At 66.2% G+C, this 55,786-nt stretch carries 52 protein-coding genes (1 of these 52 cut by a window edge); 20 read left to right on the forward strand and 32 right to left on the reverse strand.

Translation table 11 applies throughout. The features are described from left to right. Positions 1–70: 70 nt before the first annotated feature. The 10 genes from A6723_RS07165 to A6723_RS07205 form a co-directional block, all read right to left on the reverse strand. Positions 71–2,209 carry a hypothetical protein gene (locus tag A6723_RS07165; RefSeq protein WP_139092926.1) on the reverse strand — a complete coding sequence of 713 codons (2,139 nt, stop codon included), beginning with the start codon at positions 2,207–2,209 and terminating at the stop codon, positions 71–73. 49 nt (positions 2,210–2,258) lie between these two features. After that, positions 2,259–4,631 carry a type VI secretion system Vgr family protein gene (locus A6723_RS07170; RefSeq protein ID WP_064979594.1) on the reverse strand — a complete coding sequence of 791 codons (2,373 nt, stop codon included), beginning with the start codon at positions 4,629–4,631 and terminating at the stop codon, positions 2,259–2,261. 365 nt (positions 4,632–4,996) lie between these two features. Then, positions 4,997–5,593 (reverse strand): helix-turn-helix domain-containing protein, encoded by a 597-nt coding sequence (locus A6723_RS07175; protein WP_139092932.1) that lies wholly within the window; start codon positions 5,591–5,593, stop codon positions 4,997–4,999. A 35-nt stretch (positions 5,594–5,628) separates the two neighbouring features. Beyond that, positions 5,629–5,790 (reverse strand): hypothetical protein, encoded by a 162-nt coding sequence (locus A6723_RS32065; protein WP_175405530.1) that lies wholly within the window; start codon positions 5,788–5,790, stop codon positions 5,629–5,631. Positions 5,791–5,895: 105 nt separating this feature from the next. Continuing rightward, positions 5,896–6,642 carry a UTRA domain-containing protein gene (locus A6723_RS07180; RefSeq protein WP_054908551.1) on the reverse strand — a complete coding sequence of 249 codons (747 nt, stop codon included), beginning with the start codon at positions 6,640–6,642 and terminating at the stop codon, positions 5,896–5,898. Positions 6,643–6,650: 8 nt separating this feature from the next. After that, positions 6,651–7,244 (reverse strand): nicotinamide riboside transporter PnuC, encoded by a 594-nt coding sequence (gene pnuC, locus A6723_RS07185; RefSeq protein WP_054908552.1) that lies wholly within the window; start codon positions 7,242–7,244, stop codon positions 6,651–6,653. Between the two features lie 11 nt (positions 7,245–7,255). Beyond that, positions 7,256–9,427: a TonB-dependent siderophore receptor gene (locus A6723_RS07190; protein ID WP_054908553.1), complete on the reverse strand. Its 2,172-nt coding sequence runs from the start codon at positions 9,425–9,427 to the stop codon at positions 7,256–7,258. Between the two features lie 112 nt (positions 9,428–9,539). Next, on the reverse strand, positions 9,540–10,415 hold the full coding sequence (locus tag A6723_RS07195) for a sulfurtransferase (RefSeq protein WP_054908554.1): 876 nt from the start codon (positions 10,413–10,415) through the stop codon (positions 9,540–9,542). 1 nt (position 10,416) lies between these two features. Continuing rightward, positions 10,417–11,562: a phosphotransferase enzyme family protein gene (locus A6723_RS07200; RefSeq protein ID WP_054908555.1), complete on the reverse strand. Its 1,146-nt coding sequence runs from the start codon at positions 11,560–11,562 to the stop codon at positions 10,417–10,419. Then, complete coding sequence (locus tag A6723_RS07205; protein WP_054908556.1) at positions 11,559–12,479, reverse strand: ABC transporter substrate-binding protein; 921 nt, start codon at positions 12,477–12,479, stop codon at positions 11,559–11,561. The genes A6723_RS07200 and A6723_RS07205 overlap by 4 nt, the downstream gene beginning before the upstream one ends. Before the next feature lie 288 nt (positions 12,480–12,767). Between A6723_RS07205 and A6723_RS07210 the strand changes: the two genes are divergently transcribed. Beyond that, entirely contained in the window at positions 12,768–13,394 is a 627-nt protein-coding gene (locus A6723_RS07210; RefSeq protein WP_054908557.1) for a methylthioribulose 1-phosphate dehydratase, read from the forward strand. Here A6723_RS07210 and A6723_RS07215 read toward each other — a convergent pair. The 7 genes from A6723_RS07215 to A6723_RS07245 form a co-directional block, all read right to left on the reverse strand. Further along, positions 13,391–14,860, reverse strand: a complete 1,470-nt coding sequence (locus tag A6723_RS07215) for a sensor domain-containing diguanylate cyclase (RefSeq protein WP_054908558.1) — start codon at positions 14,858–14,860, stop codon at positions 13,391–13,393. The genes A6723_RS07210 and A6723_RS07215 overlap by 4 nt on opposite strands. Positions 14,861–15,085: 225 nt before the next feature. Beyond that, on the reverse strand, positions 15,086–17,626 hold the full coding sequence (locus A6723_RS07220) for a TonB-dependent siderophore receptor (RefSeq protein WP_054908559.1): 2,541 nt from the start codon (positions 17,624–17,626) through the stop codon (positions 15,086–15,088). A gap of 211 nt (positions 17,627–17,837) precedes the next feature. Next, positions 17,838–18,812, reverse strand: coding sequence for a FecR domain-containing protein (locus A6723_RS07225; RefSeq protein WP_054908560.1), 975 nt, complete (start codon positions 18,810–18,812; stop codon positions 17,838–17,840). Then, positions 18,809–19,342, reverse strand: coding sequence for a sigma-70 family RNA polymerase sigma factor (locus A6723_RS07230; protein ID WP_054908561.1), 534 nt, complete (start codon positions 19,340–19,342; stop codon positions 18,809–18,811). Before A6723_RS07230 ends, A6723_RS07225 begins: the two co-directional genes overlap by 4 nt. Positions 19,343–19,447: 105 nt before the next feature. Then, positions 19,448–20,353: a LysR family transcriptional regulator gene (locus A6723_RS07235; RefSeq protein WP_054908562.1), complete on the reverse strand. Its 906-nt coding sequence runs from the start codon at positions 20,351–20,353 to the stop codon at positions 19,448–19,450. An 81-nt stretch (positions 20,354–20,434) separates the two neighbouring features. Then, positions 20,435–21,208, reverse strand: coding sequence for an SDR family oxidoreductase (locus A6723_RS07240; RefSeq protein ID WP_054908563.1), 774 nt, complete (start codon positions 21,206–21,208; stop codon positions 20,435–20,437). Between the two features lie 194 nt (positions 21,209–21,402). Further along, the gene (locus A6723_RS07245) at positions 21,403–23,325 is read right to left on the reverse strand and encodes an alkyl/aryl-sulfatase (RefSeq protein ID WP_054908592.1); all 1,923 of its coding nucleotides are present in this window, start codon (positions 23,323–23,325) and stop codon (positions 21,403–21,405) included. Between the two features lie 800 nt (positions 23,326–24,125). Between A6723_RS07245 and A6723_RS07250 the strand changes: the two genes are divergently transcribed. Continuing rightward, positions 24,126–25,013 (forward strand): LysR substrate-binding domain-containing protein, encoded by an 888-nt coding sequence (locus tag A6723_RS07250; RefSeq protein ID WP_054908564.1) that lies wholly within the window; start codon positions 24,126–24,128, stop codon positions 25,011–25,013. Here the strand turns inward: A6723_RS07250 and A6723_RS31670 are convergent. After that, a complete protein-coding gene (locus A6723_RS31670; protein ID WP_139092928.1) occupies positions 24,988–25,188 on the reverse strand; it encodes a hypothetical protein in 201 nt (66 codons plus the stop codon). The genes A6723_RS07250 and A6723_RS31670 overlap by 26 nt on opposite strands. 67 nt (positions 25,189–25,255) lie before the next feature. Between A6723_RS31670 and aguA the strand changes: the two genes are divergently transcribed. After that, positions 25,256–26,371: an agmatine deiminase gene (gene aguA / locus A6723_RS07255; RefSeq protein ID WP_054908565.1), complete on the forward strand. Its 1,116-nt coding sequence runs from the start codon at positions 25,256–25,258 to the stop codon at positions 26,369–26,371. A gap of 67 nt (positions 26,372–26,438) precedes the next feature. Here aguA and A6723_RS07260 read toward each other — a convergent pair whose 3' ends face one another. After that, the gene (locus A6723_RS07260; RefSeq protein WP_054908566.1) at positions 26,439–27,620 is read right to left on the reverse strand and encodes a GGDEF domain-containing protein; all 1,182 of its coding nucleotides are present in this window, start codon (positions 27,618–27,620) and stop codon (positions 26,439–26,441) included. A 217-nt stretch (positions 27,621–27,837) separates the two neighbouring features. Here A6723_RS07260 and A6723_RS07265 point away from each other — a divergent pair, with 217 nt between their 5' ends. After that, positions 27,838–28,101 (forward strand): hypothetical protein, encoded by a 264-nt coding sequence (locus tag A6723_RS07265; protein ID WP_037015552.1) that lies wholly within the window; start codon positions 27,838–27,840, stop codon positions 28,099–28,101. A gap of 155 nt (positions 28,102–28,256) precedes the next feature. Then, positions 28,257–29,654, forward strand: coding sequence for an oxygen-independent coproporphyrinogen III oxidase (gene hemN, locus A6723_RS07270; protein WP_054908567.1), 1,398 nt, complete (start codon positions 28,257–28,259; stop codon positions 29,652–29,654). A gap of 58 nt (positions 29,655–29,712) precedes the next feature. Here the strand turns inward: hemN and A6723_RS07275 are convergent, their stop codons facing one another. After that, a complete protein-coding gene (locus A6723_RS07275; RefSeq protein ID WP_054908568.1) occupies positions 29,713–31,101 on the reverse strand; it encodes an aldehyde dehydrogenase family protein in 1,389 nt (462 codons plus the stop codon). 106 nt (positions 31,102–31,207) lie between these two features. On the opposite strand from A6723_RS07275, the gene A6723_RS07280 reads away from it, so the two are divergent. Next, entirely contained in the window at positions 31,208–32,107 is a 900-nt protein-coding gene (locus tag A6723_RS07280; RefSeq protein WP_054908569.1) for a LysR family transcriptional regulator, read from the forward strand. Here A6723_RS07280 and A6723_RS07285 read toward each other — a convergent pair. Together A6723_RS07285 and A6723_RS07290 are read right to left on the reverse strand one after the other, a co-directional pair. Beyond that, complete coding sequence (locus tag A6723_RS07285; RefSeq protein ID WP_054908593.1) at positions 32,104–32,604, reverse strand: RimK/LysX family protein; 501 nt, start codon at positions 32,602–32,604, stop codon at positions 32,104–32,106. The two genes, A6723_RS07280 and A6723_RS07285, sit on opposite strands and share 4 nt — an antisense overlap. 173 nt (positions 32,605–32,777) lie before the next feature. Next, complete coding sequence (locus A6723_RS07290) at positions 32,778–33,554, reverse strand: helix-turn-helix domain-containing protein (RefSeq protein WP_054908570.1); 777 nt, start codon at positions 33,552–33,554, stop codon at positions 32,778–32,780. Positions 33,555–33,697: 143 nt separating this feature from the next. Between A6723_RS07290 and A6723_RS07295 the strand changes: the two genes are divergently transcribed. After that, a complete protein-coding gene (locus A6723_RS07295) occupies positions 33,698–34,051 on the forward strand; it encodes a VOC family protein (RefSeq protein ID WP_054908571.1) in 354 nt (117 codons plus the stop codon). On the opposite strand, the gene A6723_RS07300 is transcribed toward A6723_RS07295, so the two are convergent. After that, positions 34,021–34,911 (reverse strand): LysR family transcriptional regulator, encoded by an 891-nt coding sequence (locus A6723_RS07300; protein WP_054908572.1) that lies wholly within the window; start codon positions 34,909–34,911, stop codon positions 34,021–34,023. The two genes, A6723_RS07295 and A6723_RS07300, sit on opposite strands and share 31 nt — an antisense overlap. A 140-nt stretch (positions 34,912–35,051) precedes the next feature. Here A6723_RS07300 and A6723_RS07305 point away from each other — a divergent pair, with 140 nt between their 5' ends. Then, the gene (locus tag A6723_RS07305; RefSeq protein WP_054908573.1) at positions 35,052–36,584 is read left to right on the forward strand and encodes an MFS transporter; all 1,533 of its coding nucleotides are present in this window, start codon (positions 35,052–35,054) and stop codon (positions 36,582–36,584) included. Between the two features lie 153 nt (positions 36,585–36,737). After that, on the forward strand, positions 36,738–36,992 hold the full coding sequence (locus A6723_RS07310; protein ID WP_024763757.1) for a hypothetical protein: 255 nt from the start codon (positions 36,738–36,740) through the stop codon (positions 36,990–36,992). A 29-nt stretch (positions 36,993–37,021) separates the two neighbouring features. Here A6723_RS07310 and A6723_RS07315 read toward each other — a convergent pair whose 3' ends face one another. Further along, positions 37,022–37,603: a sugar O-acetyltransferase gene (locus A6723_RS07315; RefSeq protein WP_054908574.1), complete on the reverse strand. Its 582-nt coding sequence runs from the start codon at positions 37,601–37,603 to the stop codon at positions 37,022–37,024. A 199-nt stretch (positions 37,604–37,802) separates the two neighbouring features. On the opposite strand from A6723_RS07315, the gene A6723_RS07320 reads away from it, so the two are divergent. From A6723_RS07320 to A6723_RS07350, 7 genes are all read left to right on the forward strand, one after another. Further along, complete coding sequence (locus tag A6723_RS07320; RefSeq protein WP_054908575.1) at positions 37,803–38,660, forward strand: MurR/RpiR family transcriptional regulator; 858 nt, start codon at positions 37,803–37,805, stop codon at positions 38,658–38,660. Between the two features lie 2 nt (positions 38,661–38,662). Continuing rightward, positions 38,663–39,304, forward strand: a complete 642-nt coding sequence (locus A6723_RS07325) for an isochorismatase family cysteine hydrolase (RefSeq protein ID WP_054908576.1) — start codon at positions 38,663–38,665, stop codon at positions 39,302–39,304. A gap of 15 nt (positions 39,305–39,319) precedes the next feature. Continuing rightward, entirely contained in the window at positions 39,320–40,660 is a 1,341-nt protein-coding gene (locus tag A6723_RS07330) for a glutamine synthetase family protein (protein WP_054908577.1), read from the forward strand. Next, the gene (locus A6723_RS07335) at positions 40,644–41,387 is read left to right on the forward strand and encodes an N-formylglutamate amidohydrolase (protein WP_054908578.1); all 744 of its coding nucleotides are present in this window, start codon (positions 40,644–40,646) and stop codon (positions 41,385–41,387) included. The genes A6723_RS07330 and A6723_RS07335 overlap by 17 nt, the downstream gene beginning before the upstream one ends. Before the next feature lie 112 nt (positions 41,388–41,499). After that, on the forward strand, positions 41,500–42,843 hold the full coding sequence (locus A6723_RS07340) for an APC family permease (protein WP_054908579.1): 1,344 nt from the start codon (positions 41,500–41,502) through the stop codon (positions 42,841–42,843). 156 nt (positions 42,844–42,999) lie between these two features. Further along, on the forward strand, positions 43,000–43,482 hold the full coding sequence (locus tag A6723_RS07345) for an Lrp/AsnC family transcriptional regulator (protein WP_024763763.1): 483 nt from the start codon (positions 43,000–43,002) through the stop codon (positions 43,480–43,482). 310 nt (positions 43,483–43,792) lie between these two features. Further along, a complete protein-coding gene (locus A6723_RS07350; RefSeq protein WP_054908580.1) occupies positions 43,793–44,854 on the forward strand; it encodes an ornithine cyclodeaminase in 1,062 nt (353 codons plus the stop codon). Positions 44,855–44,857: 3 nt separating this feature from the next. Here A6723_RS07350 and A6723_RS07355 read toward each other — a convergent pair whose 3' ends face one another. Next, positions 44,858–45,796 (reverse strand): LysR substrate-binding domain-containing protein, encoded by a 939-nt coding sequence (locus A6723_RS07355; RefSeq protein WP_038803648.1) that lies wholly within the window; start codon positions 45,794–45,796, stop codon positions 44,858–44,860. Between the two features lie 130 nt (positions 45,797–45,926). On the opposite strand from A6723_RS07355, the gene A6723_RS07360 reads away from it, so the two are divergent. Beyond that, entirely contained in the window at positions 45,927–47,510 is a 1,584-nt protein-coding gene (locus A6723_RS07360) for a hypothetical protein (RefSeq protein WP_054908581.1), read from the forward strand. Positions 47,511–47,880: 370 nt separating this feature from the next. Here the strand turns inward: A6723_RS07360 and A6723_RS07365 are convergent, their stop codons facing one another. The 5 genes from A6723_RS07365 to A6723_RS07385 all read right to left on the reverse strand — a co-directional run bounded on the left by A6723_RS07365 (position 47,881) and on the right by A6723_RS07385 (position 52,943). Beyond that, positions 47,881–48,096 (reverse strand): hypothetical protein, encoded by a 216-nt coding sequence (locus A6723_RS07365; protein ID WP_054908582.1) that lies wholly within the window; start codon positions 48,094–48,096, stop codon positions 47,881–47,883. Between the two features lie 15 nt (positions 48,097–48,111). Then, positions 48,112–50,148, reverse strand: coding sequence for a pyridoxamine 5'-phosphate oxidase family protein (locus A6723_RS07370; RefSeq protein ID WP_054908583.1), 2,037 nt, complete (start codon positions 50,146–50,148; stop codon positions 48,112–48,114). Positions 50,149–50,201: 53 nt separating this feature from the next. Next, positions 50,202–50,825: a glutathione S-transferase family protein gene (locus A6723_RS07375; RefSeq protein ID WP_054908584.1), complete on the reverse strand. Its 624-nt coding sequence runs from the start codon at positions 50,823–50,825 to the stop codon at positions 50,202–50,204. Positions 50,826–51,132: 307 nt separating this feature from the next. Beyond that, a complete protein-coding gene (locus tag A6723_RS07380; protein WP_054908585.1) occupies positions 51,133–52,035 on the reverse strand; it encodes a LysR family transcriptional regulator in 903 nt (300 codons plus the stop codon). Beyond that, positions 52,032–52,943: a LysR family transcriptional regulator gene (locus A6723_RS07385; RefSeq protein ID WP_054908586.1), complete on the reverse strand. Its 912-nt coding sequence runs from the start codon at positions 52,941–52,943 to the stop codon at positions 52,032–52,034. Before A6723_RS07385 ends, A6723_RS07380 begins: the two co-directional genes overlap by 4 nt. 190 nt (positions 52,944–53,133) lie before the next feature. Between A6723_RS07385 and A6723_RS07390 the strand changes: the two genes are divergently transcribed. Further along, positions 53,134–54,018 carry a DMT family transporter gene (locus A6723_RS07390; RefSeq protein ID WP_054908587.1) on the forward strand — a complete coding sequence of 295 codons (885 nt, stop codon included), beginning with the start codon at positions 53,134–53,136 and terminating at the stop codon, positions 54,016–54,018. A gap of 90 nt (positions 54,019–54,108) precedes the next feature. Here A6723_RS07390 and A6723_RS32070 read toward each other — a convergent pair whose 3' ends face one another. Next, complete coding sequence (locus A6723_RS32070; protein ID WP_164488274.1) at positions 54,109–54,279, reverse strand: hypothetical protein; 171 nt, start codon at positions 54,277–54,279, stop codon at positions 54,109–54,111. Between the two features lie 282 nt (positions 54,280–54,561). Between A6723_RS32070 and A6723_RS07395 the strand changes: the two genes are divergently transcribed. Further along, positions 54,562–54,771, forward strand: coding sequence for a cold-shock protein (locus tag A6723_RS07395; protein WP_024763772.1), 210 nt, complete (start codon positions 54,562–54,564; stop codon positions 54,769–54,771). Positions 54,772–54,853: 82 nt separating this feature from the next. Here A6723_RS07395 and A6723_RS07400 read toward each other — a convergent pair whose 3' ends face one another. Continuing rightward, positions 54,854–55,243 (reverse strand): response regulator, encoded by a 390-nt coding sequence (locus A6723_RS07400; protein WP_054908588.1) that lies wholly within the window; start codon positions 55,241–55,243, stop codon positions 54,854–54,856. A gap of 483 nt (positions 55,244–55,726) precedes the next feature. On the opposite strand from A6723_RS07400, the gene A6723_RS07405 reads away from it, so the two are divergent. Then, positions 55,727–55,786 carry the 5' end (the start) of a fimbrial protein gene (locus A6723_RS07405; protein ID WP_054908589.1) on the forward strand. It continues 1,002 nt past the right edge of the window, so 60 of the gene's 1,062 nt are visible here — the first part of the coding sequence; its start codon is at positions 55,727–55,729; the stop codon falls past the right edge of the window.

Raw genomic sequence — 55,786 nt, forward strand, 5'->3', positions numbered from 1 at the left:
AATCTACGCCCGCGCAAGCGCTTGGGCTGGAAGACGCCGTACGAAGTGCATACAGGGGTGAGCGTTGCACTTATGTGTTGAATTCAGGATGGGATTCAGCACCGACAGGATCGACTTTCTTCAACATTTCTTTAGTTATCAATAAATCCGGCCCACCCATCCATCCACTCAACCCTATCGGATGCAAGTGATAAACCTTCCCCCCCTTCGGCAACAATCCTTTATTTGCTACCTCTTCCCACCAACCCAACTGCTTGATCCGCTCTTTCTCCGCAATCCAATTCAACATGGGCGCCGAGGTGGTATGGCCTAACACTTTATCCAGGGCATCCCATTTACTCTGCTGGTAATACCATTCGCTTTCGTAGTGAATGATCAGTTGGGCAATGGATTGCGCATAGGCTGGAACATGAATGGCGTCGCGCATTTCTTTCGCGGTGATCTTGCCGTCGCGCCCTCCTTCATCACTGCCCTTGTCGTTACGATCCCTGTCGATGATGTCGTACAGACGGGTCTTGACCGGCCCCTTGTCGGAAGCGTCGATCCGTGGGCGGTTGCGCTCGCGATCTTCTTCCTTGGAAAGGCCCAGGGCATCTATCACGTAAGCCAAGCCGTTTTCCGGCGGGTCGTCGTTTACGATGATGTCGTAGCCATCCCAGGACCAGGGATTCACCCAGGGGGTGACACCAACTTCCTCGCGGACCCAGCCTTCCAGCAGATTTCCATCCAGATCGTTGAGCAAGTGGTCCAGGCGATACCAGTTGATGGCGTTCCGGCCGGCAGCTGCCGGAATCTGGATTTTTCTCGCTGGCGGCAAATCATCGAGTAGCGTTATTGGCACCAGCAAGTCGGCCGTGCTGGCATTACCTGGTTCAAATAGCGTTGGGGGATTTGTGGCACTGAAGCTGTCCTGATGCGTTACCACCGGAACGCTGCCAGCAATCTTCAACCAGGTCTTTTCGCTGGCTGGCATACGCGCGGCCCAGGCGCGGCTGGCAGCGAGGAAGGACGTCATGTCATCGGCAGTGAATACCTCCAGGTGCAGCTTTTCCTGCGGCGAGGTTTCATTGCTTTCCTGGTAGGGGCCGAGGTGGCCGATCAGCTCACCGGCCTTGATCGGTACCGGCGTTTCGAGCACCAGCACGCGGTTCTGCACTGCCGGCTTGCGCAGACGTTCCAGCGACGCGTACTGCACGTATTGGGTAACGCTTTCCAGCTTGCGGAAGCGGCCATCGCCGCTAATGGTGACTTCGCTGCCTTTGGGCAGTTTGAAGAGCTTTCCACTCCTTGCGTCAGCCTCTGCCAGAACATCCAGCGCAGCACTGGCCCCGGCCACGCTGTAAACGTCGCCAGCCGAGAGTTGCAAGCGTGAGAACTCGATGTAACCGCGCAGGCTACCATCGTCGTTCTGCAACCCTTGTGGACCTTTGCTGCCCTTGAGCTTGCGGTAATCGCCTTGACCGGTGACGGCCAGCGTGGCACCCCGTGGCAGAAAGCCAATTGCTTTGCCTTGGCGGCCCGGCTGGTGCAGCAGGTTCAAGCCACGCTGATTGGGCGCACCAAGCGCTGTGTCGTTGGCGGTTTCCTTGACCCGCAGGGTGAACCCTTCCGGCCAGAACGCCGGCCGCTCGATATCGGTGTTGGACTTGTAGCTTTCCCAGTCCTGCAAGTGCATGTAGAGGCTGAAGAAGATCAAACTCGGTGGTTTGTCGGCGCTACCTTCAAGGGCAGGAGCCTCCAAGCGGTGGCGGACCAGCACAAAAGCCGAGGCGAAAGGCGCCTCCACTGTGACGCCCGGTGCCGGGAAGTAGGTAGTTATGGGCGTCTTCCCAGGAATGCGGTAGGCAACCACCTCACCATCAGCGATACAACGAACATAGTCCTGCTTGACAATGCCAGCGGTGCCGGAGTCGAAGTGCACGCCGCCATGCCACATGCCGTTCACACCGATGGGGTAATAGCCGGCTACCGCGTTGGCAAGTTGTGTCAATTGCTGCAGAGGATTGGATTTATCGCCAAAGGGATGCCGCCAACGCTTCACCGCAGCCAGTGCAGCCACCGGATCAGGGGTTGACTCCGGTGATGCTGGGGCCAGTGGCGAGGGTGTGGGCATTAGGGCGGGAGCCGGGCGAGGCGGCGGAGGACCATCACGCCGGTTGCGGTAAACGTCCATCAGGCCTTCATAAAGGTCACGAAGGTAGTTGAGCATGGTGATATCCGTTCCTTGGGAGTGATGTGTTATTGGCTTGCAGGGCTCATCACCCCGAGTAGCGCGCCAACTGCATGTATCTGTTCTCGTTTTCAGCAAGCTGAGGAAGCTCCAGAACAGCCAGCTCCTGCTTCGCCGGCCCCTGAAAATCAAAGTGCGCGGACTTGATCAGGTAGTCGCCCTGCGTACCCGACTCGATGCCGCAGTTGTCCATGCGGATGTAGGTGCCGCCGGCATTGAGGACGATCTTTTTCCTGGCGGTGATGTGGATTTCGTCTTCGGTGCTGACGATGTCCATTCCCATACGGGAGAGGATTTCCATGCGGTCGTTCTGCGCCTGGATCTGCACGGCGCCCTGGTTGGCGATGAGCTTCATGCCGAGCTTGCGCACGAACAGGYTCACCCCTTCSCCCACGCCGATGAAYAGGCGCTTGACCACGCTGACGTCCGCTTCATTGCCGGCATTGAGCATGAGGTTGCGCTGGGCGGCCAGTTGCAGGTGCTGGCCGCTGGTGAGGGCAATGCCCTTGGGGGCGCTGAGCAGGAGGACGGAGCTTTTCAGCTGTTCCAGGTCCTGCTTGAGCAAGTCGATCTGCTTCTGTACCTGGGCGGGGTCGGCCTTGGCGGTCTCGGCATCGGCAGAGAGCTTTCGCATCTCGTCGCTGGCCTGATCGAGGCGAGCCACTGCTTCCTGCATGGCCAGCACCTGGCCCTGGGCACCGGGCTGCACGTCGGCGCTGATGAACACGCCCTTGCCGGCACGCACGGAGCCCCAACCATCAGTGCGCAGCTCGAAGCCGTCGCCGCGCTTCTGCCGTTTGGCATCCACKAGRTGGCCRAGGTTGAGCTGGCTCTTGCCGGARTACTCGGTGCTGACCTTGATGTGTTCCTGCCCACGCGTGTCGTCCAGGCGAATCTTGTTGTTSGCCGGSGTGCGCAGGACGTTGCGTTTGTAGTTCTGGATGGTGACGTGGTCSGGCTGCAGGTTGGTGTGCAGSGCATGGGCGATGAAGGGCCGGTCCGGGTCGCCCTGTTCGAAGGCCACGGCCACTTCGGTGCCGGCCAGCAGMGGCAAATGCARCCCGTGGGTATCGCCAGCGTAGGGCCGTGCCAACCGCAGCCACATGCTTTCGCGSCCGGCGGGCCAGGTGTCGCGGTCGAAGAGGAAGTTGACGCGGTAGCGGCCCTCGCCATCGATATTGGCGTAAGGGTCGTTCCGYTGCGGGCTGGTGATGCGTGCAGGGACRGTGCCGGCGATGCGCGGCTTGGCGGGTACCGGTGGGCGGAACGCGATGTTGCCGTCGGGGATSGCTTCGAAGTGCACTTCGAAGCTGCGATCACGGGCGGCGGTGCAGTGGGTGCGGACGATCAGCGCGCCTTCGGTGAAGGCTGCTGGTGCGCCACCTTCRACCTTGAGCACGTGRCCGGGGGCCAGARCGGCGCTGCTGCTGGTTCCRTCGAGGCGGAGCTGGTCGTTCAGGTAGCGCTCGTGRGCCAATTGCGCGTAGAAGACGCCGCTTTCGGCGTGGCCTTCYTCATCGCCGCGCGCCAGGGGATCRCCGAGGGTTTGGTAKGGCTCGTCGGCGTAGTGGTAGGCCTCGCCGTAGGTGGTGGCACCACGGGTGAGGTCAGCCTGGCCRTCGAGRTTGGCGCCKGCGTCGCGYGAGTAGTAGGCGCGGGTGCTGACCTGTTGCTGGATGACCTGGTGGCTGGCTTGCAGCTCCCACACGGCGTCCTGGCCRGTGGYTKCCARYCCGCTCAGGGGGCGCAGCGGCAAAGCGAGATCACGCTSGTAGTGCATGGGCGMGTCATGGAACTCGACCACGTCGATTTTCAGCCGCGCATCCATGCTGAAGCTGAACCAGATRCCACGCTCGGCGCAGAGCCGCTTGATGTAGGCAAGRTCMGACTCGCCGTACTGCAGCAGYTGCTCGTGCTGCTGATAGGTGCGGCCGAGGTCGATCAGRAAATCCTGCCCGCGCAGGCCRTGGCGYCGGAGGATGGTTTCCACCACCTCGGGCACACTCTGGTTCTGGTAGATGCGGTATTGGCAGCCTTTGTCGAGAAGGGCCAGGCGCGGCTCCAGRGTCAGCTCATAGCGTGCTTCATCTCGGGAGGCCGAGAGTCTTTTGAAGCGGGTAATCACGCCGTGCAGGGTACGCAGCGGGGCTACGGGCGGCGGGGTGAAACCACGAATGGTGACCGAGGGCGGCGCGGCGCGCAGGCTGAAGCTGGCGTCCTTGCCGAGCAGGGTGTCGGCGGCGATATCGAGATTCGAGCTGGTGACTTCGATGGTGTAGCGGAAGGTTTCGCTGAGCGCCTCGGTTCCGGAAAACGCGAGCACATCCAGCGAGGAATCCTGGCCTTCCACCACGACGGTATGGCGGCTGTGGTCGAAGAAGGTGCGGAATTCATTGAGCATCGTCTCTCTCCTTGGTCGTGAATCTGGCCGGGAGGATTTCAACGATGCGATTTGCAGTGGCGACGGATGGGGTTGGAGCGTTGTACATGGCGGTGCATCCCTGTGGCGCGCGACGACGAAACAGCTCTGAGTCGCTTACCTTGGGAGTTAGGTGAGGGGCGGGTATAGCTCCATGGAGGCTGTTGGGATATTTCCTGATGTCATCCCGGATCGGGATGCGGAACTTTCAGCACTGCCTGTCAATGTTGAAGCGCTCGTCAGACTTGCGTGTCGAATTCAGCAACGTGTTGAGCGACTTACCGAGGTCTGAGGTCAGCAAAGAAAAAGGGCGCCTGAGGCGCCCTTATTTCAGGTTGCTGTTGGATTTAGTCCAACCGCTCCGCATAGGTGGTGACCAGATACGCCACCGCCTCGCTGTCCGCCGGGTTGCGGTAGCTGTGCGGCTGGTCGGCGTAGAACAGGATGGAGTCGCCGGTGCCGAGGAGGAAGCGCTCCTCGTTGACGCTGATTTCCAGCACGCCCTGGGCCACTACCAGGTTTTCCTGGGTGCCCGGCGCATGGCCGGTGGAGTGTTCGATGGCCAGGCCCTTCAGGCGCAGTTCGTAGAATTCCACCTGGCGCGAAACGTCGAAGGGGAACAGTGCGCGGCTGACGAAGGCGCCATCGCCGCTGACCAGGCGTTTGCTGTCGCGCGCGGGCAGCACGGCGACGCCTTCGAAGGCGCGGTCGTCGAGGAAGGCGGCAACCGAGACTTTCAGGCCCTGGGCGATCTTGCACAGTACCTTGATCGACGGGACGCTGCGGCCGGACTCGATCTGCGCGAGCATGGTGCGGCTCACGCCGCAGAGGCGGGCCAAGCCATCGAGGGAGAGGTTGCGCTTGGCGCGCAGGCGCAGCAGGTTGCTGGCGACCCGCTCGCCGATGGGGTCTTCGGTGGTGCCGGGCGTGGCGTCGAACTCCACGGCCGGCAGCTCCGTGGAAAGCGACAGGCCCACGATCAGGCCTCGCGGCGGCCGCTGTCGCGGCTCTGCTGGATGATCTGCAAGGCGTCGTAGCCGGCACGCTGCGCGTACAGCATCCACATCAGCTCGGCCTGGCGGCGTGCCTGACGGCGCGTGCGGTGGCGGGCGAGGTCGATGATGTTGTCGGTGCGGTCCATGGCGGCTCCAGAAGGCTTTGGGACAAGCCGTTAGTGGTGAGTTGGAGCTAGCCTAGCGTTGATTCCATTAGAACCAGAAATACTGAATTAGCATTTGTTAATTACTTATTCGGCTATAAGCGGTCGTGACGGAAAATCCGCCTGGACCGCCACGGACACCGCATCCGGCCGCCAGAATTCCTGGTCGAATTCCACCAGCAGGCCGTCCTCGGCGTAGTTCAGCCGTTCCAGCACCAGGTTGCTGGCGCCGGAGGCCAGTTGCAGCAGTTCGGCGTGATCGTCGTTGACGGTGCCCAGGCGCAGGTTCAGCGTGCAGCGCGTCTGCACCTTGCCGAAGCGCTCGCGCAGCACGGTGGTCAGCGAGCGGTCTAGGCGCGCATCCAGCAACTCCGGGCACCAGCTGGCGAGCAGGGTGTTGATCTCCACCAGCACCGGGCGGCCGTCGATCAGCCGGCGGCGGTGCAGGCGGAAGACGGGTTCGTCCGGCGACGGCAGATTCATCCGCGCGGCCAGCCAGGCGCCGGCGCGGCGGCGTTCGGCGCTCAGGCATTCAGTCAGCGGCTCGCGGCCTTGCAGGCGCACGTAGTCCATGAAGCTGACCAGCCGCGTTGGGTCGTAGTCGATGCGTGGCGGGCTGAGGTACCAGCCGCGGCGGTTCTCGCGGTAGATCAGGCCTTCGGTTTCCAGCTGTTGCAGGGCCTGGCGCAGGGTCACGCGGGTGCATTCGAAGCGCTCGGCGAGGTCGCGCTCCGGCGGCAGCTTCTGCCCGGCGAGGAAACGCCCCTGGGCGATGTCCGCGGCCAACTGGTCGCGGATACGCGCGTAGTGCGGCGGGATGGCCTGGTAGAGCATGACGGTCCTCAGGAGTTGCCGGCCAGGGCCGGAGCGCTGGGCGGTTTGTCATGCAGCTCGCGCTGCCAGGCCAGCAGGCCGTAGATCGCCAGCACCACGAAGCCGGCGTAGAGCCCGGCGGTGAGGTACAGCGCCTTGTAGAGGAAGACCCCGGTGTAGAGCACGTCGAGGATGATCCACAGCCACCAGCTGGCGACGTATTTGCGCGCCGCCCAGAAGCTCGCCACCAGGCTGAAGGCGGTCAGCGCGGCGTCCATCCAGGGCAGGGCGGCGTCGGTGTGGGTGTGCATCGCCCAGCCAAGGGCGAAGGCGCCCACGGCACCGGCCAGGCAACTGGTGATAGCGGTGGAGAGGGGCAGGCGTTCGACGCGCACCTTGCCGTGGTCGCTGCCGCCCTTGCTCCACTGCCACCAGCCATAGAACTGCAGGACCACGAAGACCAGTTGCAGGAGCATGTCGGAGTAGAGCTTCACGCTGAAGAAGATCCAGGCGTAGAGCAGCACCGCCACCACGTTCACCGGCCAGCACCAGCGGATGCGCCTTGCGGTGAGCCAGACGCCGAGCACGTTGACGATCACCGCGATGATTTCCAGAGCAGACATTCGCGCTTACCTCAGAAGTTGACGCTCGCCGTCAGGCGAGCCGTGCGCGGCGCACCCTGGAACAGGTAGCCGTCGCCGAAATATTCACCGACATCGCGCCAGTAGCGCTTGTCGAACAGGTTGTCGACGCTCAGCCGCAGCACGGTCGGGTAGTCGCCGATGCGGGTGCTGAAGCGTGCGCCGGCGTCATACACGGTGTAGCCGCCGACTTCTACTGCGCCATCGCGGTCAGCATATTTGGCGCCGCTGTAGCGCGCCGCGCCCAGCAGCGAAAGCCCCGGCACTTCGGCCAGTGCGTAGTCCGCCTGCAGGCTCGCGCGCAGGCGCGGGACGTTGATCGCCTGGTGGCCTTCGTAATCGTCGGTGCCGCTGTTCACCACCCGCGAACGGATCGCCGCGAGGCTGCCGCTCAATTGCAGCGCGGAGGTTACCCGGCCACTGGCGGACAACTCCAGCCCGCTGTTCTTCTGCTGGCCCTGCTGTACGTAGGTGAAGCTGCCGTCGCCGTTGGGCCGGGCGAACTGGTAGGCCTGGTGGATCTGGAACAGCGCAGCGCTCCAGTCGAAGCCGGCCAGCTCCTGCTTGATGCCGAACTCGATCTGGCGCGAGGAGGTGGGCGCCAGGGTGTCGCCGGCGTTGCTGGCAAACCAGGGGGCCTCGCCGCCCAGGGACAGGCCCTTGCTGTAGCTGCCGTAGATGGAGATGTCCGCACGCGGCTTGAAGATCACCGCGCCGTTGGGCAGGAACTCCGCGCGGCGGGTATGCCGGGTGGTGTCGCCCTCGCTGTCGAAGGTGCGTTCGTCCAGGCGCACCTGGCGCCCGCCCAGCACGACCTGCCATTGGTCGTTGAGGGCGATGCGGTCGCTGGCGAACAGGCCGTACTGGCGGCTGTCGAGGTGGCGGTAGCTGTGGCCGGGCTCGCCGTCGAAAGGCTCCACGGCGCCGATGCCGGTGTAGATGTTGCCGGTGCCGACCCACTCGTTGAGCTCCGGGCGGCTGTCCAGCACACGGCGGAAGGCCGAGGTGCCGACGGTCAGCTCGTGGCGCAACCAGCCGGTGGCGAACTGGCCGTGCAGGGCGGCTTCCAGTTCGTCGTTGCGGCGGGTGTCGTCGGGGCTGCGGAAGTCGTAGAGGTCGTAGTCGCCTTCGGGGCTGAAGTAGTTCGGCACGGCGGAATCGGCGCAGCTGGCCGCGCCGTAGCAACCCCAGGGGAAGGCGCTGTAGTCGTCGATCACCACGCGGCTGCGCGAGGCGCTCAAGGTGCCGGTCCAGGCGTCGTCGAAGCGGTACTCGAAGCGCGTATTGAGGTTCAGCGACTCGATGCGCACCGGGTCGGCCCAGCTCTGGTAGCCGATACGGTCGTGCGGGTCGATGTCGTGGGGCAACTGCGTACCGCCGAGCAACTGGTAGCCGGGTGCCGAGGGCTGGCGACGGTTCTGGTATTCGGCGTCGAATTGCCAGAGGGCGTTGGGCGAGAGGTTCCAGTCCAGTGCCAGGGAGGCGAAGTCGCGCTGGCCGTCGGTGTGGTCGATGTAGGAGCGCAGGTCGTCGTGGGCGAGGTTGACCCGCACGCCAACCGTCTGCTCGCTATCCAGCCAGGCGCCGACGTCGGTGGCGATGTAGCGGCCCCCCTCATCGTCGGTGCCCAGCGTCACCGAGCGCACGTCCTGCGGGCGCTTGGTGACGTAGTTGATCACCCCGCCGGGCTCGGACACGCCGCTCTGCAGGCCGGACAAGCCCTTGAGCACTTCGACCTGCTCCTTGTTCTCCAGCGCCACGTTCTGCTCGCCGGTGATGGTGCGGCCGTTGATCTTGTAGCTGCTGGCGGCGTTGAGCGAGTAGCCGCGGATCTCGAAATTCTCGTAGTAGCCCACCGGTGCGTAGGCCTCGCCGGTGGAGGCGTCGTTCTTCAGCACATCGCTGAGCAGGCGTGCCTGCTGGTCCTTGAGCAGCGCCTGGTTGAACACCGAGATGGCGGCGGGCGTATCGAGCAACGGTGCCTCGCCGAAGCCGCCGACCGACGCGCGGCCGCTGGCGTAGCTCTCGGTGTCGTGGCCGATCACCGTCACGGTGTCCAGGGTCGTGGTGTCTTCGGCGTGGCCGGGGCCGCTGGCCAGCAGCACGGCCAGGGTCAGCAGGCTGAGGGGAAATCGCGTGCGCGCGGGGCGCGGCAGGTACTGCATGGAACGCTCCTGAAAATCGCCGGGGCGTGCGCCGGGAATGCACGGGGCCGAGCCCCTCCCGCGCGAAACGGATGGCCTTGGATGTGAAACGTGAGTGCCCGCGAACGGGCGGTCAGGCCGGAGCTGCTCCGGTGGTCAATGGCAGGGTTGGCTCTGCGGCCCACTCCTGCAGCGAGCCGTCGTAGATCGCGACTCGGGTTTCCCCGGCCAGCGTCAGGGCGAGGGCCAGGGCGGCGGCGGAAATGCCGCCGCCGCAGTAAAGCAGCAGCGGCGCTTCGGCCTGTCGCAGCCCGGCAAGGGCCTCGTCCAGAGCCGCACCGCGCCGGTAGCAGCCGTCGTCGTCGAACAGGCTGCGCGCCGGCAGGTTGGCGCTGTCGGGGATGTGCCCACGGCGGGCGTAACGGGTGACGGCGCTGCCGTCAAAGAGGGCGGCGGACAGGGCGCAGACCAGCGTGCCAGGAGACTCTCCTGCGACGACTTTCTCGACGGCGTGGCGGTCGATCCAGAAGCCGTCCCGGTACTGCGCCGGGGCCGACAGCGTCCCGTTTCCCGTCTGGGAGGATTCGCCTTGTTCCAGCGAATATCCGGCGGCGATCCAGGCGCGTAGTCCACCATCCAGCACGGCTGCATCAATGCCCAGGCTGCGCAACATCCACCACAGGCGCGCGGCCCAGAAACCGTCGCTGCGGTCATAGATCACGATCAATGCGCCGTCATGGACGCCCAGCTTCTGCAAGGCATCCAACGCTGAATGTGCTTCCGGCAGGGCGAAGCTGAAGGACGCTTGCGGATCGGCCAGTTCGCCCAGCAGGTCCGAATGGCGTGCGCCGCGAATGTGCCCGGAAAGCCAGCCGTCGTAGCCGCTCTTTACGCGATAGTCGCCATCGAATTCGGGGGCCGCCAGTTCCACGCTGGCGTCCAGCAGGCACAGGCGCGGATCGTCCAGCGCGGCGGCCAGCCAGTGTGCTGTGACCAGAGGTTCGCTCATCTCATTTCACCTTCGCGGCCAGTTGGCGAAGGTGATTGAGCAGGCGCTGGCCCTCGGCTTCGAGGAACCAGCGGGTGTGGCCGATCAGGTAATTGTCGTAGGCCAGCGAGGCGCTCTCGGCCGAGCCGAGGATGCCGTGGAAGTAGATGACCTCGGACAGCGCGAAATCCGCATGCACCAGTGGCAGCAGCGCAGCCAGGGCGAGCAGGTCGTCGCGGCTCAGTGGGCGCACGCTGGCGTAGCCCTGCAGCAGGGCGTCCAGTGCATCGAGGTCGGCGACGGCGGCGCGGCCCTGGTCCAGCTCCAGCCAAGGCACCAGGTTGCGCTCGATGGCGGTGGCCAGGTCGAACAGCGCGAAGCTGCGGTCGCTCAGGCCGAAGTCCAGCACCGAGACCACCTGCGCCTGCGGGCCATCCTCGCTCCACAGCAGGTTCGAGGCGTGCCAGTCGTTGTGAGTCCACAGTGCCGGCTGGCGTTGCAGGTAGGGCAGCAGCTCGCTTTGCAGCGGCAGGTGCAGCTCGCTCAGCGTGTCTTTCCAGGGGCGCGCCTGCAGGTACTCCGCGAGGGCGGGTGCCTGGGCGAAGGTCGCTTCGATGGCGGCCAACGGGTCCGGCGCGCCGAACAGCTCGAGGTTGCTGACCAGTACACCGGCGCTGCGCGAGGGCGCGGCGAAACTTTCGGCGGCGCGGTGCAATTTCGCCAGTGCGGCGCCAGCGGCGAAGGCATGGGTGTTGTGCTGGAACGGCGTCCAGGACAGCGCGTCGCGGTACAGGTCGAGGCCTTCCGCCTTCTGGTGGACTTCATAGGTCCAGCCATCGCGCTCGATGGCGCTGCGATCGTGCCGATCCCGCAATACCTGCGCGACCGGCGCGCCGTTGCGGGCCAGGTGATCGAGAAAGGCGTGTTCTTCCGCCAGCCAGTCAGCCGTGCGCACGCTAGGGTGGTGACGCTTGACGAACAGCGGGCCGCTGGCGGTCTCCACCAGTGCGGCGGCGGAGAAGGGCCGCGGGCTGTGCCAGGTCAGGTGGGCCTCGTCGCCGGCCTGCGGGAAGTCTTGCAGCAGCGCGGCGACCTCCGCTTCGGTCAGCGCCGGCCAGTCGGCTTCCACCGGCTCCAGGCCCATGCCATGGCTCAGGCGTTTCGTCATGCTGGGGTCTCCACTTGCCAGGCATTGCTGGTGGCGCCGCGCCAGACGTCCGGGTCGCGCAGTACGCCGTATTCGTGCAGCCACTGGGCATAGGGCTGCAGCAGTTCTTCGCGCTGTTCGCCCCAGCGGCCCTGATGCAGCCAACTGGGCGCGATACGCCGCAGGGATTCTGCCAGCATCTCGCGGGGAAAGTAGGGAATGGTGCGTTCGTAGACCGGTAGTGCAGCCTCCGGCTCCGCTGCTGCGGCGAGGAAACCTCGTGCGGTGACCGCAAGGAAACGCCGCGCGATGTCGGGGGTGGCGTCGAGCCAGTCCTCGCGCGCGCCCAGCAGATAGCTGTGGTAGGGCGGGGCGCCGATCTCGTCCACCGGCAGCACCACGCGGCGCTCATCGGCGATGGGGCTTGGCAGCAGCGCCTCCCAGGCCCAGTAGCCGCCGAAGCTGGCATCGGCCAGGCCGGCGGCCAGGTCTTCGGGGCGCAGCTCGCGGAAGCCGGCGTCCACCAGTTCCACCGCATCGGGGTCGCCGCCGTCCTGGCTCACCAGGTGGCGCACCATGGCCAGGCCGCGCGGCGTCGGGTTGAGCGCCAGGCGCTTGCCCTGCAGGTCGCTGGGGCGACGGATGCCGCTGTCGGTGAGGGTCTGGATCGATTCCAGGCCGCGATGGTTGATCGCCGCCACGCCGATCAGTGGCTGGCCGAGTTCACGGCGCACCAGCAGGCGATTGCTGGGGAACACGCCGAACGCCGCGGCGCCGCGCATCAGGTGATCGAGGGTGTCGCCGTGGTAGGGGTCGTGCACCACCAGTTCCACGTCCAGCCCCGCCTCGCGGTACCAGCCGCGTTCGCGGGCGAGGTAGAAGCCGGCCGAATTGGGCCAGGGGTGGAAGTATTCGAGCATGACCCTCAGGGCGAACATGAAGCCTTTCTCCAAAACGGCCAGCGGCCGATGACTGCGATGGGGCGTATTGCAAGGCAGAACAATTGGTATATACCAATATGAATTTCACAGGTTTTTATAACCTTAGCGAATAATAACTTCTCGGCAGCGGGCGGCGGGCAGATAGCTGTGCGCGAGGAGCCGTCGCTGCGATGGATCGCTCTGGCGCGGGCGTGCGCGAGTTATGACCTCATGCGATTAAGGTATTTCTAGCTGCAGGTGAGCATGGCTAGAGTGGCGACCTCTTCCAACAGCACCGGCGTTCGCATGACTGACACCCGCCAGCAACTCACCCGGCAGATCATCGACGCCGGCCGCTTCCTCTACGGTCGTGGCTGGTCGCCGGCCACCAGCAGCAATTACTCGGCGCGCCTGGCCGCCGACCGTGCGCTGCTGACCGTTTCGGGCAAGCACAAGGGCCAGCTCGGCGAGGACGATGTGCTGGAGACCGATCTGGCCGGCAACAGTCTCGAACCGGGCAAGAAGCCCTCGGCGGAAACCCTGCTGCACACCCAGCTCTACGTTTGGCGCCCGGAGATCGGCGCGGTGCTGCATACCCACTCGGTGAACGCCACCGTGATGTCGCGCCTGACCGCGGGCGACCGCCTGGAGCTGGAAGACTACGAATTGCAGAAGGCCTTTTCCGGGGTTACCACCCACGAAGGCCGCGTCACCGTGCCCATCTTCGACAACGACCAGGACATCGCCCGCCTGGCGGCCAAGGTGCAGCCCTGGCTGGATGCGCACCCGGATTGCCCCGGCTACCTGATTCGCGGTCATGGCCTGTACACCTGGGGCGCACACATGAGCGATGCGCTGCGCCAGGTGGAGGCGTTCGAGTTCCTGTTCGAGTGCGAGCTGAAGGTGCTGAGCCTGCGTGGCGCTCGAAGCTAGGACGATTCGACCTCGGCGGGGTGGAAGCCGACCACGCGGTTGCGTCCGCCATTCTTTGCCTGGTACAGCGCGCTGTCGGCGGATTGCAGCAGCTCGGCCCAGTTGGCCGGGCTGAAGCGTGAGGTGCTGGCGACGCCGATGCTCAGGGTGAGTACGCCCAGCGGGCCGTGTTCGTGCGGTACGGCGAGCCCCTGCAGGCTGGCGCGGATGTGTTCGGCCAGCGCCAGGGCGTCGGCCTCTTCGCTGTCGCCCAGCAGTACGACGAACTCCTCGCCGCCGAAGCGCGCCGCACAATCGGCCGGGCGCCGGGTCCACTCGGCGATCACCTGGGCCACGGTCCTGAGCGCCGCATCGCCGGCGGGGTGACCGTAGTGGTCGTTGTAGGCCTTGAACTTGTCGATATCCATGAGCATTACCGAGAGTGCCGCACCGCTGCGCTGGTAACGCGACCACTCGTGGCCGGCGCGCAGGTCGAAGGCGCGGCGGTTGTTCAGCCCGGTCAGCGGATCGGTGCTGGCCGCCATCTGCAACTCGGCTTCCTTGCGGTCGCGCTGGCGCATCTGGCGCAGGGCGATCAGTGCCAGGCCGATCACCGTGCCATCCAGGGCGAGACCCAGCAGGGCGATCAATCCGCCGCGCCAGTACCAGTCCTCGTAGATCTCGCTGGAGGGCAGGGCCACGCTGAAAACCAACGGGTAGCCCTCCACGGGGCGGAAGTCGTGCCAGCGTTTGACGCCGTCGCTGCCGCGGTCGAAGAAGGTTTCCTCACCGCTGGCCAGGTAGTGTTCCAGCGCTCCGGCCAGGGTCCCGGTGGGCGGTGAGTCGGGCCAGCGTGCCAGCAGCGTGCCGTCGCGCATGTGCAGGCTGACGGTGCCGCCTTCGCCCAGGTTGAGGCCGCTGAACAACTCGCGGAAGTAGCTCAGTTCCAGATTGGCGCCGACCACGCCGGCGAAACTGCCGTCCTCGAGCTCCAGGCGTCGGCTCAGGGCGATGCTGTTGCGGGCGTTGCTGGAGTAGGGAATGTAGGGGTGGCTGATGAGCAGCTCGTTTCCGCTCGCCTCGCGCTGCGCCTGGAAGTACTCGCGCCGGGACAGGTCGATACGCCCGGGGATTTCCTTGCCGAAGTTGAAGGTGGCTATGCCCTGGGCATTGGTGATGAACATCGAGCCCATGCCATGGGTCGGTGCGGTGTAGTCCTCGAGCAGCGATTGGCGTACCTCACCGGAGAGTGCGCGCACCTCGGGCTCGGCATGGGCATGCACGACTGCCTTCAGGCTCATGTCGTAGAGGTCGAGATTGCGCTGGATATCGCGTTGCACCAGCAGGGCGATGTTGTGGCCATTGGCACTGGCGACTTCCAGCGCGTCGTGGCGCATTTCCAGGATGGCCCAGAGCGACAGGGCGCTGATGGCGGCAGTCAGGCCCAGGCTGCTGGCCAGGATGGTGCTGGAGCGGTGGATCGGCATGCCGGTGTCCATACGAAGGCGCAAGAAGAGGCGGCCGCGCGGCAGCGCGTGCCTCAAGGCATATAGCAGCAATCTGCCGGGTTGTCCGGGCACGGGCGCGAGAGTGCAGCGATTTTCGGGCAAAAAAAATGCTGCCTGGAACAGGCAGCATTCATGGGTCACGCACCATTGGTGACTGGGTTCAGTCTGCCGGCGCGAGATTAAGCTTTGATGAAGGCGCGATCCTCAGTACGTGGCACGCACGGTCAGCATGAAGTTGCGCGGGTCGCCGTAGACGTTGCCGTAGGTCGAGGTGCCGACCGTCTGGTAGTACTTCTTGTCGAACAGGTTGTTGCCGTTGAGTGCGACGTTCCAGTGCTCATCGAGCTGGTAGTCGACCAGGGCGTTCCACACTGCGTAGCCGCTTTGCTGGTAGTCGAACGGCACGTTGCTCTGCACCACGTTGCCATTGCCGTCATAGGTGGAGGCGGTGCCGCTGACCTTGGTCGCGCTCTGGATATCGACGCCGCCGCCGACGCGGAACTTCGACCAGTCGCCCGGCAGGCGGTAGGTGGTGAACAGCTTGGCCATGTGCTTGGGCGTGACGGTGCTCAGTTGGCCCCCGGCGGTGCGGTTCTTGTTGAGGTTCAGGGTGTAGCTGGCCATCAGCATCCAGTCCGGCAGCAGCTCGCCGGAGATTTCCATGTCGACGCCCTTGCTGGTCACCTCGCCGCCGTTGACGTAGCAGCAGTTGCCGCCGAACAGCACGGAAGTAGCTTCGTACTGTGGGTCCAGCACGGCCTGGTCTTCACGCTTGGTGTAGTAGAGCGCCACGCTGGTGTTCACCGTGCCGCCCAGCAGCTCGCCCTTCAGGCCGGTTTCGTAGGTCTTGCCGGTCATGGGGTCGAGGGTGCTGCCGCTGCCCAGCGGGCCGGCCATGTAGTTCTGCTGCGGCTTGAAGATTTCCGCGTAGCTGGCATAGGCGGCCCACTCGTCGGTGAGGTCGTAGACGATGCCGCCAAACGGGGTGGTCTTGGTCGGCTCGCGCATGTCGACGCGCGACTGCACGCCCCAAACGCCATTGGCCAGGCTCTGGTAGGTCTGGTCGAACTTGTAGCGCTGCACCCGTGCGCCGAGGATCAGGTGCAGAGGGTCGGCCAGCTGCAGGCGCAGGCTGGAGTAGAGGCCGTACTGGGTCTGGCTGTTGGGGCTGTAGTCGCGGGTAACGTCCGGGCGCACGCCGGGGTCGCTCCAGGGTGTGGAGTTCGGGTCGAACACGTCCACCGCGCCGCCGGCACTGGCAAAGCGCGGCGTGCCCTGCCAGCGGCTGTCGATGTCCTGGTAGTCGCCGCCGACGGTGAGCTGGTGGTTCAGGCCGAACAGGCTGAAGTTGCCCGAGACGTTGGCGTCCCAGAGGTCCTGCTCGCTCCACTGGGTGATCCAGGTGCCGTAGCGGGTGACGCCGGTGCCGGTCACCGGGTTCACCGAGCCCAGGGTGGTGGCGTTGTTGGTCTCGATGGTGTCGTAGATGTTGGTGTAGCTGAGGTTGAGCTTCCAGTCGTCGTTCAGGCGGTGGTCGAGCTTGGCGAAGTATTCGCGGGAGAAGCCGTCGGCGTAGGCCCAGGTGGTGGACAGCCCGGTGTGCCGCGGCAGGCCCAGGTCGACGCCGTTGCTGTAGCGCGGCAGGGCATTGGCGGTACCGGTCTCGTGGACCTTGTTGAAGCGCAGCCCGCCGGTGAGCATGGTGTCATCGGTGACGTCGGCTTCCAGCACGCCGTAGAAGATCGGCTTGTCGGTGGCGCGGTTGTCGGTGAAGTACTGGCGGTCCTGGTAGGCCACCACCGCGCGCCCGCGCAGCTTGCCGTCGAAGCCCAGCGGGCCGGTGACGTCGAGCTCGCTGCGGTAGTTGTCCCAGGTGCCGGCGGAGGCGCTGAACTTGAGCTGGTAGGTATCCAGCGGGCGCTTGCGCACCAGGTTGATGATGCCGCCAGGGTCGCCGGTGCCGCCGAACAGCGCGGAGCTGCCGCGCAGCACTTCGACATGGTCGAACTCGGCCATGTCGTAGACGTTGGAGGAGTAGAACGAGCCGGCGGTGGTGCCCAGCGCCATGGGTGCCGCGCCGTCGAGCTGGATGTTCTGGATGGCGAAGCCGCGCGAGTAGAAGTCCTGGATGCGGAAGGTGTTGCTCTGCACGGTGATGCCCGGCACGGCCTTCATGGCGTCGTTGAGGTCCGCGATCTGGCGGTCATTCATCAACTGGCGGGTGAGCACCGAGACCGACTGCGGGGTTTCCTTCAGCGAGGTCGGTGTCTTCGAGCCGACGCTGGTCAGGCCCGGCGTGTAGCTGCCGGAGTTCTCGGTGGCCTGGCCCATGCCCTGGCCCATGATGGTGGTGTCGCTCATTTCCAGGGCGGCGTCGTCCTGCGGGATGAGTATCAACTGGTAGCGGTTGCCGCTGCCCTGCTGCGTACTGCGTTGGGCGCTGAGGCCGCTGCCCATCAGCATCAGGTCCAGCGCTTCCTCGGCGCTGTAGTTGCCGCGCACGGCCTGGCTCTGGCGGTCGCGGGTCAGCTCGGCGTCAGCGGCCAGCAGCAGGCCGGTCTGCGCGGCCAGTTCGTTGAGCTGGCGGGCGAGGGGGCCGGCGGGGATGTCGAAGTTCTGCCGCTGAGCTTGCTCGGCGATGGCGGTGGAAGGCGCCGAGAGCGGGCCGACGGTGGCCAGGCTCAGGGCAATGGCGAGAAACAGGGGATGCTTTTTGCTCGGGAAGTGCTGGTCTTGGCGTGACATTCCGGTTCCTTGGCGTCCGGTTATTAGGGGTGTTTCCTAGTAATCCGAAGCAGGACGGAAAATCGGAACCATTCTCGAAAACTTTTTTCTCGGGCGCGAAACCTGAATTGGCAGATGCGTCGGCAGTTCGCGAGCAAGCACGCTCCTACAGCTGGGGTTGGGTTCTTCGTAGGAGCGAGCTTGCTCGCGAACCGGGGCTCGACTCGGCCGCCTAGCGGCGCGGGACCACTGTCACCCACCAGTCAAAACGCCGCTGCACGCGCACCGGCAATGCTTCTTCGAGTTGCGCCAGGGCCTGGTCGGTATCGGCCAGCGGGAAGCTGCCCATGACGCGCAGCCGGGCCACCGCGGGGTCGACACCCAGGTGCCCACGCCGGTAGCCGCCCAGCTCCTCGATGAATTGCGCCAACGGCATGTCCTCGGCCAGCAGCAGGCCGCGGCTCCAGGCTTCGCGGCGGGCCTGGGCGCGCGTCACGGCGCCGGCTTCGCGGGCATCGAAGATGACGCCCTGGCCTGCCTTGAGGACGAGGCTGGCGCCACTGTCCTGCAGGGTGGTGCGCACCGCGCCCTGGTAGACGTTGAGCTGTGTGCGCGGGCCGAGCTCGCGCACGCTGAAGCGGGTGCCCAGCGGTTGCAGCAGGCCGGCACGGGTGCGTACCTGGAAGGGGCGGCTATCGCCGTGCCCGGTCTCGATCAACACTTCACCGGCGTACAGCACCAGCTCTCGGCGGCCGTCGTCGAAGTGCACGTCCAGCGCGCTGTCGCTGTTGAGCCAGAGTTGCGTGCCGTCGCTGAGCCGTTCGCTGCGGCGCTCGCCGATCGCCGTGCGGTACTGCGCGCGCCAGGCGTGCAGGCTGTCGATGGGGTTGGCGCGCCAGCCCAGCCAGCCGAACAGGCCGGCACCCGCCAGCACGCTGAACTGGCTGAGCAGCCGGCGGCGCGTCTGCTTGCCGTTGCGCAGGGTGGCCAGCGTGCGGTGTGCTGCGGGGCCTTGCTGCTGGATGCCGGCGAAGCGCTGGCTGATCCGTTCGATGTAGCTCCAGGCCAGGCGCTGCGCCTCGCCCTGGTCGAGCCAGCGGCGCCATTGGGCGTGCAGCTCGGCGTCGTTGGGCGCCTCCTGCAGGCGCGCGAACCAGTCGGCGGCGCTTTCCAGCGTGGCGTGGTCGAGGCCGGGTTTTGCGCTCATTGCAGCACTCCGTCGAGTTCCGCTTCGAGCAGGGCGCACTGGAACATGGCCTGGGCGATGTACTTGGTCACGCTGCGCACGGAAACGCCCAGCTCCTCGGCGATTTCCCGGTAGCCCAGGCCGTGCAGTTGCGACAGGCTGAAGGCGGCGGCGACCTTGGGGGGCAGGCGCTCCAGCAGGTCCTGCAGCTGGCCGAGGGTTTCGAGGATGATCGCCTGGTGTTCCTGGGACGGCCAATGGCTTTCCGGCACCTGCGCCAGGGCTTCGAGCCAGGCCTTTTCCAGTTGCTTGCGGCGCCAGAAGTCGACGCACAGGTGCAGCGAGATACGGCTCAGGTAGGCGCGGGCGTGCACGTCGCTCTCGAACTCCCGCGGCTGCGCCAGCAGGCGTACGAACACGTCCTGGGCCAGTTCGGCGGCGTCGCTGGCGTTGCCCAGGCGGCGGTTGATCCATTGCTGGATCCAGCCGTGGTTCTCGCGATAGAGGCTGGCCACTTGGGCGTGGTGGGCGCAGGCGATGGGTCGTGTCATGGGAGGCCGGGCGAGAATCCATGCAAATGCGAATTATTATCAAAATAACCGAATGCCCGGCCTCAGGGCAATCCTCAGGGCAATAGCGCTGCGCAGGTAATCTCTTCAGGGCGCCAAAAAGGGCTGCATCTGCGCGCCGAACCAGTCGAGGAATACCCCCAGCCGCCGCGAGCGCTGGCGACGGTTGGGGTAGAGCATCGATACCGGCATGGGAGCGGGCCGGTGTCCGGGCAGGACTTCCACCAGTGCGCCGGCATCGAGCAGGTGCTGCACGTCGAACAGCGGCACCTGGATCAGGCCGAGCCCGGCGCAGCAGCTGGCGATATAGCTCTCGACATTGTTGACGATGACCCGGCTGGACAGCTCGATGCTGTGTTCGCGGCCCTCGTCGATGTACTCCCAAGGCCACGCCTGGCCGCCGGTGGACGGGCTGTAGCCGATGGCCTGGTGGCCCTTGCGCAGGTCGTCCAGGTGGCGTGGCACGCCGTGCTCGGCGAGATAGGCGGGGCTCGCGCAGTTGACCAGCAGCACCTGCCCCAGCGGTTTCACCACCAGGCTGCTGCTGGCCAGCCGGCCGAAGCGGATGACGCAGTCGACGCCTTCGCTCACCGGGTCGATGAGCCGGTCGGTGGAGCCCAGCCCCAGTTGCAGGCGCGGGTACTGGCGGAGAAATTCCGGCAGGGCGGGAATCAGCAGGCGCCGGGCGATGCGGCTGGGCACGTCGACATCCAGGCGCCCGCTGATCTGTTGCGGGTGCGTCTGGAACAGTTGGTCGACCTCGTCGTACTCATGCAGCAACTGTCGGGCTCGCTCCAGCAATTGCAGGCCATCCGCCGTCAGGCTGACCTTGCGCGTGGTGCGATGCAGCAGGCGCGTGCCGACGCCGGCTTCCAGTTGCTGGACGGCAGCGGACACCGTCGCGCGGGGCAGCTTGAGCACCCGCGAGGCCTGGATGAAGCTGCCCAGTTCGGCGACCTGGATGAAGATGCGGTACTGCTCGATGCGCTCCATGGCACCTCGGGGGGGCAATCCGACGCCAGCCTGGCGCGGGGACGCCGGAGCGGCGGCCAGGGCCGGTCCGGCGTCACGGGGTTACTTGGTGGTATAGCCGCCATTGATCAGCAGCGTCTGCCCGGTGATCCACCAGCCGTCGCTGACCAGGTGGCGGATGAAGGGCACCACGTCCTCGATATCGGTCAGGCCGGTCTTCGAGAAGGGTGACAGGGCGGCGGCGGTCTTGTGGTAGTTCACCGCGTCCTGGCCTTCGGCCGGGTAGAAGAACGGCGTGTCCATCGGCCCCGGGCCCACGGCGGTGACGGAGATACCGCGTTCGCCCAGCTCCTTGGCGGCGGCGCGGGTGAAGTGCTCCACCGGTGCTTTGCCTCCGGCATAGGCGGCATAGAAGGGCGTGAAGGCGCCCAGCAGCGAGGTGACGATGGTGCAGATCTTGCCGTTGTCGTTGAGGTGCTTGCCGGCTTCCTTGATGAAGAAGAACGCCGACTTGGCGTTCACCGCCATCATCTCGTCGTACTCGGCTTCGCTGATCTCGGCCATGGGTTTCTTCAGCACCTTGCCGACGGTGTTGATGGCGATGTCCGGCTTGCCGACGGCAGCGAGTGCATCGGCGAAGAGCTTCTCCACCGCGCCGGCGCGGGTGAGGTCGGCTTGCAGGGCGACGGCCCTGGCGCCCAGTTCCTGCAGCGCGGCAACGGTCTTGTCGGCCTCGGCCTTGCTCGAGGCGCTGTTGTAATGCACCGCCACGGCGGCGGCTCCCTGTGCGGCGAGGTCACGGGCGATGAGCCCGCCGAGGTTCTTCGCTCCTCCGGCGATGAGTACCACTTTTCCCTTGATCGAATGGTCGGCCATGCTGGTCAGTCCTGCTGGGTTGAAGGCAAGCCTGAGTCTAGTGGGGCAGGCGACGAAGATAATTCCGTGGTGATGGGATGGACTGTCCAGGCGCGCTGGACAATCGTGGCCCACGGTTTTGGCGAGGGGCCGCGGCGCGTGACGCAAAAAAACAGGCCGGCGGTGGTGCCGCCGGCCTGCCTGTTGCGGCCCGATCAGGGCGTGACGATGTTGAACCAGAAGTCGAAGTTGTCCATGTAGCTCATCAGCTCGTCCAGCTTGCCCTGGTCGCCCTGCACCTTGAGCTCGCCCGATCCTTCCGCGTCCTTCAGCGTGGTCTGCTTGAGCATCAGCTTGTTCAGGGTGTCGCGGGTCAGGGTGATGGTGGCGTCGGCATCTTTCGCCTGCGCGCCTTCGGTGTGGTTGAGCACGCCGTTGACCATCTCCAGGGTGTACTTCTGCTTCAGGTCGGTGAAGTCGAAGTTGAGGGTGATGTGCTTGTCCGCGACTTCAGGCCCTTTCAGGCGCATGGCCAGGTAGTCGAAGAACAGGTCCAGGTCCATCGCCTTGACGGTATCGGGGCTGGCGGTGTCCGGGGTCGGCAGCTTCTGTACGCCGTTGCGCAACTCTTGCGCGCCGGTCAGGTAGAAGTTGCGCCACGGGCCGCTCTCGGCCTGGTAGCCGAGCTGTTCCAGTGCATCGGCCTGCAGGTTCTTCGCCGCCTGGTTGTTCGGGTCGGCGAAGACCACGTGGTTGACCACCTCGGCCACCCAGCGGAAGTCACCCTTGTCGTAGTACTCCTTGGCTTTCTTCAGCACGGCGTCGGCGCCGCCCATCATGTCGACGTAGCGCTTGGCTTCCTCTTCGGGCGGCAGTTCCCAAAGGGTGGCGGGGTTGCCGATGAACCAGCCCAGGTAGAGCACGTAGGTGGCCTTGACGTTATGGTTCAGCGAGCCGTAGTAGCCACGGTTGGAGAAGCGATCGGCGATGCCCTTGGGCAGTTTCACCTGCTCGGCGATCTCGGTCATGGTCAGGCCCTTGTTGGCCAGGCGCAGGGTCTCGTCGTTGATGTAGCGGTACATGTCGCGCTGCGAGGAAAGCTGGTCGCGCACTTCCTTGTTGCCCCAGATCGGCCAGTGGTGCATGGCGTACATCACCTGCACGTCGTCGCCCCACATCTTCAGCGCCTCGTTGAGGTACTTCGACCAGGGCAGCGGCTCACGGATCTTCGCGCCGCGCAGCGAGTAGGTGTTGTGCAGGGTGTGGGTGGAGTCCTCGGCGGTGTTGAGGGCCTTCTTCTCCTTGATGTAGTACATCATCTCGGCCGGCGCCTCGCTGCCCGGCGCGTAGAGGAACTCGTAGGTGAGGCCGTCGATGACGCGCTTCTCGCCGGTCTTGGAGATGATGTCGGTCGGCGGGATCAGGGTCACGGTACCGGCGGAGGTGGTGGTGCCCAGGCCGGCGCCGAGCTGGCCGGTTTCGCTGGGCGGCAGCAGGTTGCCATACATGTAGCTGGCGCGGCGGCTCATCGCGGTGCCGGCCATGACGTTCTCCGCCACGGCGTGTTCGAGGAAGCCCAGCGGCGCGTAGATCTTCACCTTGCCGGCCTTCACGTCCTTCTCGTCGACCACGCCGCGCACGCCGCCGTAGTGGTCGACGTGGCTGTGGGTGTAGATCACCGCGACCACCGGTTTTTTCGGCCGGTGCGCGTAGTAGAGGTCGAGCGCTGCCTTGGCGGTCTCGCTGGAGATCAGCGGGTCGAAGATGGTGATGCCGCTCTTGCCTTCGACGATGGTCATGTTCGACAGGTCGTAGTTGCGCACCTGGTAGATGCCGTCGGTGACTTCGAACAGGCCGGAGATGTTGATCAGCTGCGATTGCCGCCACAGGCTGGGGTTGGTGGTGGCCGGCGCGGCTTCTCCTTCCTTGATGAAGTTGTACTTGGCCGGGTCCCAGATCATGTTGCCCTTTTCGCCTTTGATCGGCTCGGTGGGCAGGGGCGCGATGAATCCCTTGTGAGCCAGTTCGAACGAGGTCTTGTCGTTGAACGGCAGCTCCTGGAGCAACGCGTCGTTGGCGGCCTTGGTGGCGTCGGTGGCCGGCTTGGGCGCTTCGGCAGCCCAGGCCTGTGTACTCATGGAAATGGCCGCAGCCAACAGGAACGATGAGCTGAATTTCCAGAGCCTGGCAGCTCCCTGGCCATCCATTGCATTCGAAGATTGCGCGATCAGTTTCATTTCAAGCTCCTTCTTGCTTGATGCGCTGTACCCTTCGAGGTAACTGCCAGCGAGTTTTGGGTGTTCACTGCATCGGGTTTCGGGGCCTCATGTGCGCTGCATAGGTGGGGCCGGGTTGCTCATCAGCATGCCGGGGCGCTGGCAAGGCACGCGCCTTCACGCCCGGCCTGGTCCATCCAGATGCCGGTCGCGGCGACCTTGCCGGAAAATAGGATACAAAGTGATGTCGCAATGGTGGCGCGGTCGATCCTCTTTGCGCCTGGTACGCATGCTGTCATCGAGCATCCCCTGCTGGTCCCTGACGGGCATTCACCGCCTGCGGGCAGTTGAATGGCATTCGTTGCGAATCCGGCCTGGAGACAGCTGGGCCTAGTCCCGTGCAGGATCCGTGCGTGCAGATGAGCCTAGATAGCGATACGGGATATGCAACCGGGTTTTTGCTGCGAGACGCGATCAATGTGCCCTGCACGACACAACAGCGGGCACGAAGCGTATCCAATCTGCATGTTGCAACGGGCTGCGGTCGCGGCGTTGACGACGTTTCGCGGAATGCAGCGAGCTTTCGCGGAGTGGCGGCTGTCATGAATTGAATCACTTCCGCCACAGGCTGCGTTTCGCGAGGTGTTGCAAGGTTCTGCCTTGCATCGGGCCCGGCGTGTCGGTCAGCATGCCGGCCGCCTTTTCGAAAAGATGCTCCGCCCATGCGCCGCCTGCCTTCGCTTACCGCCCTGCGTACCTTTGAGTCCGCTGCCCGCCACGCGCACTTCGGCCGCGCCGCCGCCGAGCTGTGCGTCACCGACAGCGCGGTCAGCCACCAGATTCGCCAGCTGGAAGAGCAGTTGGGGGCGACACTGTTCGAGCGCCAGGGTCGCCAGGTGCAGCCCACTCCCCAGGCACGACGCCTGCTGCACAGCCTGCAACAGGCCTTCGAGCTGATCGGCACGGCGTGCGATGAGCTGCGCGATCCCGGGTCCCAGGCCCAGCTGCATGTGGCGGTGACGGTCGAGCTGGCGCAGAAGTGGCTGGTGGGCCGGCTGGCGGATTTCGCCGAACGCTACCCGGAGATCGTCCTGCACCTGCACGAACAGCCGCTGGAGGCAGCGGGGCCAGCCGCGGAGATCGACCTGGCGATCACCTACGGTACCGGCCCGGCAGACGCGAGCAGCTATTTCGTGCGGCCGTTGCCGACCCTGCAGTTCTTCCCGGTGTGCAGCCCCAGCCTGTTCAACCAGTCGCCGCTCAAGCATCCGCGTGACCTGGCGCGGCATTGCCTGCTGCACGACGACCAGGACGGCAAATCCTGGACTGCCTGGCTGACCACTCATGCCAGCGACATCCGCCCCAGCCGGCACGTCTACCTCGGCCACGCCGGGCTGACCATGGAGGCGGCGGTGCGCGGGCAGGGCGTGGCCATCGGCGACAACCTCACCAGCGCCGAGGACCTGGCCAGCGGCCGGCTGGTCCGGCCCTTCGCCGCGCAGATCACCTCCCTGGGGCAGTACGCCCTGGTCTGCGAGCGCCTGCGTCTGGAGAAGCCGGCGGTGGCGGACTTCATCGAGTGGTTTACCGATCAACTGGTTGATAGCTGATGCGGGTGGAGATCGCGTTGGAGCGGGCTCTGTTGGCGATCGACTGACCTCCGTTCCAGTACGCCAGGGAGCCGGGCGAGACCATCGCGGACGGCGTCCGCTCCTGCTTTGCATGGAAATTCATCGTTTTTGCAGATGAATGATGAATCCAGTTCAGGTATTCCGCGAAATTCATCAATGGTGTCCGCCGCTCCGGGTCGGCAACCTTGGGCCATTCCCCTCCCTGAATCCGGAGCGTCACGATGTCCCGTACCCACTCGACAATGCCCAAGGCGGACGGCTTCCGCCTGCCCGGTGAATTCGAACCCAAGGCCCGCTGCTGGCTGGGCTGGCCGGAGCGGCCGGACGTCTGGCGCAACGGCGGCAAGCCGGCGCAGAAGATCTGGGTCGAGGTGGTGACGGCCATCGCCAGCAGCGAGCCGGTCACCGTCTGCGCTTCCGCCGCGCAATACGCCAACGCCCGCCGCATGCTGCCCGAGCAGGTGCGGGTGGTGGAAATGACCTGCAACGACACCTGGTTCCGCGACAGTGGCCCGGCCTTCCTGGTCAATGACGAAACCGGCGAGATGCGTGGCGTGGACTTCCAGTTCAACGCCTACGGTGGTCTCGACGGCGGCCTCTACTACCCCTGGGACAAGGACGACCAGATCGCGCAGAAGATCCTCGAGATCGAAGGCTTCGACCGCTATCGCGCGTCGATCATCGCCGAGATGGGCAGCATCCGCAGCGACGGTCAGGGCACCCTGCTGACCACCGAGCAGTGCCTGCTCAACCGCAACCGCAATGCCCACCTGGGCAAGGAGGAAGTCACCCGCCGGCTCTGCGACTACCTGGGCGCCGAGCAGGTGATCTGGCTGCCCCGTGGCTGCAAGTTCGACGAAACCGACGGCCACGTCGACGATCTTGCCTGCTTCGTGCGGCCCGGCGTGGTGGTGATGCAGTGGACCGACGACCGCGACGACCCGCAATGGGAGATTTATCAGGAGGCCTACGACGTGCTGCGCAGCGCCCGCGATGCCCGCGGCAATGCGCTGGAGGTGCACAAGTTGCCACAACCGCGGGTGCTGGAGTGGACCGCCGCCGAAGCCGAGGGGCTGGACCAGGTCGATGGCAGTTTTGATCGCCAGGAAGGCACGAAGATCTGCGCCTCCTACATCAACTTCTATACCGGCAATTCCGCCATCGTCATGCCGTTCTTCAACGACCCCAACGACCGCATTGCCCAGGGCGTGCTGGCCGAGCTGTTCCCGGAGAAGCGCGTGATCGGCATCGACAACTCGCGGGAAATCCTCCTGGGCGGCGGCAACATCGGCTGCATCACCATGCCCCAGTACGCGGTGTCGGTGCGCCGCAGCTGAGTCGTTTCAGGGGAACGCCACAGTGCTTGCGCAGCTGTGGCGCTGGGGCCTGATCCTGCTCCGCACATCAGCCCAGCCGCAGCGGATCGCCACCAGCCAGGGTGCGGTCCATCAGGCGGATGCTGTCGCGGCCGCCGCGCTTGGATTCATAGAGCGCGGCGTCGCCTTGTTCGATCAGCGCGGCGAGGCTGGCCGGCGGCTGGTCGAACAGGTTGGCGCCGATGCTCAGGGTGACCGCCTGGGGCGTGGCAAAGTTCTGCGTGGCAGTGGCCTGGAACTGCTCGCGCAGCTTGTTGGCCAGCGCCATCACCTGCTCGCCGCCGACATTGCTCAGCAGGATGACGAACTCGTCGCCACCCAGGCGCGCCGCCACGGCCCGCTCGGGGAGTGCCGCGCGGATCATCTCGCTGAGCGCCTCCAGCAGGCGGTCGCCGGCGGTGTGCCCGTGCAGGTCGTTGACCTGCTTGAAGTTGTCGATGTCGATCAGCAGCAACGCGCCGGGGCGTTCGGGGGAGATTTCCTCGAACACGCGGGGCGCGCGCATTTCCAGGGCCCGGCGGTTGTACAGGGCGGTCAGCGGGTCGCGCGCGGCGAGGCGGGCGATGCGCTTTTCGCGGCGGTAGCGTTCGGTGCCGGTCATCGACAGGGCGATCAGCATGATCGCCATGGCGCCCTCGACCAGGGATATCTGGATAATCTCGCCACGGAAGGCGGCGAGGTCGATCAGCGTGCCGGGGATGATCACGGTCGCGCCCTTGGCCAGGTAGAAGGCGCCATGCACCAGCATCACGTAGCGCAACTGCACCGCGCCCACGCTCAGGGACTTGCCGTGGGGCCGCAACAGGTAGCTGGCGCGCAGGGAGAGCAGGGCGACCAGCCAGGAATTGGCCAGCAGCATGAGCTTGGACCACAGCGGGCCGCCGTCGGGCAGCGCCAGCAGCGCTATCCAGGTGAGCGGAACGAGCAGCCAGCCCCGTGACAGCCGTGCTTCGGTGAACTTCGCCACCCCGCTGAGGAAGAACCAGTGCGCGAGCACCAGCAGGCCGTTGGCGAACCAGATGCCGACCAGCAGATAGCCGCTCATGCGCAGCAACGCGAGGGTGGAACCGAGGGTGATGGTGGCGAAACCGGCGCTCCAATAGAGCAGCGAGCGTTCGCGCACGCTGCGCCATTCGATGGCCAGATACAGCGCTGCGGCCGCCGCTAGGGCGACCGAAATAGTCAACATGGTGGGTGGATCGAGCGCCATTTCCTGAACCGTACTGCACTTGCGGTAAAAAACGTGATTGTAAGCGCCCTTGCTGGTTTTCCGGTATGTCAGCCGGTGCTTCCGGTCGGGTTTGCCCTCCGTTCTGTCGCGTCTGGAAAGCGCTTCTTCCGCTTTTGTCGCATTGCCGAAGCGGCCACTGGCCATCAGACTGTGCGGATTCGTGAGTATTCGCTGTGGGGCTGGGAGGCCCGAAGCCATGGAAAAGCCGACACGCCGGCGCTGGAGTCCGCTCTGGTTCCTGATCGTCGCCGCCAGCTACCTGATTGCGATCCTGTTCACCGTGGCCCTGGCGGGGCTGGGATGGATCCTCTTCTCCGGCGGGCTGGACATGACGGTGGTGAAGGAGCGCCGCTACCTGCTGCTGGGCAGTGGCGGGTTGATGCTGGTGGTGTCGGCCTACATCCTGTTGATGTCGATTCCCACGAGCTTCCTCTCGACCATCCGCCGCGACGGCTCCTGATTCTGCGCCAGCGGTCGGACACTGGCGTGAGAGTGCTGCGATATGCCTGACTGGATGGAAGTCTTGATCCTGCGCAGGGAGCGCTCCCGCGGGCAGGTGTAAGGTTGCCGCGCGACTCGCAGCGTCAGACTGCCAGCGCCTCAGGAGCCCGTGTCATGCCCGAATCGATGAGTTTCAACCGCGCGCTGGTGGAGAAGTACGACCGTCCCGGCCCGCGCTATACCTCCTATCCCACCGCGCCGCAGTTCCATGGCGCCTTCGCCGCCGACGACTATCGGGCGGCCGCCCAGCGCAGCAACCAGCGCGGCAACGAGAGCGCGGCCAAGCCGCTGTCGGTGTACATCCACATCCCGTTCTGCAAGAGCCTCTGCTACTACTGCGCCTGCAACAAGATCATCACCCAGAAGACCCACCGCGCCGTGGAGTACCTGGAGTACCTCAAGCGCGAGATCGCCCTGCAGGCAGCGCTGTTCGACGGGGCGCGCAAGCTCACCCAGCTGCATCTGGGCGGCGGCACGCCGACCTACCTGACCAGCGAGCAGCTGGGCGAGGTAATGGACAGCCTGCGCGAGCATTTCAACCTCGACGAGAGCGATGCCCACGAGTTCTCCATCGAGGTCGACCCGCGCACCATCAGCCGCGAACGAATCGCCGAGCTGCGCGCCCAGGGCTTCAACCGCCTGAGTTTCGGCGTGCAGGATTTCGACGAGCAGGTGCAGCAGGCGGTCAACCGCGTACAGAGCGAGCAGCAGGTCTTCGACCTGGTACAGGCGGCCCGCGAGGCGCGTTTCAAGTCGGTGTCGGTGGACCTGATCTACGGCCTGCCGCTGCAAACGGTGGAGAGTTTCGACACCACGCTGAGCAAGATCATCGCCCTGCGCCCGGACCGCATCGCCGCCTACAGCTATGCCCATCTCCCGGAGCGGGTACGCGCGCAACGGCTGATCCGCCGCGAGGACATGCCGCCACCCGAGCGCAAGCTGGAGCTGCTGGAACTGACCATCCAGCGGCTGACCGAGGCGGGCTACGTCTATATCGGCATGGACCACTTTGCCCTGCCGGACGACGAGCTCACGGTTGCACGCAACAACGGCACCCTGCAGCGCAACTTCCAGGGTTACTCGACCCACGCCGACTGTGACCTGATTGCCCTGGGCGTGTCGTCCATCAGCAAGGTCGGCGATACCTACGGGCAGAACGTGAAGGAGCTGTCGCAGTATTACGCGCGGCTCGACCAGGGCCTGCTGCCGGTGCACAAGGGCTACCGCCTGACTGACGACGACTGTCTGCGTCGCGAGGTGATCAGCGCGCTGATGTGCCATGGCCGGGTGGATTACGCGCCGCTGGAGGAGAGCCACGGCATTCGTTTTGACGAGTACTTCGAAGGGGCGTTGCGGCAGTTGCAGGAGCAGGTTGGCGACGGCCTGATCGAACTGCACGACGATGCGCTGGTGCTGCTGCCCCAGGGGCAACTGATGATGCGCAGCGTGGCCATGGCCTTCGATGCCTACCTGGGCGGCGGGCAGCAGGAGCGTTTCTCGCGCACGATCTGATACCGCAGCCGGATGCAAAACGGCCCGCCTTCGAGGCGGGCCGTTGCGTTTTCAGCGCTTAGCGGCGGTCGACCCACACGGTCTGCGCGTTGCAGAACTCGCGTACGCCGAAGTGCGACAGTTCGCGACCGAAGCCGCTCTTCTTCACACCACCGAAGCCGACGCGGGGATCGCTGGCGCTGTAGCCATTGATGAACACGCCACCGACATCCAGCTCGGCGGTCATCTGCCGTGCGCGGGCGAGGTCGGCGGTGAACACCGTGGCAGTCAGGCCGAAATCGCTGTCGTTGGCCAGTTCCAGCGCATGACGGGCGTCCTTCGCGCGGATGATCGAGGCCACCGGGCCGAACAGCTCTTCGCGGAACGAAGTCATGTCCGGGGTGACGTCGGCCAGCACGGTGGGCTGGTAGAAGTTGCCTGCGCCGTCGACCTTGCCACCGCCCAGCAGCAGGGTGGCGCCTTCGGCCAGGGTGCGCTGCACCTGGTCGTCAAGCTCGTCGCGCAGGTCGAAGCGGGCCATCGGGCCAACGTAGGTCTGCGCCTGGGTCGGATCGCCCATCACCAGTTCGCGGGCGGCAGCGACGAAGCGCTCGGTGAAGACGTCGGCAATGCTGTCCTCGACGATGAAGCGCTTGGCTGCGGCGCAGACCTGCCCGGAGTTCTGGAAGCGCCCGGCGACGGCGGCCTTCACGGCGACATCGAGGTCGGCGTCGGCAAGCACGATAAAGGCGTCCGAGCCACCCAGTTCCAGCACGCACTTCTTCAGCGCAGCGCCCGCCTGGGAGCCGATGGCGGAGCCGGCGCGCACGCTGCCGGTGACGGTCACGGCGGCGATGCGGTCGTCGCGGATGGCCTGGGAGACCAGGTCGTTACCGACGTTGATCACCTCGAACACGCCTGCCGGGAAGTCCGCCTGCTGGAACGCCTGCAGCATCAGGTAGGCGCTGCCCATGACGTTCGGCGCATGCTTGAGCACATAGGTGTTGCCCGCCAGCAGCGCCGGCACCGCGCCACGCAGCACCTGCCAGATCGGGAAGTTCCACGGCATTACCGCGAGGATCGGGCCCAGCGGGCGGTATTCGATCCAGGCGCGCTCGTGCTCCACGCTGGTCGGCTCGGCGGCGAGCATCTGCGGACCATTGGCGGCGTACCAGTCGCACAGGCCGGCGCACTTTTCCACTTCGCCACGGGCCTGGGTGATCGGCTTGCCCATCTCGGCGGTGATGGTGGCAGCGAATGCGTCGGCATTGGCGCGCAGGGCCTGGCCGAGACGCACCAGGGCGGCGGCGCGCTGCTCGATGGGCGTGCGCTTCCAGCCGGCATAGCCTTGGGCTGCGCGGGCCAGGGCCTGCTCCAGGGCCTCGGCGGATTCGAAGGCGTAGCTGTCGATCACCTCGCCAGTGGCGGGGTTGCGGGAGATCGCGTGGGTCTGCGGGGTGACGTTCATGGCTCGCTCCTGAGGGTGAGTGGGCGGGATGGAGCCAGTGTCGCGTTGAATGATGCTTATGAAAACTGAATAATAATGACGATTACACTCTCGCTTGGAGAATGAAATGGATCTGGTCCAGCTGGAAATCTTCTGTGCCGTGGCGACCCACAAAAGCATCGCTGCCGCCGCCCAGGCCATGCACCGGGTGCCGTCCAACCTCACCACGCGGATCAAGCAGCTGGAAGCAGACCTGGGTGCCGACCTGTTCATCCGTGAGAACAATCGCCTGCGGCTGTCCCTGGCCGGGCACGACTTCCTCGTCTACGCCACGCGCATCCTCGGCCTGGTGGAGGAGGCGAGGGTGGTGGTCTCCGGCAAGGAGCCCACCGGGCGCTTTCCCATCGGCTCGCTGGAGAGCACCGCGGCGGTTCGCATCCCGCGCCTGCTGGCGCGCTACCACCAGCAGTACCCGAAGGTGGAGCTGGACCTTTCCACCGGGCCTTCGGGCGAGATGATCGACGGGGTGATCGCCGGCGAACTGATCGCGGCCTTCGTCGATGGGCCGATCAGGCATCCGGCGCTGGAGGGCGTGCCGGTGTTCGACGAGGAGATGCTGGTCGTCGCGCCGTCGCACCATGCGCCGATCCAGCGCGGCCAGGATGCCGATGGCGAGATGATCTACGTATTCCGCGACAACTGCTCCTATCGCCATCACTTCGAACGCTGGTTCGCCGCCGATGGTGCGGCGCCCGGCGCCATCCGCGAGCTGGAGTCCTACCACAGCATGCTCGCCTGCGTGAGCGCTGGTGGTGGCCTGGCAGTAATGCCGCGCAGCATGCTGAGCAACATGCCCGGCAGCGCCTCGGTCAGCGCCTGGCCCATGGCCGGCGACTTCGCCCGGCTGAACACCTGGCTGATCTGGCGCAGCGACTCGCGCTCGCGATCGCTGGAGCTGTTCCGCCAGTTGGTCGACGAGCAGGCGGTGGCGCTGGACATGGCGGGCGACTCGAACACCCAGGCCTAGTGCCGTGGCGATTGGGCGAAGGTGCGGCGGGTGTCTACCGGGCCGATGCGTGCCAGGGTGCGGCGCCCCAGCAGCAGCGGATAAAGCATGTCCTTGCGGTCGCGCAGGGAGAACTCCTCCACCAGCACCTGCTGGCCGATGCCTATCTCCATCGTCACCACCGGGCGGTGATCGACGCCGCCTGCGCCGCGCAACCGCACCCGGCGCACCAGCGGGCGTTCGAATTCCTGGCTGAAGGATTCGCCGGTTTCGCGGTTCCTGCCAACCACGCGAAACCGCACCCATTGCTGCGAAGCGCGGCGGAAGTAGCGGATGTCCCGTGCGTCCAGGGAAGAGGTGAGGGCGCCGGTATCCAGCTTGGCCTTCAAGGTTATCGCGCCAGGGTAGAGGCGTGCCTCCTCGATCCAGCCCGCCACGGGAAGCTGCTCGGAACGGGATTTCAGCGTGGCCGCGAAGGCCAGCACCAGCATGGCGAGCGAGAGAGAATTCAACTCCATGGTCATTCTCCGAGGGAATCGCGTGGCGGACGATTCCATGCTTGAGCTCGGAACGTTATGGCGGCGTTAAAGTGGGGTGGTCGGCGTGTGCATTTGATGGCATATGGCTATTTCCCGACGAGTGGGAGACCGGAGCCGACCACTCGGGTCGCTCATCGCGCCCGATCACAGGGTTAGGCGCTGCTCGCTGACGCCTGATAGCTGCTCGGTGCCACCCCAAGGCTGCGGCGGAACATGCTGGAAAAGGCACTCGGGCTGTCGTAGCCCAGCTCCAGGGCCACGCGCGTAACCGGCGTACCCGCGGAGAGGCGGGTGACGGCGGCGAGCAGGCAGGCCTGCTGGCGCCAGGCGCCGAAGGAGAGGCCGGTCTGCTGGCGGAACAGGCGACTGAAGGTGCGCGTGCTGCAGTGCAGCTCGGCGGCCCAGGCATCCGCTGTAATGCCGATGTCCGGCGCGCGCAGGAAGTCGCGGCACAGCTCTGCCAGGCGCGGGTGAGCCGGCAGCGGGGCGAACAGCGGCAGGCTCGGAGCCTGGCGCAGTTCATGGAGCAGCAGGCGCAGGAGGTCGCCGTCGCGGCCATCCTCGTCGTGCAGCGCCGGCACTTCGACACTGGCCAGCAGCAGCTCGTGCAGCAGCGGCGAAACGGTCAGCGCCTGGCACAGGAGGGTGTCGCGCACCGGCACCTGCGGGTCGATGTACAGGCTGCGGGTGCTGACCCCGCGCATCAGCACCCGGTGCCGCTTGCCGGCGGGAATCCACACACCGCTGTAGGGCGGGATTACCCAGGCGCCGTCCTCGGTCTCCACCTCCATCAGGCCGCTCATGCCATAGAGGAACTGCGCGCGCCGATGGGAGTGCGGCTGGAGCAGGGTGCCTAGCGGGTAGTCGGTACCGATGGCGAGTACGGCGCGGTCGACGTCGTCGACGCTGGCGAGGGGAATGTTGAGCATGGCGACGGGTTTGGCTGGGTTGCGATGATTATTCGTCAATCCGTGCAAAATGGCCAACGACGCTGCGGCTGACTGGCGCAACATGCTCTGCATAACGGAATTTGCCGTAGGATCAGGCGGTCATGACTTGCCAGGAGGCGACTATGGGTATTCGTGGAAACGACCGTCAGATCGACAACATCGAGTTCAACGTCAGCGATATCGCGCGCAGCAAGGCCTTCTACGGCAGCGCCTTCGGCTGGACCTTCACCGACTACGGCCCGACCTACAGCGAATTCAGCGACGGTCGCCTCACCGGCGGCCTCACCACCGGGGAACCGGTGCGCCCCGGCGGCCCGCTGGTCATTCTCTACGCCGATGACCTGGTGCAGGCCCAGGCCCGCCTGGAGGCCGCCGGCGCCACCATCAGCCGCGCCACATTTGCGTTCCCTGGCGGCCGGCGCTTCCATTTCATCGACCCGGACGGCTACGAGCTGGCGGTCTGGTCGGCGGACTGAGCCCGGACCTGCTCGATGTAGCGTCGGGCCACTGGTGATTTCTCGAAACGTCGGTGCAGCAGCGACAACCACGAGCGAGGCTGGCAATCGGCGAGCGGGCGGTAGTTGACCCGCGGCAACTGCACGCGGCGCACCACCGACTCGGGGACGATGGCGATGCCGCGGCCGAGCGAGACCAGTGCAATCACCGCGACCAGGCTGCCGGGCTGCTGGCCGAGGCGCGGAGAGAAGCCGCCTGCGCTGGCGACCTCCAGGGTGCCGGAGATCTGTTCGGGCAGGATGAAGGTTTCGTCGCTCAGGCGGGCGGCGCGAATCTCCGGCAGTTCGTTGAGGCGCGAGGCGGCGGGCAGGGCGAGGACGAAGCCTTCCTCCAGCAGCGCGATGGCTTCCAGCTCCTCCGGCAGGTTCATCGGCGAGCGGACGTAGGCGAGGTCGAGGACCCCGTCGCGTATTTGCGCCGGCAATTGCGCCATGGGCGCTTCGCTGATGTCGAGATCCACGCCCGGCGAGGTACGGGTGAATTGCTCGACATGCTGCTGCAGTACGCCGGAATAGGCCGCCGAGGCCACGTAGCCCACGCGCAGATGCCCGGTTTCACCCCGTCCGGCGCGCTGCGCGCCGAGTTGCGCCGCATCGAACTGGAGCACCGCCAGTTCGGCTTCACCCAGCAGCGCCTCGCCCGCAGCGGTCAAGCGCACCTCGCGTTGGCTGCGCTGGAACAGCAGTACGCCCAGTTCCTTCTCCATGTCCTGGATCTGTCGGCTGAGGGTTGGCGGGGCGATGCCCAGCTGTTCGGCCGCACGGGTGAAGTGGCCGTGGCGGGCGACACTGAGGAAGTAGCGGAAATGGCGGATTTCCATGTTCGTTAGTCGCAGGCTAATGACGAAGGCCGCCATGGCTAACCAGCCCGGCGCGCGTGGGCGTTACCGTGGGGCAACACTACAAGGCCGCAAGCGCCAGAGCAAAGAACGGCTGCGCGGCCGCCGCCGGAAGCCTTGCCATGTCTGAACGTCCCTCCGCTCGCTTCACCCTGCTGACCGCCTCGGCGGTGTGCTCGTTGATCATCCTCGACACCAACATCGTTGCCGTCTCGCTGCCCAGTATCGCCCGCGACCTGTCGGGTTCTTTTGCCGACATCGAGTGGGTGGTCAGCGCTTACCTGCTGGCCTTCGCCGCCTGCCTGCTGCCCGCTGGCAGCCTGGCCGACCGCTTCGGCCGGCGGCGCATGTTGCTGCTCGGGCTGGTGCTGTTCGGCGCGGCCTCGCTGGCCTGCGGGGCCGCGCCGAGCCTGCTGTTCCTGGACATTGCCCGTGCGGCCAAGGGCGTCGGCGCGGCCCTGTTGCTGACGTCGGCGCTGGCCGCCATCGGCCACCGCTTCCACGAGCCCGAAGAGCGCCTGCGGGCCTGGGCCTTCTGGGGCGCGTACATGGGCGCCACCATCACCTTCGCGCCGCTGCTGGGCGGGGTCATCTCCGCCACCCTGGGCTGGCGCTGGATCTTCTACCTGAACCTGCCGCTGGTGGCGCTGCTCGGGGGCATGGCGCTGCGCAGCATCGAGGAATCCCGCGACAGTGCCGCCGCGCGCCTCGACCCGCTGGGTAGCCTGACCTTCGCCGGTGGCCTGGGTTACCTGATCTGGGCGTTGATCGACGCCAATCGCGTCGGTTGGGACAGCCCGCCGACCCTCGCGCGCCTGCTGGTCAGCGCCGGCCTGCTGGGCCTCTTCGTGATGGTGGAGCGCAGCCAGGCGCGGCCGATGATCGATTTGCGGCTGATGCGCAGCGGGCGCTTCATCGGCGCCTTGCTCGGCATGTTCGCCTACGCCGCCTGCGCCCAGGTGATGATGACGCTGCTGCCGCTGTACCTGCAGAACGGCCTGCAGCTCTCGGCTGTCGCTGCGGGTGCCGGGATGCTGCCCTTCGCCGTCGCCATGCTTCTGACCCCGCGCCTGGGCATGCGCCTGAACAGCCGCTTCAGTCCGGCGCAGGTCTTCGCCCTGGGCCTGGTGCTGGTCGGCGCGGGCAACCTGCTTTGCGCACTGGCGGCCGGGCAGGGGGAGTACTTGCCGTTCGCCCTGGCCAGCCTGGTGCTGGGGGCCGGCGCCGGGCTGCTCAACGGCGATACGCAGAAGAACATCATGGCCTGCGTGCCCCGTGAGCGCACCGGCATGGCCTCGGGCCTGAGCACCACGACGCGCTTCGCCGCCATCGTGCTGGCCATCGGCATTCTCGGTGGCGTGCTGTCCGCACGCAGCGCCCAACTGCTGCGAGATGTACTGGCAACGGCGGCGCCCGCGCAGCTGGACAAGGCCACCGAGATGGCCACCCGTGCGGCGGCAGGCGATTTCAGTGCTGCGCTTTCGGTGATTGAGCCGGCACTGCGCGATGCGTTGGCACCCGCTGTGCGCCAGGCCTTCATCGGCGGGTTCGAGAGTGTGCTGCTGGTGGCGGGCATTGCGGCGCTGGTGTTTGCCGTGATGGTTGGCACGCTGCTTGGCCGGCCGATGCCGGTCCACGAGCCGGTGGCCGCTTGAAACGGCCGTTTGTCCGCTGGCGGGCAGGAGGGCGGTGGTTGCCGGAACTGTGGTTCGCCCGTCTGGGTCAGGAATCAGGGAGAGTGCGCGTTGTGCGCCTCGTCTCCGCCACTCAGCGCAGAACGGGCCATCCGCGGCCAAGGGGAGAACCGCATGCAGCAGTCAGTCGAGCCGGAATTCATGGCACCCAGTGAATACCTGACTTCCACCGGCGTCGCCGTGTTGATGTCGCCGCGTTACATCGCCCCCGGCAAGGTGGGCGAAGTGCTGCTGTCGCTGGCGAAGGTTCCCGCTGGCGTCTCGCCGCTGGACGTGGTGGTCGGCCCGTGGGAATCCCACGAAGAGGCGTTCCAGGCGTCCCACGATGCGGCAGAGCGCTGGGTCGAGCGCCTCGACCACGACGCCTGAGGAAGCGCCGCGCACCCTGGCCGTAGCCGTCAGCGGTAGCGCTGGCGGTCGGCCTCGGTGATCGGGCGAATCACGCGCGCCGGATTGCCGGCCGCCAGCACCCCTTCGGGAATGTCGCGCACCACCACGGCGCCAGCGCCGATCACGCTGTTCGCGCCGATGCTCACGCCGGGCAGGATGTTCACCCCCGCGCCGATCCACACGTTGTCGCCAATGCTCACCGGGTGCGCGTACTCCAGGCCCTGGTTGCGCCGCTCGGCGTCCAGCGGGTGGCCGGCGGTGTAGATGCCGACGTTGGGCGCAATGAACACATCATTGCCGATGCTGACCTTCGCGCCATCGAGGATCATCAGGTTGACGTTGGCGTAGAAGCGCGCGCCGATCTCGATGTTGAAGCCGTAGTCGCAGTGCAACGGGCCTTCGATGACGAATCCATCGCCAATGCTGCCAAACAGCCCTGTGAGAATCGCCTCGCGACGCTCGCGGTCGTCCGGGTGGCTGTGGTTGAAGTCGAAGAGTTTCGCCTTGGCCTCGGCGCGCTGGCGCAGCACCTGCGGGTCGTGATTGGCGTCGTAGAGCAGCCCGGCGGCAGCTTTTTCCAGCTCGTTCATCAAGGTTGATTCCTGGCGACTTTGAAGGCGTTCGACGTCCTGGCGAACGCACCGGTTCCTTTTGCGGAAAATGGCATGCGCGGCTCTGCTTCGAGCGGTCGATGGGCGTGCTCAGGTTTGGTAGTGAATACTACAGAAAATAGATATTGAAAGTTTCTGGAGCGCATTATACAAATTAGCCACAACAAGAGGCGCACCCATGCTCACACTCAAAGACCGCCTGAATACCCCGGAAGTCGAACTCACCAAGGCCGAGCGCAAAGTCCTGCGCGCCTTGCTCGACGACTACCCGCGCAGCGGCCTCGGGCCGATGTCGCGCCTCGCACGCCAGGCCGGCGTCAGCGATCCGAGCATCCTGCGGCTGGTGAAGAAGCTCGGCTTCAGTGGCTACAGCGACTTCCAGAATGCCCTGATGGCCGAGGTGGATGACCGCCTGCGTTCGCCGCGCACCCTGCTCGCCGGGCGCCGCGAAGGCATGAGTCGCGACGACGTCTGGTCCAATTACCTGAGCGACGCCAGCGAAGGCATCCAGCGCACCCTGGCCCTGACCCAGGCCGACGACGTGCGCCTGCTCGCTGACTGGCTGCTCGATCCCAAGCTGCGCGTCCTCTGCCATGGCGGCCGTTTCAGCCGCTTCGTCGCCGGCTACCTGGTGGCGCACCTGCGCATGCTGCGCAGCGGCTGCCTGCTGCTGGATGACGGCGCCGCGCTGCCCGACCAGTTGGGCGATATCGACCGCCAGACGCTGGTGGTGGTGTTCGACTACCGCCGCTACCAGGCCCAGGCGCTGGGCGTGACCCGTGCGGCCAAGGCCCGTGGCGCACGCGTGGTGCTGTTCACCGACATCTACGACTCGCCACTGCGCGAGTTCGCCGACCTGATCATCAGCGCCCCGGTGGAGTCCCCGTCGCCCTTCGACACCCTGGTGCCGACCATGGCCCAGGTCGAAGCGCTGATTGCCAGCCTGGTAGCGCGCATGGACGGCCAGCTCGACGAACGCCTGGAAGGCATCGACCACCTGAGAGCTGCCTTCGGCAGCCACATCCTTGAGGAATGACCGTGTTCAGCTTGCCCCACCACTCGCCCCGTGACCTGCCGTTCACCCCCGGCCAGACCGCCATCCTGTTCGTCGACATGCAGAACGCCTGGGTCATTCCCGGCCGCGATGCCCATGTCGATCCGCAGACGCACCGCTACTTCTACGACCGCGTCGAGGCGAGCGTGATACCCAACCAGCAGCGCCTGCTGGCGGCCATGCGCGAAGTCGACGGGGAAGTGCTGCACACCATCATCGAGAGCCTCACCGCCGATGGCCGCGACCGCTCGCTGGACCACAAGCTCTCCGACATGCACCTGCCCAAGGGCAGCCCGGACGCCCAGGTGATCGATGCGCTGGCGCCGCGGGAAAACGAGATCGTCCTGCCGAAGACATCCTCGGGCGTCTTCAACTCCACCGCCATCGACTACGTGCTGCGCAACCTCAATACCCGCCACCTGATCATCTGCGGCGTGGTCACCGACCAGTGCGTGGACATGGCCGTGCGCGACGCCGCCGACCGTGGCTACCTCGTCACCCTGGTGGAAGACGCCTGCGCCACCCACACCGCCGAACGCCACCAGGCCTGCCTGGAAGCGATCAAGGGTTACTGCTGGATCGCCGACACCGACAGCGTGCTGGCCCGCATCGCCGCGCTGGCCTGAGGCCGGGAGAACGTCATGAGTCAGAACAATAACAATCCCGCTCCGATGCGCCTGACCAGCTTCGTCACCACCGATCTCTGTGGCATCACCCGCGGCCGCTCGCTTCCCGAATCGGAAGTCGCCGAGCAACTGGCCACCGGCTGTGGCTGGGTGCCCGCCAACAGCGCGCTGACGCCACAGGACATCATTGCCGACGACAACCCCTGGGGCAGCCACGGCGACCTGCGCCTGCTGCCCGACCCGAGCAGCCGGGTGCGCCTGGAAAACGGCCCCGATTCCCAGGCCGCGCCGCTGGATTACCTGCATGGCGATCTGGTGACGACTACCGGCGCGCCGTGGCCGGTCTGCCCGCGTACGCTGCTGCGCGAAGAGATCGCCCGTTACCGCGAACTGGGCCTGCAGGTCACCGCTGCCTTCGAACACGAATTCAACCTGCTCGGCCTGCCGGACGAGCATGCCGCCGCCTTCTCCCTGCAGGCGCAGCGGCAGACCGGCAACTTCGGCGGTTGGCTGATGAGCGCGCTGGAGCAGATCGGCGCCGAGCCGGAAATGTTCCTGCCCGAGTACGGCCGCAACCAGTACGAGGTCACCTGCCGGCCGACCCAGGGCGTTGCTGCGGCGGACCGCGCGGTGAACGTCCGCGAAGTCACCCGCGAGATCGCCCGCCAGTTCGGCTGGCGCAGCAGCTTCACGCCGCTGCTGGCGCCCGGCGCCGTGACCAACGGCGTGCACCTGCACCTGAGCCTGCAACGCCTGGATGGCACTCCGGTGTTCTACGACGAGGCCGCGCCGACCAACCTGTCCACGCTCGCCGAACACTGGGCCGCCGGCGTGCTGCGCCACCTGCCGGCACTGTGCGCGCTGACCGCACCGACGGCGGTGTCCTACCTGCGGCTGAAACCGCACCACTGGAGCGCCGCCTATGCCTGCCTGGGCCTGCGCAACCGCGAAGCGGCGCTGCGCATCTGTCCGGTGGTGGAGATTGGCGGCAAGCCCAAGGCGCGCCAGTTCAACCTGGAATTCCGCCCCATGGACGCCACCGCCAGCCCGCACCTGGCCATGGCCGCGGTGCTGATCGCCGGGCGCCTGGGCATGCAGCAGGAGCTGCCGCTGTCGGCGGTCACCGATGTCGACCCGCACAGCCTCAGCGATGCGCAGCGCGAGGAGCTGGGCATCAAGTCCCTGCCCGGTTCGCTGGAGGAGGCCCAGCGCCTGCTGCTGGCCGATAGCGAACTCTGCGCGCAGCTGCCGCCGGCCCTGCTGCAGACCTACGTCGCCATGAAGCGCCAGGAACTGGCCCTGACCCGTGAACTCAGCGAAGAACAACTCTGTGAATCCTATGCAAAGTTCTACTGAATCCGGCCTTTACCGGCGCCCGCCGTTCGAGATCGTCAACCCGCAGGGCAAGAGCCCGGTGCTGCTGGTCTGCGAACACGCCAGCCGCTACATCCCCGAGGAGCTGGCGCAACTGGGCCTGGACGACACGGCGGCCGCCGAGCACATCGCCTGGGACATCGGCGCGCTGGACCTGGCCCGCGAGCTGTCGGCGCGCCTGGACGCCACGCTGCTGGTGGCCAACTACTCGCGCCTGCTGATCGACCTCAACCGGCCGCTGTCCGCTCCGGATGCGATTCCCGAGCACAGCGAGATCTACCCGATTCCCGGCAACTGCAACCTGAGCGCAGCGGCCCGGCAGGAGAGGGTGGCGCGCCTGTTCGAGCCGTTCCACCAACAACTGACCGCGCTGCTCGACGAGCGCCTGGCTGCTGGCCGGCCGACTCGTCTGGTGGGCGTGCACAGCTTCACTCCGAGCTATCGCGGCGAGCCTCGCCCGTGGGTCGCCGGGGTGCTCTACGCCAAGGCCGAAGCCTACGCCCAGCGCATGGTGGCGGGGCTGCGGAAGAGCGGCGAAGAGATCGGCGCCAACCAGCCCTATGTGATCGACCCGTTGGAGGACATGACCGTCCCGGTACATGGCGACGAACGCGGCGTGGACGCCGTGCTGATCGAAATCCGCAATGACGGACTGCGGACCCCGCAAGGGGTGGAAGCCTGGGCAGTACGCCTGGCTCCCTGGCTCTGAGGACCCCACCCGGCTGGCCCCGTTCGACTGGCCGGGCAGGTTCTGAAAACAACAACAATTCAGCGCATGAGCGCCGAACCCTTACAGCTGCCGTTCCCAGAGGAAGTGCCCCGTGGCTATCGAACAGTTCGGATACAAGCAACAACTCCGCCGCAGCCTGACGCTCGGCGACCTGGTGATCTACGGGATGATCTTCATGATCCCGATCGCGCCCTTCGGCGTTTACGGCTGGGTCCACGCGGACGCCCACGGCATGGTGCCGATGGCGTATCTGGTGGGCATGGTGGCGATGCTCTTCACCGCGCTGAGCTATGGCGCGATGTCCCGCGCGTTTCCCATCGCCGGCTCGGTGTACTCCTACGCCCAGCGCGGCATCCACCCCAACGTCGGCTTCATCGCCGGCTGGGTCCTGCTGCTGGACTACCTGCTGATCCCGCCGCTGCTCTACGTGTTCAGCGCGCTGGCGCTTAACCACCTGTTCCCGGCGATTCCCAAGCTGGTGTTCATGCTGATCTTCCTGGTGTCCGCCACGCTCATCAACCTGCGCGGCATCACCCTGGCGGCCCGCTTCAACCTGCTGTTCCTGATCGCCGAACTGGTGGTCCTGGCGATCTTCCTGGTCGTTGGTTACCAGGCGCTGCAGGGTGGCATGGGCAATGGCCGGCTGACCCTGGAACCGCTCCTGCAACCGGAGCATTTCAACCTCGGCCTGGTGATGAAGGCGGTGTCCATCGCGGTGCTGTCGTTCCTCGGTTTCGACGCGATTTCCACCCTCGCCGAAGAGGTCAAGGGCGACCCGGCCAAGCAGATCGGCCGCGCCTCGCTGATCGCGCTGTTCGTCATGGGCGCCATCTTCATCGTACAGACCTGGCTGGCCACCGACCTTGCCGCCGGCATGACCTTCAAGTCGGCGGACACCGCCTTCTACGAGATCGCCGAAGCGGCCGGCGGCAGCTGGCTGTCCACGCTGACCGCAGTGGCCACTGCGCTGGCCTGGGGCGTGACCGTCTCCATCACCTCGCAGGCTGCGGTTTCCCGTCTGCTGTACTCCATGGCCCGCGACGGCAAGCTGCCGCGCGTGCTGGCCAAGGTGCACCCGAAGTACCAGACCCCGCACATCAGCCTGTACCTGGTGGGTGTGCTGTCGCTGGGCATCGGCATCTACTTCCTCGACTCGCCGGACGTGCTCACCTCGCTGGTCAACTTCGGCGCGTTGACCGGCTTCTGCCTGCTGCACATCGCAGTGATCAACCATTACTTCATCCGCCAGAAGAGCGGCCGGGTGCTGCGCCACCTGGTGTTCCCGCTGGTGGGGCTGGTGATCATCGCCTACGTGCTGTTCAGCATGAGCCGTGAAGCGCAGGAGCTGGGGGTGGGCTGGATCGCCATCGGCCTGGTGTACCTCGCGGTGCTCAGCCGACGTGGCAACGGCAGCGAGCTGGCGCGGGAAATCTGACCGGGTGCGCCGTGCTGTCGCAGACGTCACGGCGCACTTTGACAGACGGCGGGGCGTGCCCCATAAAGATCCGGGTCGGTGGCGGGCAGTGTTTCCACCGACTGCTTTCGCCGGGGCAGGGAAGCCGGCACGACTGACGAATCATCGCGAAGCATCATGAGCAGGAAAGATCAGGACAGCCCCTTCACCCTGGACCGCATCGACGAGGAGATCATCCGCATCCTCCGTCACCAGGGCCGCATCACCTACGGCAAGCTATCCGCCCTCGTGCACCTCACCCCGCGCCCCTGCCAGGAGCGCGTCCGCAAGCTGGAGCGACACGGCATCATCCGTGGCTACGGCGCCGTCATCGACGAGCAGAAGATTTCCGCCGGGCTCTCGCTGCTGGTACTGGTCGCACTGTCGAACCAGAGCGGCCGCAGCGCGCAGAAGGCCTTCGAGGCCCGCGTCATCGCCTGCCCGGAAGTGCTGCATTGCCAGCTGATCAGCGGGACCTTCGACTACAGCGTGCGCATGCGCTGCCGGGACATGGAGCACTACCGCGCGCTGACCGAAACCTGGCTCAACGACGAGAGCCTGCACATCGACAAGCTGGTCGCCCATCCCGAGCTGACGACCATCAAGGAATCCGCCAGCTAGCCCTTCGGCGTCCCCTCCGGCGGCGCCAGTTCCTTGGGTTTCCCGCCTGCAATATCGGCCTGTCGAGGGCTGCTAGACGCACAGCCGAATCGGCTGTTGCCGCTCGCCAATACAGCCGGATCGGCCGGCGCGGGCCCGTATTACAGCCGGGATTTCACCCCGGCGAGTGGGAAAATCGTCTTGCCCCTCTCTGACGTGCAGACCTGTTCCAGGGCCTCTGCGACGTTGTTGTGCCCGCTGTTCGAGACACGGCGGAGGCGGGCTGCAGTCCAATCAGAAGACGCCAATCACAACAATCGGAGGTCCCACCATGACCCGCTTCGTCGACGTCCCCACGATGTCCCAACTGGTCCAGCAGATCGGTGTCGCCCGCTTCATCGGCGAACTCGCCGACACCATCGCTCAGGACTTCGTGCGCTGGGAGTCCTTCGACAAATCCGCCCGCGTCGCCAACCATTCCGAGATCGGTGTCATCGAACTGATGCCGGTGTCCGACACCGCCCGCTATGCCTTCAAGTACGTCAACGGCCACCCGCAGAACACCCAGCGCGGGCTGTTCACCGTCATGGCCTTCGGCGTGCTGGCCGACGTCGAGACGGGCTACCCGGTGCTGCTCTCCGAGCTGACCGTGGCCACCGCGCTGCGCACCTGCGCTACCTCGCTGATGGCTGCCCGCGCACTGGCGCGTCCGAACTCGCGACGCATGGCGCTGATCGGCAACGGCGCGCAGAGCGAGTTCCAGGCGCTGGCCTTCCACCACCACCTGGGCATTGAGGAAATCGCCGTCTACGACATCGATCCGCAGGCCACTGAAAAACTGATCCGCAACCTGTCGGATTTCCCCAACCTGAAGATCATCCGCGCCGGCTCCACCGCCGAAGCGGTGCGCGGCGCCGACATCGTCACCACGGTAACCGCCGACAAGGCCTACGCGACCATCCTCACCCCGGAAATGATCGAGCCGGGCATGCACATCAATGGCGTGGGCGGTGACTGCCCGGGCAAGACCGAGCTGCACGCCGACGTCCTGCGCGCCGGCAAGGTGTTCGTCGAGTACGAGCCGCAGTCGCGCGTCGAGGGCGAGATCCAGCAGATGCCGGCGGACTTCCCGGTAACCGACCTGTGGCGGGTGCTGGCCGGCCAGGTCGGCGGGCGTGACAGCGCCGAGCAGGTGACCATCTTCGACTCGGTCGGCTTCGCGCTCGAAGACTACTCGGCACTGCGCTACGTGAACGAACAGGCCAGCCGCCTGGACCTCGGCGAGCGCATCGACCTGGTGCCGTGGAGCGAGGACGAGGACAACGATCCCAAGGACCTGTTCCGCTACACCCGCTCCGGCAAGGCGCGCAAAGGGCTGCGCCGCATCGCCTGACGCTCAGCGCGCCTCTTCGGGAATCGCCAGCGGCGGTCGGCTGAGGTCGCTGGCGCTCTGCGTGGTGGCGGCGACACGGGCCTTGAGCCATTGGCTGAAGGCCTTCACCACCGGGCGCTCGGCCTTCACCGGGTCGGTCACCAGGAAATAGCCCCGGCTGGACTGGATGGTGATGTCGAACGGGCGCACCAGCAGGCCGCGCGCCAGGGCATCGCCACTGAGCAGGTTGTCGCCGATGGCCACGCCCTGGGCGGCAATGCAGGCGGCGATGGTGCAGGGCGCGTCGGCGAACAGCACGCCGGAGCGGTGGTCGATGGCGCTCGCGCCCACGGCGCCCAGCCACAGGCGCCAATCGGCGAAATCGTTCATGTGCAGCAGCGTGTAGTGGGCCAGGTCCGCCGGCTGCGTGAGGCCGCCGCGCGAGTGGATCAGGCGCGGGCTGCACACCGGGAAGAAGTGCAGGGCCACCAGTTGCTCCACCGTCTGGTTCGGCCAGTCGCCGCTGCCGTAGGCGATGAACAGGTCGGCATCGCTGGCGCTGGTGTCCTGCGGCACGCGCGGCGTCACCACGTGCAACTGCACCTGCGGGTATTGCGCGAGGAAATCCCCCAGGTGCTGGCATAGCCAGTAGGTGGCGAAGCCGGGGTTGCAACTCACGCACAGCGGCCCGCTGACCTGCTGCTCGTCGAAGCTGCTGCCGGCCAGTTGCACCTCCGCGAGGATGCGCTGCACGTCGCGCGCATACCTCTCGCCCCGATAGGTCAGGCGGATGCCGCGCCCGGTGCGCTCGGTCAGGGCGAAGCCCAGGCGTTCCTCCAGCGTGGCGATGCGGTGGCTGACCGCGCTGCGGGTGAGGTTCAGCTCCGTGGCGGCGGCGGACACGCTGCCCAGCCGGGCCACGGCATCCAGCGCGCGCAGGGCGGTCATCGAAGGAAAGTGCATGGGCGGTCCAATTCTCGATTGGTGAAACTATCCGGACATGAGGTGGCGAAATCCTGCGCTTGTTGCAAATTCCGCTTCACCAATACTAGGCCACACGACAACAACAACAGGCAACGATGAGGAAGCCGCCATGTCGAAATTCAAGGCCTACGTCCAGCAGTGGATCGACGAGCACCGCCAGCAGCTGTCCGACTGGCACCAGGTGATCTGGCATTTCGCCGAGCCGGCCTTCCGCGAGTACAAGTCCTGCGCCTGGTACGTGGAATTGCTGCGCCGCGAAGGCTTCACGGTGGAAGAGGGCAGTGGCGGCATGCCCACCGCCTTCGTCGCCACCTTCAGCAACGGCGAAGGGCCCATCCTCGCCACCTACGCCGAATACGACGCGGTGCCGGGCAACTGCCAGGCGGCGGCGACCAGGCCGATGCCGCGCGAGGGCCTGTCGAAGTACGCGCCCGGCCATACCGACCCGCATTCCGCGCTGGGCATCAGCGCCCTGGGCGGCGTGCTGGCGGCCAAGGCGGCGATGCTGGAATTCGGCATCGCCGGCACCATCAGGTTCTTCGGCGAGCCAGCGGAAAAGCTGCGCGCCTCCAAGCCCGTGCACGCCGCCAAGGGCTACTACGACGACCTCGACGCCGCCGTCAGCTTCCACCCCACCTACATGCTGCCGCTGAACAACACCACCACCTGGGACACGCACTGCGGCATCGCCTATTCGTACATCTACACCTTCACCTGCGAAGACCCGCAGAACTGGATTGCCGCCGACCGCTACAGCCCGATCCCGCAGAACCACCTCGCGGCTCGCGCGCCGGGCGCCAACGATGCGCTGGTGCACTTCTACACGCTGAACGAAAGCCTGCGCCGCTCGACGTTGCCGTTTACCGGGCTGTGGAGCTTCAACGAGGCCATCCTCACCGCCGGCCAGGCCACCGCCGACAACCTGCCGCCGCACATCTCGCAGATCCAGTACCTGCTGCGTTGCGACTCCATCGAGCAGGCCGAAACCATCTCCACGGTGATGGACAACAACGCCGCCGCCGCGGCCATGGCCACCGGCTGCCAGTGGAAGAAGACCTGGGTCTGCAAATCCCGCGGCGGGCTGGCCAACCACGTACTGGCGCAGGCCTGCTACGACAACCTCGCCGCCATCGGCGCGCCGACCTGGGGCGAAAAGGCCATCGCCGTGGCGCGGGAAATCCAGGCGAACCTCGGCCTCGACCCGATGGACGAGCCCTTCCTGCCGGCCACCCAGGCGCTGATCGAGCCCCAGGAATGCGAGCGGCAGATGCGCCTGCAGATGCCGGCGTGGCAGAAGTACCTGACCTCCGACGATTACCCCGAATACACCTGGCACTGCCCGACCGTGCGCCTCTATGTGGCGCGGCCGATGCTCAGCGCACCCGTGGGCTTCACCTATCCGGACTGGGTATCCAACGCCCTGGGCGGCATCCGCGAAACCATCGACCCGATGATTGACGTGGCGTCGAAGACCATCGGCAGCACACTGATCGAGCTGTTCACCGATGCCGATCTGCTGGCCGAGGCGACCCGCGAGTTCAACCAGCGCACCGGCGGTGGCATCGGTGGCGAGCAGTGGCAGGCGCCGTTGCTGCCGAAGGACTTCAAGGTCCCGCACCGCTTCCGTTGGCCGGAATACATCCGCACGGTGCGCGGCGAGGAGTGGTGGATTCCGGCGCGGGAGGACGAGTGATCAGCGCCGACCCGACCGTCCAAACCCGACGGGAAACGCGGCCGCAGGATGGCATTTTGTAGGAGCGAGCTTGCTCGCGAACAACCTTGCGCTCACACCGACGCTTGGATGGAATGCGGTTCGCGAGCAAGCTCGCTCCTACAGGGACTTCGCCGGGATAGGGGCGCGCTTGAACCAGCGCACCAGTTCCGTAGGACGCATAACGCGCCAGCGTTATCCGTCGTTATGGCATCGGCGGATAACCCGTTCCGGGTTATGCGCCCTACGCGGTTGTAATTTGGCGCGAGTGGGGTTCAGTTCGCGAGCAAGTTCGCTCCTGCAATTGAACCCGAGCCCAACCTGTAGGAGCGAGCTTGCTCGCGAACAGCGCCTATCGGGTGCGCTTGAACCAACGCACCAGCGCCGCGCCGAACGCCACGGCGCGCGACCGCGACGGACAACCCGGCGACGAAAGCAGTTGTGGCAACAGGAAGCCCACCTCCGCCTCGCTGGGTCCGCAGAAACCGGTTTCGGCTGATTCGGCGAACTCCTCGTGCCAATGCGGAAAGCGCGCGCTCCCACCCTCGAATGAATCCAGTGTGTTCATGATCGATTCGCCTCCCTAGAGGTCCAGCACCAGCGGTTGCACGCCGCTCTCGTCCTGCGCCGGGATGGCGCAGCAGATCAGTGCGCTGCCGGCTTCGGGCAGTTCCGCCGGCGGGTTGGGGTAGTGCACCTGGCCGCTGACGATCTTCGTCCGGCAGGTCCCGCAGGAGCCGCCCCGGCAGCTGAAGTCGGGTGAAAGTCCGCGCGCTTCGGCCAGCTCCAGCAGCGTGCCGCTGTCGGGTTTCCAGCGGGCCTCCTTGGCCGAGCCGGCGAAGTACACCGGCACCGGCTCGGTGGCGGCCGGCGGCTGCACCAGCGCGGGTGCCTGACCGTCGCCCCGGCGCTTGAGCGTCGAGGGGCCGAAGGTCTCGGCGTAGATGCGCGCGTCGGCGATGTTCAGCTTGCGCAGGCCGTCGTAGATCGCCTGGGTGAATTCGCCGGGGCCGCAGACATAGAAGTCGTAATCGTCCAGCGGCAGCTGCGCCTTGATCGCCTCGATATCCAGGCGCCCGGCCTGTTCGAAGTCGCGGCCGAACACGGCTTCCGGTTCGGGGCGACTGAGCGCGCGATGGACTTGCAGTTGCGGCGCGCGCTGGCGCAGTTCGGCGATTTCCCGCTGGAACGGCAATTGGCCCAGCGTCCGCGCGGACTGGAACAGATGCACGCGCCGCGCCGGGCCCGCCGCCAGTTCGCGCAGCATCGAGAGCAGCGGGGTGATGCCCACGCCCGCGCCGATCAGCACGACCGGGCGCGCGCTGTCGCCCTTCAGGATGAAGCTGCCCATGGGCGCGCGGACCTGCAGGCGGCCGCCCAGCCGAACCTGCTCATGCAGGTGACGCGAGGCCGGGCCCTGGGCCTTCACGCTGATGCGCAACTCGCCGTCCGACGGCGCGCTGGACAGGCTATAGGTGCGGATCAGTGCCTGTTCGCCAATTGCCAGGCGTACGGGCAGGTGCTGGCCCGGCGCGAAATTCACGGCGATGCCGGCCGGCGGTTGCAGGTAGAACGAGCGAATGTCCTCGCTTTCCTGCTCCACGCGCAGCACCTGCCAGTCCTGCCACTGCTGGCGCTGCTCGCGTTCCTGCAGCTTGGCGTCGGCCTCGGCCCAGGTGCCGGTCATCAGGCTGGTGGGCGAGTACTCGCGGAAGCTCCAGCGCAGCGCCAGGGCGCTGCGGCGCAGCACGGCGTGTTCTACGTCCAGCGTCCACAGGCGCTCGGCGCCTTCGAAGGCGGCCAGCAGCGGGCTGTCGAAGAGGATTTCGCTGCGGCCATGGACCTGCAGCACGTCGCCGCTGGCGAAATCGACGAAGAGCAGCCCGGCCTGCGGGTTGGCCTGCAGGTTGCCCAGGGTGTTGAAGTGCAGGTTGCCGGCATAGTCGGGGATGGTCAGGCGGCTGCCCTCGACCCGGACGAAGCCGGGGCGGCCGCCGCGGTGGGAGACGTCCACCGAGCGCTCGCCATCCTCATGCTGCACGTAACTGGCGACGAAGAAGGTGTCGGCGTTGCGGACGATGGCGGCCAGCTCCTCGTTCAGCACGACGAAGTCCTCGCGCGGGGCACGCTGGCTGTAGCGCTGCTCGTCGCGGCTCCAGTCGCGTTTCTGGATGTACTGCGGGCAGTTGCCGAAAGAGTGCTCGACGGCCACCGTCAGCAGGCCGCCGTCGACCTCGCGGAGGACGCCATTCATGCGGTTGCGCCGCCGGGTGTGCAGCTCGATGCCCAGCAGGCCGATCGCCTTCCCGGCCTGCAGGCCGCTGGCGGCGGGGTCCTGGTCGTCGGGGGCGCTGTCGAGCTGCAGGCTTTTCGGATCGGGCGAGGTGATAAAGCCTTCCGCGCCTTCGAGCAGGGTCGCCCAGGGCCGGCCCTGGTCATCCACGGCGCCGACGATGATGAACGGCAACTGGTGGTAGAACTCGCGGTGCTGGTCGGGCATGTAGTCGCGGATGACTTTCTGGCCGTGCACCTCCATGCGTTCGGCCACGCCGACACGCTCCTGGATTGCCTTCTCGCCGGCGTGCCAGGGGGAGCTGCGGTGTTTGGGCAACTGGAACATGACGGGCACCTCGCAGAAGGTGCCGCCGGGTCAGCCCGGCGGCGAGGGTTGCATCAGGCTTGCAGGCCGATGGCGGTGCGCTGCATCGGCACGAAGTGCGGCAGGGCTTCCACGCGGGCCAGCCAGGCGCGCAGGTTCGGGTACTCCTGCAGGGACACATTGCCCTCCGGCGCGTGGGAGATGTAGGAGTAGTTGGACACGTCGGCGATGGTCGCCTCGTTGCCGGCCAGGAACGGTGTTCTGGCCAGTTCCAGCTCCATCACCTGGAACAGCGCGTGGGCACGGGTGATGACTTCCTGGGCGTTGAAGGCCGCGCCGAACACGGTGACCAGCCGCGCGGCGGCGGGGCCGAACGCCACCTGTCCGGCAGCTACCGACAGCCAGCGCTGCACGCGAGCGGCGCCCAACGGGTCTTCCGGCAGCCAGCGGCCGTTGCCGTATTTTTTCGCCAGGTAGACGAGGATGGCGTTGGAGTCGGCGACGATGACGCCTTCGTCATCGATCACCGGCACCTGGCCGAAGCTGTTCAGGGCGAGGAAGTCCGGGTGCTTGTGCGCGCCCTTGGCAAGGTCGACATCGATCAGTTCGACGGGCAGTTGCAGCAGCGAGAGCATCAGCTCGATGCGATGCGCGTGGCCGGACAGCGGATGGCGGAAGAGCTTGATGGTGTGGGACATGAGGGTGACTCCTTGGCTTGTGTGGGTAGGCAGCGCGAGTCGGTCGGTGGCGGGTTGCTCGAGCTGATGGGTGAATGCTGCGCTCGACGGCCGGCGCGCAGAATCCCCAGGGCGGACAATCCAGCGTTTCAGAATGCGGAAGAATGGGGCAGCGGGTGCAGCCGTTACCCTGGCTCCGCAGCGGCGATGTTCGCGAGCAAGCTCGCTCCTGCAGAGAAGCTCTGGAGTTGACCTGTAGGAGCGAGCTTGCTCGCGAACCGCCCAGAGCGCAGAGGGGGGAATGGGACGCACGTGGACACTGCGTGATTCAGCCGCGCAGCGCCGGGTGCGCCCGCAGGCGCGGCACAGCGAAGTCGAGGAAGGTGCGCACGCGCGCCGCCGCGCGGCGGCCTTCGCGGTAGATCAGCTGCACCGGCAGTTCGGGCGCGGCATAGTCCTGCAGCACGAGCTGCAGTTGTCCGCTGCTCAGTTCGGCATGCGCCTCGTGGCTCATGCAGCGGGTCAGCCCGAGCCCGAGGCTGGCGGCGCGGATCGCCGCGGGGATGGTGCTGCAGGCCAGCCGCGGGGCCAGGCGCACCGAGCGCGCCGCGCCCTGGTGACGAAAGCGCCACTCGCTGATCGCTCCCAGGCTACCGGGAACGATGATGTGGTGCCCCTTGAGGTCTTCCGGCGCTTGCGGCACGCCCTGGCGCGCGAGGTATCCAGGCGATGCGCAGATCACCGGTCGCACGGTGCCCACCGGCAGGGCGAAGCCGGAGGAGTCGGGCAGGGCGCCTATCACCAGGGCGACGTCGATGCCGTCTTCCAGCAGGCGCGGCAGGTCTTCCCGGTGCCGGCTGACCAGGCGCACTTCAGGAAAGGCGGCCAGGTAGTCCAGCGCGATGGGGGCGAAGATACGGTCGGCCATCAGCAACGGCAGGGAGAGGTTCAGCTGCCCGGCCGGGTGGGCCTGCAGGCCGCCGAGCGAGTCCTCTGTGTCCTCGATGTCCTGGAGAATCTGCCGGCAACTGGCGGCGAACGCTTCGCCACGCGGGCTCAACTCGATTCCCCGCGGGCCGCGCAGCAGCAGCTCGCACTGCAGGCGCGACTCCAGCGCGGCAATCAGGCGTGTCACCGTTGCGCTGGATAGCTGCAACCGGCGAGCGCCCGCGGCGAGGCTGCCGGAGCGCGCCACGGCGTCGAACGCCTGCATTTCCCGGTAGCGACTCACGGCTTCGCCGCTTGCAGCGCCGGGTTGGCGCGCAGCCGCGCGGCGCAGTGGTCGACGAAGCTGCGGACCTTCGCCGGCAATCGCGCGCCGTCCTGGTAGAGCAGGTGGATGGGCAGCGGCGCGGTGGCGAACGCATCGAGGACGATCTCCAGCTCGCCGCGTGCCACGGCCTCGGCGGCCTGGTACGAAAGCACGCGGGTGTAGCCTGCGCCCAGGCGCACGGCGTGGATGGCGGCGTTGTTCGAACTGACCACGAAGCGCGACGGTGGGCGCAGGGTCAGCGGTCCGTCCGCGGTGACGAACTGCCAGTCGGTGAGCAGCACGCTGGTGGCAGCCATCACCACCGGTGCATCGACCAGTTCGCTGGGGTGCTGCGGCCGGCCGTGGCGGTCGAGGAAGGCAGGGGAGGCGCAGACCACCGGGCGGATTTCGCCGACCCGCAATGCGGTCAGGCTGCCCTCGGGCAACTGGCCGATGCGCACGGCGACATCGATACCCTCGTCGAGCATGTTCACCACGCGGTCCACCAGCAGTGCGTTGACCGTCACCTCGGCGTGGGTATCCAGGTAGCTGGCGACCAGCGGGATCAGGTACAGCTCGCCGAACAGCACCGGGGCGGTCACCGTCAGGTTGCCGCGCGGGCGCAGGGCGCTGCCGGAGGCGAGCTCCTCGGCATCCTCCAGTTCCTGCAGGATGCGCCGGCAGTCCTCGACATAGCGCTGGCCGGTCTCGGTCAGCCGCACGCTGCGCGTACTGCGGGCCAGCAGCAGGGTGCCCAGGCGCTTCTCCAGCGCGGCGATGGCACGGGTCACGCTGGGCGGCGAAAGGCCCAGTTGCCTGGCGCCGGCGGCAAGGCTGCCGGCTTCGGCCACGGCCAGCAGCACTGTCATTTCCTGAAACCTGTCCATGGATCACCGTTGTGGCCTTGAGCGGGTCGCCAGACTGTAGAGGGAAGCGGCGCGGGATTGAAGTGCCGGTGGCCTGCGGGCGACATCGGCGTGCTTGCCAGCGCCGCCTGGCTTGACCGCGCCCCGGCCGCTCCGGCACAAGCGCTGGAGGCGCCCGCAGCGAGGCGCCACCGCCTGCGAGCCTTCCCCCATGACCAGCAAGACCACGGCCACTGCGCTGGCCGCTACCAGCAACCCACGCCTGGGTATCGGCCTGTGCCTGCTGTCGATGCTCATCTTTGCCTGCCAGGACGGCATCACCAAGGTGCTCGTCCGCCACCTGCCGGTGAGCGAACTGGTGATGGTGCGCTACTGGGTTTTCGTGCTGTTCGCGCTCATCGTCTGCCGTTCGCAGGGTGGCGTGCGCCAGGCTGCCCGCAGCGCCAGCCCCTGGCAGCAGGTGGTGCGCGCGTTGCTGGGCGTGGGCGAGATCGCGCTGTTCGGCCTGGCCCTGCGCTACCTTGGTCTGGCCGAGACCCACGCGCTCTACGCGGTCTTCCCGCTGATGACGCTGGGCCTGGCGCGGTTGCTGCTCGGCGAGCGGCTGGTCGGCCGGCAATGGCTGGCGGCGGCTGTCGGGTTCGGTGGCACGCTGCTGATCCTGCGTCCCGGCATGGGCGTGTTCGAGCCCGCGGCGCTGATTCCGCTGGCGGCGGCGCTGACCTTTGCCTTCTTCAACATCCTCTCGCGGCGCATCAGCCAGACCGACTCCTTTGCCACCACCACGCTGTACATGGCGGTTGCCGGCGCGCTGTCGGTAAGCGCGGTTGGCCTGCCGGCCTGGGTCACGCCCACGCCTCACGAAGCCATGCTGATGTCGATCGTCGCCGTCTCCGGGGTTGTCGCGCAGTTGCTGCTGATCCAGGCGCTGAAGTACGCCCAGGCTTCGACGCTGCAGCCGTTCAACTATTCGCTGCTGGCCTTTGCCACGTTGATCGGCCTCATCGCCTTCGGCGAGGCGCCGACCGCCTGGACGATCACCGGTGCACTGCTGATCCTGCTCGCGGGGTTGTTCTCGATCAGGCCGGCGGCCTAGTTCCGAGGTGGCGGGCCAGCCCGAACCTGACGCACAAATGACAAGGCCGTATCGAGGGATACGGCCTTTTCTGTGCTGCCCGCGGATCAATCAGGCGTCAGGCTTCCTGGGCTTGGCGAGGGTGAATTCGGCGCGCTTGTAGGGCTCGGTCCGGCCATGCTTGCCCGCAGGGATTTCCTGGATCTCGCCGCCTTTTGAAAGAAATGCTGAGATTTTCTTATCCAGCTCCGATCGTTTGCTTTTCGTCTCTGACTCGGACATTCGGTCACCTGAGGTGATGAGCCACCTGGCTGGCGGCTAGCGGACACTATACCCACCTCGACCGGTGAATACCGACCGCCCGGCCGATTTAAGCATTTTCATGCGAAATCGCTACTTATTCCCTGCCAGATCTGTATGCTGGACCTCTGCCTGCTCGGTTTAGCGGCACCGTCCGATGTTTTGTCTTCTTGATTCTCCATCTCTGCGGCCCCCTCTTCACTTCGCATACAGTCACGCCAGGCATGTCGCATGGCCTGATTTCCTTTTGATTGGAGATTCATCATGGCAACTCGCCAAACCGGTACCGTTAAATGGTTCAACGCCGAGAAGGGCTTCGGCTTCATCACCCCGGAAAGCGGCGCGGACGTCTTCGTCCACTTCCGTGCCATCGAAGGCACCGGCTATAAGTCGCTCGACGAAGGCCAGGTCGTGACCTTCAACGTCACTGCCGGCGCCAAAGGCCCGCAGGCCGAGCAAGTGCAAGTGATCTGACCGATCGCTCGCTGAAAAAGCCCCGCTGATGCGGGGCTTTTTTGTTTCTGCTGCCCGGTGCGCTGCGCCGGGCGCTGCCGATTCAATGGCGTGTTCCCAGCGCCTCGTCGATGAGGCCGGTCAGCGTCGGAAGGTCGAATGGCTTGTCCAGGAAGCGGCAGGCGGGATAGTCATCGCTCCATGCGTCGCCGGACATGATGATGATCGGAATGGCCGGAAACCGTCGGGCGACCTGCCGCGCCAGTTCGGCGCCATCGATGCTGCCGGGCATGGAGATGTCGGTCAGCAGCAGTGCCAGTTGCCCGGGGTTGCCGTTGATCCAGGCGAGGCCGTCGTCGGCATTGCCCAGGACCACGGCCTCAATGCCGTGATCTTCCATGGCCAAGCCGAGCATCCTGGCCAGGTTCGAATCGTCATCAAGAATGAGCACATAGCTGGGGGGAGCGGTGGGTGGGCTTCCGAGCTTGTCCATGCGATCTCTTCCTGCGTGGGTGTGCTGCGGTAGAGGGCCTTGCCGGCAATGCGTTCAGATTACCTGAGCAGAAGGTAAACCCGCCGACCGAAGGCTCTGCGGCGGGGAGTGCGGAGGCCGGCAGCGGTCTCGCCCTCGGTGCAGGTGAAAACTCGACATCGGGGCCGGGCCGGGGCGCTCGCCCTTCGTCCTGCACTGGCTGGAACGCCGCTGAAATCCCCGAGCCAGAGCAGTCATTCGCTCTGCCGGCGCTCAGTGAGTAGGGGCGTGCGGTGTCGGCAGGTGCCCGGATGCGCTTCGGTGGGTGGGTACGGCCAGGCTTTGCGTGAGGAAATTTCCTACAAGCTCGCCGGATGGGTTCTACAGGTCGCGTGGGATCCATTCCTGATAATTCAGCCCTCATCTGGCTTTGCCGCCAGACCTCGACCAACAGGCAGGTGATCGCAATCCGCAGATGCGAGCGCCTGCAGGAGGGCCATCATCATGAAATTCAGAACTCGACTCCTGGGTTGCCTGGCCGTGCCGTCCCTGCTGCTGGCGGCA

This window comes from Pseudomonas sp. AU11447 (assembly GCF_001672555.2).
Classification (GTDB): Bacteria; Pseudomonadota; Gammaproteobacteria; order Pseudomonadales; family Pseudomonadaceae; genus Pseudomonas; species Pseudomonas nitroreducens.

Excerpts from the sequence above, each read along its gene's own strand:
- A6723_RS07165 (WP_139092926.1), bottom strand. The coding sequence starts at position 2,209 with ATGCTCAACTACCTTCGTGACCTTTATGAAGGCCTGATGGACGTTTAC.
- A6723_RS32065 (WP_175405530.1), bottom strand. The coding sequence starts at position 5,790 with ATGGACCGCACCGACAACATCATCGACCTCGCCCGCCACCGCACGCGC.
- A6723_RS07180 (WP_054908551.1), bottom strand. The coding sequence starts at position 6,642 with ATGCTCTACCAGGCCATCCCGCCGCACTACGCGCGTATCCGCGACCAG.
- pnuC (WP_054908552.1), bottom strand. The coding sequence starts at position 7,244 with ATGTCTGCTCTGGAAATCATCGCGGTGATCGTCAACGTGCTCGGCGTC.
- A6723_RS07190 (WP_054908553.1), bottom strand. The coding sequence starts at position 9,427 with ATGCAGTACCTGCCGCGCCCCGCGCGCACGCGATTTCCCCTCAGCCTG.
- A6723_RS07195 (WP_054908554.1), bottom strand. The coding sequence starts at position 10,415 with ATGAGCGAACCTCTGGTCACAGCACACTGGCTGGCCGCCGCGCTGGAC.
- A6723_RS07200 (WP_054908555.1), bottom strand. The coding sequence starts at position 11,562 with ATGACGAAACGCCTGAGCCATGGCATGGGCCTGGAGCCGGTGGAAGCC.
- A6723_RS07205 (WP_054908556.1), bottom strand. The coding sequence starts at position 12,479 with ATGTTCGCCCTGAGGGTCATGCTCGAATACTTCCACCCCTGGCCCAAT.
- A6723_RS07210 (WP_054908557.1), top strand. The coding sequence starts at position 12,768 with ATGACTGACACCCGCCAGCAACTCACCCGGCAGATCATCGACGCCGGC.
- A6723_RS07215 (WP_054908558.1), bottom strand. The coding sequence starts at position 14,860 with ATGCCGATCCACCGCTCCAGCACCATCCTGGCCAGCAGCCTGGGCCTG.
- A6723_RS07220 (WP_054908559.1), bottom strand. The coding sequence starts at position 17,626 with ATGTCACGCCAAGACCAGCACTTCCCGAGCAAAAAGCATCCCCTGTTT.
- A6723_RS07225 (WP_054908560.1), bottom strand. The coding sequence starts at position 18,812 with ATGAGCGCAAAACCCGGCCTCGACCACGCCACGCTGGAAAGCGCCGCC.
- A6723_RS07230 (WP_054908561.1), bottom strand. The coding sequence starts at position 19,342 with ATGACACGACCCATCGCCTGCGCCCACCACGCCCAAGTGGCCAGCCTC.
- A6723_RS07235 (WP_054908562.1), bottom strand. The coding sequence starts at position 20,353 with ATGGAGCGCATCGAGCAGTACCGCATCTTCATCCAGGTCGCCGAACTG.
- A6723_RS07240 (WP_054908563.1), bottom strand. The coding sequence starts at position 21,208 with ATGGCCGACCATTCGATCAAGGGAAAAGTGGTACTCATCGCCGGAGGA.
- A6723_RS07245 (WP_054908592.1), bottom strand. The coding sequence starts at position 23,325 with ATGAGTACACAGGCCTGGGCTGCCGAAGCGCCCAAGCCGGCCACCGAC.
- A6723_RS07250 (WP_054908564.1), top strand. The coding sequence starts at position 24,126 with ATGCGCCGCCTGCCTTCGCTTACCGCCCTGCGTACCTTTGAGTCCGCT.
- A6723_RS31670 (WP_139092928.1), bottom strand. The coding sequence starts at position 25,188 with ATGAATTTCGCGGAATACCTGAACTGGATTCATCATTCATCTGCAAAA.
- aguA (WP_054908565.1), top strand. The coding sequence starts at position 25,256 with ATGTCCCGTACCCACTCGACAATGCCCAAGGCGGACGGCTTCCGCCTG.
- A6723_RS07260 (WP_054908566.1), bottom strand. The coding sequence starts at position 27,620 with ATGGCGCTCGATCCACCCACCATGTTGACTATTTCGGTCGCCCTAGCG.
- A6723_RS07265 (WP_037015552.1), top strand. The coding sequence starts at position 27,838 with ATGGAAAAGCCGACACGCCGGCGCTGGAGTCCGCTCTGGTTCCTGATC.
- hemN (WP_054908567.1), top strand. The coding sequence starts at position 28,257 with ATGCCCGAATCGATGAGTTTCAACCGCGCGCTGGTGGAGAAGTACGAC.
- A6723_RS07275 (WP_054908568.1), bottom strand. The coding sequence starts at position 31,101 with ATGAACGTCACCCCGCAGACCCACGCGATCTCCCGCAACCCCGCCACT.
- A6723_RS07280 (WP_054908569.1), top strand. The coding sequence starts at position 31,208 with ATGGATCTGGTCCAGCTGGAAATCTTCTGTGCCGTGGCGACCCACAAA.
- A6723_RS07285 (WP_054908593.1), bottom strand. The coding sequence starts at position 32,604 with ATGGAGTTGAATTCTCTCTCGCTCGCCATGCTGGTGCTGGCCTTCGCG.
- A6723_RS07290 (WP_054908570.1), bottom strand. The coding sequence starts at position 33,554 with ATGCTCAACATTCCCCTCGCCAGCGTCGACGACGTCGACCGCGCCGTA.
- A6723_RS07295 (WP_054908571.1), top strand. The coding sequence starts at position 33,698 with ATGGGTATTCGTGGAAACGACCGTCAGATCGACAACATCGAGTTCAAC.
- A6723_RS07300 (WP_054908572.1), bottom strand. The coding sequence starts at position 34,911 with ATGGAAATCCGCCATTTCCGCTACTTCCTCAGTGTCGCCCGCCACGGC.
- A6723_RS07305 (WP_054908573.1), top strand. The coding sequence starts at position 35,052 with ATGTCTGAACGTCCCTCCGCTCGCTTCACCCTGCTGACCGCCTCGGCG.
- A6723_RS07310 (WP_024763757.1), top strand. The coding sequence starts at position 36,738 with ATGCAGCAGTCAGTCGAGCCGGAATTCATGGCACCCAGTGAATACCTG.
- A6723_RS07315 (WP_054908574.1), bottom strand. The coding sequence starts at position 37,603 with ATGAACGAGCTGGAAAAAGCTGCCGCCGGGCTGCTCTACGACGCCAAT.
- A6723_RS07320 (WP_054908575.1), top strand. The coding sequence starts at position 37,803 with ATGCTCACACTCAAAGACCGCCTGAATACCCCGGAAGTCGAACTCACC.
- A6723_RS07330 (WP_054908577.1), top strand. The coding sequence starts at position 39,320 with ATGAGTCAGAACAATAACAATCCCGCTCCGATGCGCCTGACCAGCTTC.
- A6723_RS07335 (WP_054908578.1), top strand. The coding sequence starts at position 40,644 with ATGCAAAGTTCTACTGAATCCGGCCTTTACCGGCGCCCGCCGTTCGAG.
- A6723_RS07345 (WP_024763763.1), top strand. The coding sequence starts at position 43,000 with ATGAGCAGGAAAGATCAGGACAGCCCCTTCACCCTGGACCGCATCGAC.
- A6723_RS07350 (WP_054908580.1), top strand. The coding sequence starts at position 43,793 with ATGACCCGCTTCGTCGACGTCCCCACGATGTCCCAACTGGTCCAGCAG.
- A6723_RS07355 (WP_038803648.1), bottom strand. The coding sequence starts at position 45,796 with ATGCACTTTCCTTCGATGACCGCCCTGCGCGCGCTGGATGCCGTGGCC.
- A6723_RS07360 (WP_054908581.1), top strand. The coding sequence starts at position 45,927 with ATGTCGAAATTCAAGGCCTACGTCCAGCAGTGGATCGACGAGCACCGC.
- A6723_RS07365 (WP_054908582.1), bottom strand. The coding sequence starts at position 48,096 with ATGAACACACTGGATTCATTCGAGGGTGGGAGCGCGCGCTTTCCGCAT.
- A6723_RS07370 (WP_054908583.1), bottom strand. The coding sequence starts at position 50,148 with ATGTTCCAGTTGCCCAAACACCGCAGCTCCCCCTGGCACGCCGGCGAG.
- A6723_RS07375 (WP_054908584.1), bottom strand. The coding sequence starts at position 50,825 with ATGTCCCACACCATCAAGCTCTTCCGCCATCCGCTGTCCGGCCACGCG.
- A6723_RS07385 (WP_054908586.1), bottom strand. The coding sequence starts at position 52,943 with ATGGACAGGTTTCAGGAAATGACAGTGCTGCTGGCCGTGGCCGAAGCC.
- A6723_RS07390 (WP_054908587.1), top strand. The coding sequence starts at position 53,134 with ATGACCAGCAAGACCACGGCCACTGCGCTGGCCGCTACCAGCAACCCA.
- A6723_RS32070 (WP_164488274.1), bottom strand. The coding sequence starts at position 54,279 with ATGTCCGAGTCAGAGACGAAAAGCAAACGATCGGAGCTGGATAAGAAA.
- A6723_RS07395 (WP_024763772.1), top strand. The coding sequence starts at position 54,562 with ATGGCAACTCGCCAAACCGGTACCGTTAAATGGTTCAACGCCGAGAAG.
- A6723_RS07400 (WP_054908588.1), bottom strand. The coding sequence starts at position 55,243 with ATGGACAAGCTCGGAAGCCCACCCACCGCTCCCCCCAGCTATGTGCTC.